We start from the raw sequence: 57671 nt of genomic DNA, 5'->3' as shown, positions 1-57671 counted from the left end.
GTATTTCGCTCTCTTACCTAGAGCAGCTTTTTTCTAAATTGCGCAAAGCTGGCTTAGTGGCGAGTGTGCGTGGCCCTGGTGGTGGTTACCGCTTAGGTGCTGATGCATGCACAATTTCGATTGGTACTGTAATTGCGGCTGTGGATGAATCCGTAGATGCAACCAAATGTAATGGTAAAGGTGACTGCCAAGGTGGTACTCGCTGTCTAACCCATACATTATGGCGTGATCTAAGCTCACGCATCAGTGACTTTCTCAATAACATCTCTCTTGGTGAGTTGATGGTTGATAATGAAGTCCTACAAATTTCTGATCGCCAAGACATAGGTCTTACGATAAACCACGGGTTAACCAAGAAAAACACTAATGCCGTTACAATCGGCTCGGCACCCGTAGGTCTTAATGCTCGCTCATAGCGGCGATGTTTACATTGGAGTAGAAAATGAAACTGCCTATTTATTTTGACTATTCAGCTACCTGTCCTGTTGATCCTCGTGTGGCTGAAAAGATGGTTCAGTGCATGACGATGGACGGTAATTTCGGTAACCCGGCTTCTCGTTCTCACCGTTATGGCTGGCAGGCAGAAGAAGCGGTAGACACGGCGCGTGAGCAAATTGCAGATCTAATCAATGCAGATCCACGTGAAATCGTATTTACTTCTGGCGCTACAGAATCAGATAACCTCGCAATTAAAGGTGCTGCGCACTTTTATGCTAAGCAAGGTAAGCACATCATTACATGTAAAACCGAGCACAAAGCCGTGCTTGATCCTTGTCGCCAACTTGAGCGTGAAGGTTATGAAGTGACTTATCTTGAGCCTGAATCTAATGGTTTAATTGATCTTAAAAAGTTAGAAGCAGCACTACGTGATGATACGGTTCTTGTTTCGATCATGCACGTGAACAACGAAATTGGTGTTATCCAAGATATTTCTGCAATCGGCGAATTGTGTCGTGAGCGCAAAGTTATTTTCCACGTTGATGCCGCACAATCGGCAGGCAAGGTGCCTCTTGATGTACAAGAAATGAAAGTTGATCTGATCTCTTTCTCTGCACATAAGATATATGGCCCGAAAGGTATTGGTGCACTTTACGTTCGTCGTAAACCTCGTATTCGTCTTGAGGCGCAAATGCACGGTGGCGGTCATGAACGAGGTTTCCGTTCAGGTACACTTCCGACTCACCAAATTGTCGGTATGGGTGAAGCGTTCCGCATTGCAAAACTAGAGATGCAAAACGATTTCGCACACGCCAAAGCACTGCGTGACCGTTTACTTGCTGGAGTCCAAGATATGGAAGCCGTTACAGTAAATGGTGATCTAGAGCAACGAGTTCCGCACAACCTAAACGTGAGTTTTGCTTTCGTTGAAGGTGAATCGTTGCTGATGTCTTTAAAAGACCTTGCCGTATCATCGGGCAGTGCTTGTACATCAGCAAGCTTGGAGCCTTCGTATGTACTGCGTGCTCTAGGGCTCAACGATGAATTAGCACATAGCTCAGTGCGTTTCTCGTTTGGTCGTTTCACGACAGAAGAAGAAATTGACTACGCGGTTGAGCAAATCCGTGTAGCCGTTAGTAAATTACGCGACATGTCTCCTCTATGGGATATGTATAAAGAGGGAGTTGATCTGAACACCGTTGAGTGGGCACATCACTAGTTATTCATAAAGAACTAGTTATTCCCAAGGAAATAGAGGATTAGAGGAAACTATCATGGCATACAGCGAAAAAGTAATTGATCACTACGAAAACCCACGCAATGTAGGTTCTTTTGATAAAGAAGATCCATCAATTGGTAGTGGTATGGTTGGCGCACCCGCTTGTGGTGACGTAATGAAACTGCAAATTAAAGTCACACCAGAAGGCATCATTGAAGATGCGAAGTTTAAAACTTATGGTTGTGGTAGTGCTATTGCTTCAAGCTCATTAGTAACAGAATGGGTAAAAGGTAAAAGCATTGATGAAGCAGCTGCAATTAAGAACTCTGAAATTGCTGAAGAACTTGAACTTCCACCTGTTAAAGTTCACTGCTCAATTTTGGCAGAAGATGCTATCAAAGCAGCCGTTGCTGACTATAAAAAGAAACACCAACAATAATTTATCAGGGAGTGAACGTTCACTCCCACAATTTCAAACCAAGAATCTAGGGTTGTAGTATGGCCATTACCTTAACTGAAGCAGCAGCAAATCGCGTTAGAGCATTTCTGGATAACCGAGGCAAAGGCGTTGGATTACGTCTTGGAGTGAAAACGACCGGTTGCTCGGGTATGGCTTATGTACTGGAATTTGTTGATGAACTCAACGATGAAGATCAAGTGTTTGAAGATCATGGTGTAAAAGTCATTATCGATGCAAAAAGCCTCGTTTACCTCAGCGGCACGCAGCTAGACTACGTAAAAGAAGGGTTAAACGAAGGTTTTGAATTCAACAACCCAAACGCGAAAAGTGAATGTGGTTGTGGTGAAAGCTTCAACGTGTAATGGTTAGCTTTCGGATAGCTAGGCTCATCATTGATAACGAGCCTAGTACCGAGCACTAGGAGCGATGTGTTAATGAACTACTTTGAATTATTTGGGCTACCAAGTCAGTTTGCGCTGGATGGTAGCCTTCTTTCTTCCCAGTTTCTGGCTTTGCAAAAGCGCTTCCATCCGGATAACTTTGCAACTGCTTCAGAACGAGACCGCTTACTTGCTGTGCAAAAAGCCTCTCAAATCAATGATGCTTATCAAGTATTAAAAGCTCCCATAACTCGCGCGGAATATCTGCTGGCAGAAAATGGTATCGAGCTACGGGGTGAGCACCAAACCCTGCAAGATCCGATGTTCTTAATGGAACAAATGGAATTGCGTGAAGAGTTGGAAGATATCGCTTCGTATCCTGAAGCAGAAAGTGCTTTATTCGATTTTGAAAGCAAAGTAAGCAAGATGCATAAACAACATCTTACTTTAGTTGAGCAACAGCTGAATGAAAACCAGTGGAGCACTGCTGCTGATACGGTTCGTAAGCTGAAATTTATTGCCAAACTAAAACATGAAATAGAACGAGTCGAAGAACGTTTACTCGGCTAATTCCGTAATAAGGACCAATCAATGGCATTACTTCAAATTGCAGAACCGGGTCAAAGCTCCGCGCCGCATCAGCATAAACTTGCGGCAGGTATTGACCTTGGTACGACCAATTCATTAGTCGCTTCCGTTCGAAGCGGTGATGCGACAACGCTTGTTGATGAGCAAGGCCGTAGTATTCTGCCTTCAGTTGTGCATTACACGGCAGAAACAAGCTTGGTTGGCGATGCTGCCAGAGAAAAAGCACAACGTGATCCTGCTAACACCATTATTTCTGTGAAGCGTTTGATTGGACGCTCATTGACTGATATTCAAGCGCGCTACCCAACCTTACCTTATCACTTTAAAGCCAGTGACAATGGCTTACCTATTTTGCAAACGGCGCAGGGGGATAAAAATCCGATTCAAGTATCGGCTGATATTCTAAAGTCATTGGCTAAACGTGCTGAACAATCATTAGGTGGTGAGCTGGCAGGCGTAGTCATCACAGTACCGGCTTATTTTGATGATGCGCAGCGTGCAGGAACCAAAGATGCGGCTAATCTTGCGGGTCTGCACGTACTTCGTTTGCTCAATGAGCCGACGGCAGCTGCCATTGCTTACGGTCTAGACTCCGCTCAAGAAGGAGTTATCGCTGTTTACGATTTAGGTGGTGGCACATTTGACATCTCTATTTTACGACTGTCTAAAGGCGTATTTGAGGTACTGGCAACTGGCGGAGATTCTGCATTAGGTGGTGATGATTTTGACCATTTAATTGCTGAACATTTACAAGCACAAATCGGCTTGTCTTCACCATTAAGTGCAGAGCAAAATCGCACGTTACTGGATGCGGCTACCGCGGCCAAAATAGCGCTGTCAGATACAACCAGTGTTGATGTTTCGGTATTGGGCTGGGACGGGCGTTTTACGCGTGAAGAGTTTAATCAACTGATTACACCGCTGGTTAAGAAAACATTATTGTCGTGCCGTCGTACTTTGAAAGATGCTGAAATTGATGCCGATGAAGTGCTAGAAGTGGTGATGGTCGGTGGATCAACTCGTACGCCTTTAGTTCGTGATTTAGTCGGTGAATTTTTTGGTCGTACGCCCCTGACCAGCATTAACCCTGATGAAGTCGTGGCGATTGGTGCGGCTATTCAAGCGGATATTTTGGTAGGTAACAAGCCTGACTCTGAAATGCTGCTGCTTGATGTTATCCCGCTTTCACTGGGTATCGAAACCATGGGTGGATTGGTCGAGAAAATCATTCCACGCAACACCACGATTCCAGTCGCAAGAGCTCAAGAATTCACTACTTTTAAAGACGGCCAAACGGCGATGACTATTCATACCGTGCAAGGTGAGCGTGAGATGGTCGATGACTGCCGTTCATTAGCGCGTTTTTCTTTAAAAGGTATTCCACCAATGACCGCGGGTGCTGCTCATATTCGTGTCACTTATCAAGTGGATGCTGATGGTTTGCTATCCGTCACTGCAATGGAAAAGAGCACTGGTGTTCAGTCTGAAATTCAAGTTAAGCCTTCTTATGGTTTGAGTGATAACGAAGTGGCAGACATGCTTAAAGACTCAATGGCGTTTGCTGAAAAAGACATGCAAGCTCGTGTACTAGCAGAGCAAAGAGTTGAAGCTGACCGCGTCATTGAAGGGCTTATTTCAGCGATGCATGCTGATGGCGATGAGCTTCTTACAGAAAGTGAAAAACAGCAATTACTTGGTGCGATTGAAGCGTTAATTGCACTACGCAATGGTGAAAGTGCCGATGCCATTGAGCAAGGTATTAAAGATACAGACAAAGCTAGCCAAGATTTTGCTGCACGTCGAATGGATAAGTCGATTCGCGCGGCATTGGCTGGCCAGTCTGTGGACGATATTTAAAGAGAAAAATTATGCCTAAGATTATTGTTTTACCTCATGAAGATCTTTGCCCTGAAGGTGCCGTGCTTGAAGCAAAAACAGGCGAAACCGTGCTTGATGTCGCTTTGAAAAATGGAATCGCTATTGAGCACGCCTGTGAAAAGTCATGCGCTTGTACAACTTGTCACGTCATCATCCGTGAAGGGTTTGATTCACTGAATGAAAGTGATGAACTGGAAGATGACATGCTTGATAAAGCATGGGGTCTAGAGCCAGAATCTCGCCTTGGATGCCAAGCTCGAGTCTGTAGTGAAGATTTAGTGGTCGAAATTCCCAAGTACACGCTAAACCTTGCTTCTGAAGATCACTAGTAAGCGCGGCGTGGGCAATCCGCTTACGCCAGTGTTTGATTAAATAAGGGCAATAAGATGAAATGGACAGATTCTCGCGATATTGCGATTGAGCTATGTGATTTGTATCCAGATGTCGATCCTAAAAATGTACGTTTTACCGACTTACATCAATGGGTAATGGAACTGGATGAATTTGATGATGAACCGAACCGTTCTAACGAAAAAATCTTAGAAGCCATCATCTTATGTTGGATGGAAGAAATCGACTAATGTTTGTTTAATCCCATCGCTAACGCTATGGTAATTTGGTAAAACATCACCGAGTTAACAATTCTTGCTAAAAAAAGCGGACCTTATGGTCCGTTTTTTTATCAACTTGACATTTTAACCCTACAAAATGCTAACATCCTCTCGTTATTTAATCGTAATGGCACAGGTAAGGCCATATCCAGGCAAGGAGAAACCATGTCTACAAAGATGTCTGTATTTATTAGCCAAGAAGCTGCCCAGCCTCAGTGGGGAGACAAGGCGATTTTGTCATTTTCAGAAAATGGCGTAACGATTCATGTAATCGAAGGTTTGCACGATGTCGCAACTGTTCAGCGTGCAGCACGTAAGTTGGATTCGCAAGGCATCAGAGCCATCAGTTTACAAGGTGAGGGCTGGGATCTCGAAAGCATTTGGGCATTCCATCAAGGCTACCGTGAAGCGAAAAAACTTAACACACTAGAGTGGCAACCACTGGCTGAGCAAGAGCAAGCAGAGCTGGAGTATCGCATCAAAGCGACTGAATGGACGCGTGATATCATCAACAAAAGTGCTGAAGAAGTAGCACCTCGTCAGTTAGCGACGATGGCCGCTGAATTTATCAAGTCACTGGCACCGGACCATGTCACCTACCGTATTGTGAAAGATAAAGATCTTCTTACTGAAGGGTGGGAAGGGATTTATGCTGTCGGGCGCGGCTCTGAGCGTACTTCGGCAATGCTGCAGTTGGATTACAACCCAACGGGTAAGGAAGATGCTCCAGTATTTGCTTGTCTAGTGGGCAAAGGAATTACTTTTGATTCTGGCGGCTATAGCCTCAAGCCATCAAATTTCATGACATCCATGAAGGCGGATATGGGCGGGGCTGGTACTATTACCGGCGGCCTAGGTCTGGCGATCATGCGTGGTTTCAATAAGCGAGTGAAGTTGATCCTTTGCTGTGCGGAAAACATGGTGTCAGGTCGTGCACTAAAACTGGGTGATATTATCACTTATAAAAATGGTACTAGCGTTGAAATTATGAACACCGACGCGGAAGGCCGTTTAGTGCTTGCTGATGGCTTGATGTTCGCCGATGCACAAAAACCAGAACTGATTATCGATTGCGCGACACTAACGGGCGCAGCGAAAAATGCGTTGGGTAATGATTACCACGCGTTACTGAGCTTTGATGACGAGTTAGCACATCAAGCACTTACTGCGGCAAGTCAGGAAAAAGAGGGGCTATGGCCACTACCTTTGGCTGATTTCCACCGCAGCATGCTACCTTCCAGTTTTGCCGATCTTTCTAATATCAGCTCTGGTGATTATTCACCAGGCGCAAGTACAGCGGCCGCTTTCCTTTCTTACTTCGTTGAAGATTATAAGAAAGGTTGGTTGCACTTTGATTGTGCGGGTACTTATCGCAAATCATCAAGTGACAAGTGGGCGGCAGGCGCTACGGGAATGGGCGTACGCACGCTAGCTCGTATCTTAACTGACCAAGCCAAATAATTTTGAGGCGGCCAACCATTTTGGCCGCTAATTATAACTAAAAAAACAAAAGTAGAAGGACAACCTTATGGCTCTAGAAAGAACCTTTTCTATCATTAAGCCCGATGCAGTAGAACGTAATTTGATTGGTGAAATTTATCACCGTATTGAGAAAGCGGATTTGCGTATTGTTGCCGCAAAAATGTTGCATTTGAATCAAGAGCAAGCTGGTGGCTTTTATGCTGAACATGAAGGCAAAGCCTTCTTCGCTGATCTGACCAAATTCATGACTTCAGGACCGATTATGGTTCAAGTTCTTGAAGGAGAGAATGCCATCGCTCGTTACCGTGAACTGATGGGTAAAACCAACCCAGAAGAGGCCGCTTGCGGCACTATTCGTGCTGATTACGCATTAAGTATGCGTTATAACTCTGTACACGGAAGTGATAGCCCTGAGTCAGCAGCGCGCGAAATTGCTTTTTTCTTTCCTGAATCAGAAATCTGCCCTCGTTAATCTTTCTCGTAATACATTTAAATAGAACACCATCCGCAGTATCCCTACGTACTGCGGATTTTTTGTTTTTACAGCGTTGGCATTGAGCCGATAAAATTCATCCCTCAATTTTACTGGTGAGATATTATGGCCTTAAGAAACTCATGGTTTTAGTCCCCTTGTTGTAGATGTCTAAAGGCTGTACAATTCGCGCCCTTAATTATTGTTTCCATCTCTGTGAGGCTACATGGCTACTGAAAAAGTCAATCTACTCGATTTTGATCGCAAGGGGCTGCGTCATTTTTTTGCTGAGGAACTTGGTGAAAAAGCATTCCGTGCTGATCAAGTAATGAAGTGGATCTACCATTTTGGTTGTGATGACTTCGAGAGCATGACAAACATCAATAAGAAGTTGCGTGAAAAGCTACAGCAAAAATGTGAAATTCGCGCTCCTATCGTATCTGAAGCACAGCACTCTTCTGATGGCACTATCAAGTGGGCAATGCGTGTTGGCGATCAAGATGTTGAAACGGTATATATTCCCGATGAAGATCGCGCGACACTATGCGTTTCATCTCAGGTGGGCTGCGCATTAGAATGTAAATTCTGCTCAACCGCTCAACAAGGTTTCAATCGTAATTTAAAAGTGTCAGAGATCATTGGCCAAGTTTGGCGTGCTGCACGTGAAATCGGTTTGGAAAAAGAAACTGGCCGTCGTCCTATCACTAACGTTGTCATGATGGGAATGGGTGAGCCATTACTCAACATGAAAAACTTGATCCCAGCGTTAGAAATTATGTTGGATGATCTCGGTTTTGGGTTATCAAAACGCCGCGTAACGGTATCGACGTCTGGTGTGGTTTCTGGCTTAGATCAAATGACGGGGCAAATTGATGTCGCCTTAGCCATTTCTTTGCATGCGCCAAACGATAAGCTGCGTAGTGAAATCATGCCGATCAATGATCGTTGGGATATTCAAGATTTCTTAGCATCGGTACGCCGTTATATTGCCTCTTCCAATGCAAACCGTGGAAAAGTGACCGTAGAATACGTTTTACTCGATCATGTCAACGACGACATGGATCACGCACATGAACTGGCTCAATTAATGAAAGGCACGCCGTGCAAGATTAACCTGATCCCGTTTAATCCATACCCTGGCTCACCATATAAAAAGCCAAGCAACTCACGTATTGACCGCTTCCAAAAAACATTAATGCAGTACGAGCATACGGTAACAATACGTAAGACTCGCGGTGATGATATTGATGCAGCATGCGGGCAGCTAGTGGGAGACGTGATTGACCGTACTAAGCGAACAAAAATCAAGCAAATGCACGGTGATGTGATTGCTGTCAAAGCGCTTTAAATAACACCCTAAGCAAAGCTAGAGATTTCTCTGGCTTTGTTCATTTTTACCATTTGAAATGATTTAACCTCATTTTGAGGTCAATTTAATGAAAAATCTTGACCTGTCAGTAATTTCTTTCCCAAAGCGATGTTGTTTAACATCAAATATCCATTAGAATTGTTCATCAAGCTAAAGCTATTTCTAAAATCGCCTGCATAAATTAATGCAAAGTTTTTACACCGCTGGAATGCGCCTAATTCGTTGCTACTAAAAAACAAGTAAAAAAGTGATGATTGTGCCGTTCAAGCCATAACATAATGAGATGTAAAAAGCGGATGAGTACTGAACAAGAACAAGTTACCGTAGAGAATCACACCGTAAAACCGGGCACTTTATTGAAGATAAAACGCGAAGCGTTGGGCTTAACTCAAAAACAAGTGGCTGATCGATTACGTTTACGTCTTTCGATTATTCAAAATTTAGAAGAAAACCATTTTCCAGATGGTCAGGTTGCGACCTTTACTCGCGGTTATTTGCGCTCGTACGCTAAAGCAGTTGGAATCAAAGAGTCAGAAATATTGGCTGCTTTCGAAGATAGTTATCCAGCCATTCCTCGCGAACAACCAATGCAAAGTTTCTCAAAGAAGACTAAGCGAGAGAAACACGATAGCCGTATCATGACCCTCACTTGGGGGATTTTTGCAATTTTGATCGGCATATCATCACTATGGTGGTGGCAAAACCAACAACAGGAAACGGAACTTTTAGAACACAATGAGCCTATTGTTTCTGTTCTTGATCAAGATATGGCATCTGTTCCTGTCGAGCGTGTCACTGATGATCAGTTCACTACAGCTTCTGAATTAGTGTCAGAAACTGACAGCAATGAAGAGGTGGCGTCAGATCCGCAAGTGGACATTCAAACTGCTGAGCTGATCCCGTCATCTGAAGAAGATATTGTTGATCCAGAGCCTAATGTAGTGGAAGCGCAAGCAGAGCCAATTTCAGCCAGCAACCCAGAGAATACCAGTCAAGTGGATACTGGCTTTTCTCCTCTTTCTCTATCATTTAATGCTGATTGCTGGATTCAAATAAAAGACGCATCCGGTAAAACCTTGTCGACCGGCATTAAAAAAGCAGGGCAGACAGTAACATTAGCGGGCGAGGCACCACTGCAGATTATTTTGGGTGCCCCTGAGAGCGTTTCAATGACATTTGCGAGTGAACCTGTCGACCTTTCTGGGTATACTTCCGGCAAAGTCGCTAGATTCACCTTACCTTAGAAAATACTATGCAATACGAGTCTCCAATTAAGCGTCGTGCTTCGACGCGCATTTATGTCGGTAATGTGCCTATCGGTGATGGCGCACCTATTGCCGTTCAATCGATGACCAATACCCGCACCACTGACGTGGCGGCGACGGTCGCGCAAATTAAAGCGTTAGAAAATGTAGGCGCTGATATCGTAAGAGTATCTGTGCCAACGATGGATGCTGCTGAAGCATTTAAATTGATCAAACAGCAGGTGAATGTGCCATTAGTAGCAGACATTCACTTTGACTATCGTATCGCTTTGAAAGTGGCGGAGTACGGTGTTGATTGTTTGCGTATCAACCCAGGTAATATTGGCAACGAAGAGCGTATTCGCTCGGTTGTCGATTGCGCTCGTGATTATGATATTCCGATCCGTATTGGTGTGAATGGTGGCTCTTTAGAAAAAGATATCCAGATGAAATACGGTGAGCCGACGCCGGCGGCGTTGGTTGAGTCAGCCATGCGCCACGTCGATATCTTAGATCGCCTCAACTTTGACCAGTTTAAGGTTAGTGTAAAAGCATCTGACGTCTTTTTAGCCGTTGATTCTTATCGATTGTTAGCACAAAAAATTGATCAACCACTGCACTTAGGTATTACCGAGGCCGGTGGCGCGCGAGCCGGTTCGGTAAAATCGGCGGTTGGTTTAGGTATGCTGCTTGCGGAAGGTATCGGTGATACGTTGCGTATTTCTCTGGCAGCAAATCCGGTTGAAGAGATCAAAGTCGGTTTCGATATTTTGAAATCGCTGCGCATCCGTTCTCGTGGCATTAACTTTATTGCTTGTCCTAGCTGCTCTCGTCAAGAATTTGATGTGATTTCCACCGTGAACGCACTTGAGCAACGTTTAGAAGATATTATTACACCAATGGATGTTTCTATTATCGGTTGCGTTGTGAATGGACCTGGTGAGGCGGAAGTTTCCCATTTAGGTTTGGCGGGAAGTAATAAGAAAAGCGCCTTCTATGAAGATGGTGTACGCCAGAAAGAACGTTTTGATAATGACGATCTCGTTAATCAATTAGAAGCTAAGATTCGTGCTAAAGCGTCCATTCTTGATGAAAAGAATCGAATCGACGTAACTCAAATCGAACAAAATTAATCTCACGACATTTCGGTAAGTATTGTGGCAAAAACTATTCAAGCAATTCGAGGCATGAACGACTGCCTCCCAACGCAATCTCCACTGTGGCAAAAAGTGGAAGGTACAGTAAAAAATGTGATCAGTGCGTACGGTTACAATGAAGTCCGTATGCCAATCGTTGAGATGACACATCTATTTAGTCGCGCTATTGGTGAAGTCACCGATGTGGTTGAGAAAGAGATGTACACGTTCGAAGACCGCAATGGCGACAGTTTATCGTTGCGTCCTGAAGGTACCGCTGGCTGTGTGCGTTCTGGTATCGAAAATGGCTTACTGTACAACCAAGAACAACGTCTATGGTACATGGGACCAATGTTCCGTCATGAACGTCCTCAAAAAGGACGTTACCGTCAATTCCATCAATGTGGTGTGGAAGTGTTTGGGCTAAATGGCCCAGATGTTGACGCTGAATTGATTATGATGACAGCGCGTCTATGGCGTGAGCTGGGCATTGACAAACACGTGCGTTTGGAACTGAACTCTATTGGATCTTTACAGGCTCGTGCTAATTATCGCACGGCGTTGATTGCGTATTTAGAGCAACATCAAGAAGTATTGGATGAAGAAGCTAAACGCCGCATGTATACCAATCCGTTGCGTGTTCTTGATACCAAAAACCCAGACATTCAAGCTATTTTAGGTGATGCACCAAAGTTATCTGAATATCTAGATGCGGAATCTGCACAACATTTTGCAGGTTTGTGTGAACTTCTTGATGCCGCAGGCATCGAATACCAAGTTAATGAACGTTTGGTTCGAGGTTTAGATTACTACAACCGCACCGTATTTGAGTGGATCACCGAAAGTTTAGGTGCTCAAGGTACGGTTTGTGGTGGTGGTCGTTACGATGGCCTTGTGGAACAACTGGGTGGCAAAGAGACACCAGCCGTTGGATTTGCAATGGGCTTAGAACGTTTAGTACTGATGATGGAAACACTAGAGCTGACAGAAGTTCGTCGTAGCGTTGACGTTTACATGGTGAGTGCTGGTGATGGCACGATGATGGCGGGAATGAAGCTTGCGGAGCAATTACGTGGTCAAATTCCGGGGCTACGTGTCATGACCCACTTCGGTGGTGGTAATTTCAAAAAACAATTTAAGCGTGCTGACAAAGTCGGTGCGGCTGTTGCGCTTGTTCTCGGCGAGAACGAAGTGGCAGAAAACACGGTAGTTCTGAAAGATCTAACCGGTGGCGAACAAATTACGATTTCTCAAACTGAAGTCGCGAGCAAACTAGAACACCTTGTATAAGCAAGCGTATTTGAGACATCTTTTAAAGAGGACAGGAAGTGGAACTCTACGATACTGAAGAACAACAAATTGAAGCGATAAAAGATTGGTGGAAAGAGAACGGTAAAGCGGTGATCTTTGGGGCTGTTATTGGTTTAGGTGGCCTATTCGGTTGGCGTTATTACCAAGACAGCGTAACCGCTGCGCAAGAAGCCGCTTCAGAAAGTTACACCAAAATGGTTACGGCATTGAGCGCTAGTGGCGTTGATGCTGAAAGCAATGTTCAAAGTTTTATTGATAACAATAAAGGCAAAGAATATTCAGTTTTAGCCGCTTTGCAATTGGCTAAAGTTCAAGTTGAAGCAGGACAGATAGATGAAGCACTTGCACAGCTTGAGTGGGCAAAAGCAAATACTAAAGACGCTGCGATTCTTCCACTTGCAACTTACCGTGTTGCGCGTATTAAATCTGAGCAAGGCAACTATGATGCTGCTCTTGCTGAGTTAACAACGATTAGCGATGAAAATTGGTCTGGGCGTATTGCTGAGCTTCGAGGTGATATCTCATTGCGTAAAGGTGATGTCGATGCAGCTTATGCAGCTTATACCGAGGCGCAACAAGCTAATGATGCAAGTCAAACATTGCAAATGAAACTTGATGATTTAGCCAAATAAGGGCACAAGTTGATGAAAAAGTTGTTCAACAAAGTGCTCGTTGCTGCTGTGGTGCTAGGGGCACTAGCAGGATGTGCTAGCGAAGAAGATACCGTGATCATGGCTCCCGTGCCAGTGGTATCGAGTGAATTTACACCGACGACTCAATGGAGTGCTTCTATTGGTGATGGTGTTGGTCACTACTTCTCAAAGTTGTCTCCAGAATATGCATATGGCAAAGTTTTTGTTGCAAGTCGCGATGGTTTAGTTAAAGCGCTCGATCCTGAAAGCGGCAAAGAGCTTTGGAAAACCGACCTAAAACAAGATCGCAGCATGCGTTTGTCTGGTGGTATCACTGCCGCTTATAGCCAAATTTACATTGGCAGTGAAAATGGTGTAGTGATTGCTCTTGATGAAGAAACGGGTGAGCTTGCATGGCAAGTTGAAGTGGATGGTGAGGTACTCGCTGCGCCAGCCGCTGATAACAACATTGTTATTGTCAATACCAGCCGTGGCACTCTGATCGGTTTAGATCAAGAATCAGGTGAGCAGAAGTGGGCAATTAGCACTGAAGTACCTAATTTAACTTTGCGTGGAGATAGCAAACCGGTTACGGTTTCTGGTGGTGTGTTCTGGGGCACTGCAAGTGGTCGATTAGCTGCCGCTATTGTAGAGCGTGGTCAATTGATTTGGCAGCAGCCTGTTGGTATGCCTAAGGGCGCGACCGAAATTGACCGGTTGGTTGATGTCGATGCGTCACCCATTGTGATCGGCGGTATGCTTTACACTGTAGGTTTCAATGGCCAGTTAATTGCGATCGATCTTCGTTCAGGCAAGCCAGCTTGGAAGCGTAACTACTCTTCATCGACTGATATGGCAAGTGATGGTGGACGTCTATTCGTAGTAACTGACAAAGATCACCTTGCTGCTGTTGATGCCCGTAGTGGAACCGAGTTATGGAGCAATGACAAGCTAGAAAATCGCTTGTTAACAGCACCGTCTATTATTAATGGCTACATTGTTGTGGGCGATAATGAAGGTTACTTGCACTGGATTGATCGTAGCAGTGGTGAATTTGTTGCTCAGCAATTAGTCGATAGCAGCGGATTTGCTGTTGGTCCTTTGGCGGTAACCGATGGCTACGTGATCATTACCCGCAGTGGCAATGTAAAGAAACTGACGATTAAAAAATAAATCGTGATATAATTCACATTCGGCTCCTGGCTGGTAACAGTTAGGGGCCGTTTTGTTGAGATAAATGAAATAAAGTGATGTGGTTATAGGTAAAAATTTCGCGCTTGCTAGCAAGTGTTTACCTATAACTACATAAGTGAATATATTTGTAGAGGTTGTTATGGTTCCTGTTGTTGCTCTTGTTGGGCGTCCGAATGTCGGTAAATCTACGCTGTTTAACCGATTAACTCGCACTCGTGATGCGTTAGTAGCGGATTTCCCTGGTTTAACGCGTGACCGTAAATATGGCCAAGCGAAATTAGGTGAACACGAATTTATCGTTATTGATACCGGTGGTATTGATGGCAGTGAAGAAGGTGTTGAGACCAAAATGGCACAGCAATCATTAGCTGCCATTGACGAAGCCGATGTCGTGCTATTTATGGTTGATGGCCGCGCAGGTCTGACAGCGTCTGATGAAGTTATTGCACAACATCTGCGTAAAATTGAGAAACGTGCCATCCTTGTCGTGAACAAAGTAGATGGTATTGATGCTGATGCTGCATGTGCTGAATTCTGGAAATTGGGCGTTGATCAGATGTATCAGATCGCCGCTGCACATGGGCGTGGGGTTGGTATTTTGATTGATCGTGCGTTGAATCCTTTCGCAGAAGAGATGATTGAACTGGCGAAAGGTGATATCGAAGATCTCACTGACTTTGAAGATGTTGAAGAAAAGCTTGATTACACGGAAGAAGAAGCGGAAGAAGAGTTTAAGCGTCTTCAAGATCAACCGATTAAGCTTGCGATCATTGGTCGTCCTAATGTCGGTAAATCAACATTGATTAACCGTATTCTTGGTGAAGAGCGTGTCGTGGTTTACGATATGCCAGGAACCACTCGCGATTCAATCTACATCCCAATGATGCGTGATGAGCGTGAATATGTATTGATTGATACCGCAGGTGTTCGTCGCCGTACTCGCATTAATGAAACGGTAGAAAAATTCTCGGTAGTTAAAACACTGAAAGCTGTCGAAGATGCAAACGTTGTTCTATTGGTTATCGATGCACGTGAAAATATCTCAGACCAAGACTTAAGTTTACTTGGTTTTGCACTGAATGCGGGTCGTTCAATTGTTCTTGCTGTCAATAAGTGGGATGGCCTTGATAACGACGTAAAAGAGCGTGTAAAGAAAGAGCTGGATCGTCGTCTAGGTTTCGTCGATTTTGCTCGTATCCACTTTATTTCCGCGCTGCATGGCACTGGTGTGGGTCACTTATTTGAATCAGTGCAAGAAGCGTACAAATCTGCGACAACTCGTGTTGGCACTTCTGTACTGACGCGGATATTGAAAATGGCAACGGATGATCACCAACCGCCAATGATACGTAGTCGCCGCGTAAAACTGAAATATGCACATGCTGGCGGCTATAACCCGCCAATCGTTGTGGTACATGGTAACTTGGTTAACGAACTACCAGATTCATACAAACGTTATTTAATGAATTATTACCGTAAATCGTTGGAAATTATGGGTACGCCAATTCGTATTCACTTCCAAAGCAGCGACAACCCATTTGAGGGTAAGACTAATAAGTTAACCTTGTCTCAAGAGCGCAAGCGCAAACGCCTTATGACGATGATGAAAGGTCGTACTAAGTAACCCTTTATTAGATAAAAAAATACCCAAGCCAAGGCTTGGGTATTTTTTTATCTGTAGTAGAACGAATACACTTCACTTAAATGAAAAGCGTCCAGAGAATAGTACTGAGAGTGATTTTTAAGCAGTGCTTACTGAGTCGTGTAGAGTGAAAGATCATTTTCATTAGTTCTTTACATGGTGAGTATAAAAACAAATAACGATATTTTATATCGCTAAAAATCCAAATGCAGGATATGTAACTTATGCTTTCGGTGTGTGGTTATATAAATGTTCTTTTGAGGGGAGATCGCTGATCAGAGTAGATAAAGCAAATGATCAGGCTGAGATCTTTTAGTGATCATAGTGCCATTCGAAAGAGGATATACACATTGATTAAAGTATTGTGATGAGGATCAATGTCGACAATGACGCTATCTTGGAGCATAGTTTACGAATACATTATTTAAGTGGATTTTGATATGAATGAGAACCTGTGCCCTTGCTGCACAAAGCCCTTAGAATGGGATGGTCGTTATCACTGTAGTGAGTGTGAAAAACATTTCAATAAAGTAGGTTTTTGCCCTAGCTGTGAATCAGAGTTAGAAAAGCTACAAGCGTGTGGGGCGGCTAATTATTTCTGTAATCAGTGCAATGAACTCAAATCGAAATCGAAAATTCGATTTGAGTTCAAGCCACAAGATTAGGCGGTTTGTACTGTTTCGGACATCAGTTCACGGTAGAATGAATTTCGCCATCGGCAAGACGGGTGATCAGTTGATCGCCCGTTTTTACATCTGAAGGTTGGCTGATAACCTTACCGTGCTGATCTTGAGTAATAGAATAACCACGTTTTAAGGTGGCTAATGGGCTAACCGTATCTAATTTTTCAGCGGCTAGCGCAAGCTTATGGCGAGTGGTTAACAGCTTTCTATCCATCACATCAAGCAGCTTTTGTTCAGTTTTCGCCAATCTATGTTGCTGTTGAGCAAGCTTTTGAACAGGAGAGTTCAGTTGTAATTGATGAAATTGCTCATTTACATGTTGTCGCTTACTAGTGATAAAAGAGCTCATAGCACGTTGAAGGCGCATTTGTGTTTCATCAAGCAGCTGTGTTTGACGTTGTAAGCGGTAATTAGGGTGCTGCTTTTGTAATGCGTAATTAAGAGCATTTACTTGTTGCTGTTGCTGGCTTATGTAGTGGCGTATTGCACTACGTAGCTTGTGCTGATAGTTAGTAAATGTTTGTTGCTTATGGCTATTATCACGGCTGACCAATTCTGCTGCCGCAGAAGGAGTTGGTGCTCGAACATCAGCAACGAAATCGGCAATTGTAATATCAATTTCATGGCCTATAGCACTAATAATCGGAATCTCACTAGCAGCGATAGTGCGTGCTACGATCTCATGGTTAAAACACCATAAGTCTTCCAATGAACCGCCGCCTCTTCCCATAATCAATACATCACATTCTGCTCTCGCATTAGCTCTGCCGATGGCTTGTGCAATCTGTATCGCGGCTTGTTCACCTTGCACCATGGTGGGGTAGACAATCACTGGTAAGCTGGGATCGCGACGCTTGAGTACATCAAGAATATCGAATAAAGCCGCCCCAGTTTTAGATGTGATGACGCCTACGCATTTTGGATTTTCCGGTAACGGACGTTTATTGGATTGAGCAAACAGACCTTCGGCGGCCAATTGCATTTTCAGTTTTTCAAATTCTTGCTGAAGACGACCGTCTCCTTCTGGCTGCATACTTTCGATGATGATCTGGTAGTCACCTCTAGGTTCATACAGGGAAAGGCGTGCTTTAACTAAAACTTGCTGACCATTTTTAGGCTTGAAAGAGACAAAGCGATTGCTGCCCTTAAACATGGCACATTTAACTTGGGCACGGGAGTCTTTGAGTGATAAATACCAGTGGCCAGAAACTGGAGAGGAGAAGTTAGATATTTCACCAACCAGCCATACAATTCCCATTTCATTTTCAAGAAGTAGTCTAACTTCAGCATTTAGACGAGAGACAGTGTAGATATTTTCGTTGGCCAGAGAAGACAAGGCTAATCCCCTAGACGAAGGTATGGAAATTAGCGGAAAGATAATACATATCAAGACGTGAAATGCAAATAAAAAATAAAAAAATGAGTGGTCAAGCGATTGCCTCGGGCGTATAATCCGTCCGCAATATCAAATCCAAATCACTTTTCCTTTTTAATGATTAATTAGGTTGAATGAAACAACTTGGATTGACCTTTTATTCACTCCTCTTAATTGTGAGATATTGCAAATGCTAAGAATTGCCAAAGAAGCGCTGACATTCGACGACGTACTTCTCGTGCCAGCACACTCCACCGTTCTCCCAAACACAGCCGATCTTCGTACTCAGCTGACCAAAAACATTGCACTGAACATCCCAATGATTTCTGCATCAATGGATACAGTGACAGAAGCTCGCCTAGCGATCGCTCTTGCACAAGAGGGTGGTATTGGTTTTATCCATAAAAACATGTCTATCGAACAACAAGCAGAGCAAGTTCGTCTTGTTAAGATCTTCGAAGCGGGTGTGGTGACAGCTCCTGTAACAGTTCGCCCAGATGCTACGATTCAAGATGTCATGGATTTAACTGAGAAACACGGTTTTGCTGGTTTCCCTGTAGTGAGTGATAACAATGAACTGGTTGGTATCATTACTGGCCGTGACGTTCGTTTCGTTACTGATTTAACGAAAAAAGTTGAAGCTGTGATGACGCCAAAAGAGCGCTTAGCGACGGTAAAAGAAGGGGCGTCACGCCAAGAAGTACAAGAACGTATGCATAAAGCGCGTGTTGAAAAAGTACTGGTGGTGAATGATCAATTCAAATTGACAGGTATGATCACAGCAAAAGATTTCCACAAAGCTGAACGTAAACCTCATGCATGTAAAGACGAGCAAGGCCGCCTGCGTGTTGGTGCCGCTGTTGGTGCTGGTGCGGGTAATGAAGAGCGCGTAAAAGCATTGGTTGAAGCGGGCGTGGATGTACTTCTTATTGATTCATCTCATGGTCATTCTGAAGGTGTATTGAACCGTATTCGTGAAACTCGCGCAGCTTATCCTGAACTTGATATTATCGGTGGTAACGTGGCAACAGGTGCAGGTGCTAAAGCGCTTATCGAAGCGGGTGTCAGCGCGGTAAAAGTCGGTATTGGTCCTGGTTCTATTTGTACCACTCGTATCGTTACTGGCGTTGGTGTTCCTCAAATTACCGCTATTTCAGATGCAGCCGAAGTTGCAAATGCGTATGGTATTCCTGTGATTGCTGATGGCGGCATCCGTTTCTCTGGCGATATCTGTAAAGCGATTGCTGCTGGTGCATCTTGTGTCATGGTTGGCTCAATGTTTGCGGGTACTGAAGAAGCGCCGGGCGAAGTGATTCTATATAACGGCCGTTCATACAAAGCATACCGTGGAATGGGTTCTCTTGGTGCGATGTCTCAAGGTTCATCAGATCGTTATTTCCAATCAGATAATGCAGCAGACAAGCTAGTACCTGAAGGTATTGAAGGTCGCATCGCTTACAAAGGTCGCTTAAAAGAAATCGTTCATCAGCAAATGGGTGGTTTACGTTCAAGCATGGGGCTAACTGGCTCTGCGACAATCGAAGAAATGCGCACTAAAGCTGAATTTGTACGTATCTCTGGTGCGGGCATGGCTGAATCTCACGTACACGACGTTCAAATTACTAAGGAAGCACCAAACTACCGCCGTGGTTAATCTCTGATTAAAGAGTAATTAACCAGACGTAAACGTTTGCTTTTTCCTTGAAGCATTGATGAGAGGCGGGTACACTCGCCTCGTTTTCATAACCTATAACCACAGCTCAGGGTAAGAAAATCAACAAGTGTTAGATTTTCACGCTGATTGTAGCATCGAAAGTCGGCGTGAATGACTTAGATTATCCTTAGCTGAGGTGAACGATAAGACTGCCCAAAATGACTAAAAATATTCATGACCAACGTATTCTGATCTTGGACTTCGGTTCTCAATATACTCAACTAGTGGCTCGCCGTGTTCGTGAAATCGGTGTTTACTGTGAACTGTGGAGTTGGGATGTAGAAGAAGCGGATATTCGTGAATTCAACCCAGACGGTATCATTCTTTCTGGTGGCCCTGAAAGTGTAACTGAAGCTAATTCTCCACGTGCGCCTCAATACGTATTTGACTCTGGCGTTCCTGTCTTTGGTGTGTGCTACGGCATGCAGACCATGGCTGAGCAATTAGGCGGTAAAGTCGCGAGCTCTGATGAACGTGAATTTGGTTATGCTGCCGTTCAAGTCACCGGTGACTCTGCACTGTTTGCTGGCCTTGAAGCCACTCAAGATGTTTGGATGAGTCACGGCGATAAAGTGGTAGAGATCCCTGCCGACTTTACCAAAATTGCCCAAACGGATACTTGTCCTTATGCGGCGATGGCAAATGAAGAGAAAAAATACTACGGCGTGCAATTTCACCCAGAAGTAACGCACACCAAAAATGGTCTGAAAATGCTAGAAAACTTCGTACTGAACGTATGTGGTTGTGAGCGTTTATGGACTGCTGAATCTATCATCGAAGATGCGGTTGCTCGTATTAAAGAGCAAGTGGGTGACGATGAAGTGATTCTTGGCCTGTCTGGTGGTGTGGATTCTTCGGTTGTTGCGATGCTTGCACACCGCGCAATTGGTGACAAGCTAACGTGTGTATTTGTTGATAACGGCTTGTTGCGCTTAAACGAAGCAGAGCAAGTGATGGATATGTTTGGCAACAAATTTGGCCTAAACATTATTCATGTTAATGCGGAACAACGCTTCCTTGACGCGCTAAAAGGTGAGTCTGATCCTGAAGCGAAGCGCAAAATTATTGGTCACGTCTTTGTTGATATCTTTGATGAAGAATCGAAAAAGCTGAAAAATGCAAAATGGCTAGCGCAAGGCACGATTTACCCAGATGTAATCGAATCTGCAGCGTCGAAAACAGGTAAAGCACATGTGATCAAATCTCACCATAACGTAGGCGGTTTGCCGGATGATATGGAAATGGGCTTGGTTGAGCCACTACGTGAGCTATTTAAAGATGAAGTCCGTAAGATCGGCTTAGAACTAGGTCTTCCTTATAATATGCTTTACCGTCACCCATTCCCAGGTCCTGGCCTTGGTGTTCGCGTTCTTGGCGAAATTAAAAAAGAGTACTGTGATCTACTGCGCCGCGCAGACGCTATCTTCATTGAAGAACTACACGCTGCTGACCTATACAACAAAGTATCTCAAGCGTTCACTGTTTTCCTACCAGTTCGTTCTGTAGGTGTAATGGGCGATGGACGTAAATACGATTGGGTTGTATCGCTGCGCGCGGTAGAAACGATTGATTTCATGACAGCGCATTGGGCACATTTACCTTACGATTTCTTAGGTAAAGTTTCTAACCGCATTATTAATGAAGTGAATGGTATTTCTCGCGTGGTTTATGATATTTCAGGTAAACCACCAGCAACTATCGAGTGGGAATAATTTCTCATTAGATACACCAAATTGAAAGCCAGCCTTCGGGCTGGTTTTTTTATGCCTGAAAAGTGTGAATGTAGGTCTAAACTTTTTTATTGGAAAATATATACATGCGAGATTGTTGAATGTATATTCACTTTTAGTGTTTAAATATTAAAATTGGTATTGCTATGGAACAGGCAGAAGTTACCTCCCTTATCCCCATCATTATTACGTTAGTCCTCGCGCTAACCACAAGAAACGTTGTCGTCGGTCTTTTTGCCGGTGTCGTCAGTGGTGTGGCTATGCTTGAAGGCACATTCATCGACAAAGGTCCGCTCGATTCGTTTAGCGCACTAATGAAAAGTTACCTGTTGCCGCAGCTGACAGACAACTACAACGCGGGTGTCATCCTTCTCTTGGTCTTCATTGGTGGCTTTGTTGCCCTAATGGAGAAATCTGGCGGTGGTGTGGCGTTCGCTAAAAAGGTCACCCAATGGGTTACCAGTAAGTGTCAAGCACAGCTATCTTCTTGGTTAGGCGGCGTTATTATTTTCTTTTCAGACCTTGGTACACCGCTGATTGTTGGCCCTGTCTTTCGTCCTCTTTTTGATAAACTGAAAGTTTCTCGCCAGAAGCTTGCCTTTATTATCGATTCCACTTCATCTCCTGTGGCTATTTTGATCCCCTTCATCGGTTGGGGGGTGTATATCATGGGGTTGATTCAGAAAGAGTTCGCAGCACTGGATGTAGGTCTCAGTGATTGGGATGCCTTTATTGGTGTAATTCCTTATCAGTTTTATGCCTTTTTGGCGATCGCGATTGTGCCAATTGTCTCTTTCTTCAAACTGGATTTTGGACCAATGGCGAAAGCAGAGCAGCTTACAGAACAAGGCTCTGATTTTGGAAAAGCGCAAGATTCACTGAACGTTTTTGAGCATAAAAATGCAAAAACAAGTTTTTTATGGGCACCGCTGCTCGTTATGTTCGTGGTGCTTTGTTCGATATTGGTTCCTCATGGGTTTCCATTTCAAAAAGTAGCAGGGTCAACCTTCCGCGCAGCACTTTCTTCGGCGTATTTCTTTGCTGCGATTACCTTGATCAGTTTGATGGCATTTTACGGTGTGAGAAAGCTTTCAGATGGCATTCAGGTTTACCTAAAAGGGATGTCGAACATGATGTCGGTGGCGGTAATCTTGGTGCTGGCTTGGTCATTGAGTTCGGTTGGTAAGGAACTTGGCGCAGCAGCGTATATTGCAGAGCAAGCACAAGCAGGTTTCCCATACTGGTTATTGCCTGCTGTAGCATTTTTACTGGCAGGTATTATCTCTTTCGCAACGGGGTCATCGTGGGGGACGTTCGCTATTATGATGCCTTTGGTGATTCCAACCGCGATTGCCATTGATGCACCATTGTTGGTTTGTATTGGCGCGGTGCTATCTGGTGGTTTGTTCGGTGATCACTGCTCTCCAATTTCAGAGACCACTATTTTGTCTTCGACTGGTGCAGGCTGTGAGCAATACGAGCACTTTAGAACGCAGTTGCCTTATGCGTTACTTAATGGTGCTATCGCTCTAACAAGCTTTCTTGTCGCAGGGGTAATGGCTTCACCTGTAATTGTGCTGGTGGCGATTGTCGCTCAGTTTGCCATTTACTTATTGCTCTCTAAACAGCAATCTTTGCAAGCTTTAGAATCGGTAACAGCAAACCAATAACAGCGAAATCAAACGGGGGAAGATGCTCCCGTTTTGTTTTGAGCCAAGGTAACAGTTTTTGTGATACTCGCTGTGTAACAGTATTTATTTATAAACTTTGCGTCGCAGAATGAATGGGCTTCACTCTGCGTTTTTTCTATATGATTCACTATGTGTCTAGTTATTCCTTGTATATTGTATTGTTAAATACGGAGATTAGACATGTTTGCACTCAAACATCTGCCTCTAGCATTAAGCTGTGTGATCGCGGCACAAGCTCATGCCAGTATGAATATCCAACCTGAGCCTACACCGCCAAGTTCAGATTTCTCTGTATGGCAAGCGGGAGTAACCCAAGCGAAAACTGGAGATAAGGTTACGCACAATGGAAAGTGCTTTGTCGCGAAAAATAATCCGGGAGTGTGGGAAACACCAACGCAAAGTAATTGGTTTTGGGATGAAGTGAACTGCCAGTAACTTTTCATTTATCTCTTTTCTATTTGAAGCAGCTACGGTGTTGGCTTACCTCAAATATATAGTTTATGTGTTAAATCAACAGCATGATCTTCCAAGGTCGTGCTGTTTGCTTTTTAAACAATTTGATCGCTAAAAATGGAATCTTAATTTCCGTTAATGTTCTTTCCATTTTTGTGTTGCCTCCACTAAAATCCGCGCGTAATTTTTATCAACTTTTTTTAAGGTACTCGCGAATGTCTACTAAATTGGCCAATCCAGCGCCGCTAGGCCTAATGGGTTTTGGCATGACGACTATCCTGCTTAATATCCATAATGCAGGCTTTTTCCCTATAGATTCTATGATTCTAGCAATGGGTATTTTTTACGGCGGTTTAAGCCAAGTTATCGTGGGTATCATGTGCTTTAAACGTGGTGATACGTTTGGTACCACGGCATTCACTTCGTATGGTTTGTTCTGGCTAACGCTTGTTGGCTTGATCGTAATGCCATATATGGGCTTACCTGCAAGTCCTGCAAACTTTATGGGTTGGTACCTAGCTCTTTGGGGTATCTTCACTGGTTTCATGTTCATTGGTTCACTGTGTTACCCACGCGCTAAGCAAGTTGTATTTGGTTCACTAACCATTTTGTTTGCTCTATTAGCTGCTCGTGATTTCACGGGTAGTGAACTGATTGGTACGATTGCTGGTTTTGAAGGTATCTTCTGCGGTGCTAGTGCTATCTATTTCGCTATGGCACAAGTGTTAAACAACGAATATGGTCGTGTTATTTTGCCAATCGGTGAGAAGAAAGCGTCTGAGCCTGTTGTTGCTACACAAGAAATTGCAGCGTAATTAAAATACAAAATAAAAAAAGGGGTTAGCTTCGGCTAACCCCTTTTAGTTTCCACTGCCTTTCTTATTTTTTATTTACGCTGAAGGTTGTTCAAGAACGGTTGAACTCTCTTCTTCTTCTGCTGTGGGTGCTTTACCTGTCTTACGCTTGTATTTTCCTTCCCAGTATGTCGCCCCTTTGATGCCTAACTTCACTGGGTTGAAAATGAATTCCTCTACACCTTGTTTTTGTTGTTCTTCATAATCTCTTAGTGCTGCCATCGCCGGTTTAGCCATAAAGAAGATAATGAGGATTCCGACGATATTCAGCCACGCCATTACGCCAACACCGACATCACCCATTGCCCAAGCTAAGTTTGCGGTTTTAACCGTGCCGTAGAATACCGTAGCGATGATCACGACCTTGAGTACAAACATCAAACCGTTAACTTTGAAGGTACGACGAATGTAAGCAATGTTCGTTTCTGCGATGTAGTAGTAAGCCAAGATAGTTGTGAAAGCAAAGAAGAACAATGCAAATGCCACAAACGGTTTACCAACACCAGGAAGTGCACTTTCAATCGCCATTTGAGTAAATACCGGACCGTTGGCACTGATATCGGCTGCTAGGTTTTGAATTAAAAATACGCCTTCTGCACCACCATGAACGTTGTAAGCACCAGTGATAAGAATCATAAATGCGGTAGCAGAACAGACCAATAAGGTATCGATGTAAATAGAGAATGCTTGAACTAAGCCTTGTTGAGCTGGGTGATCAACGCTTGCTGCCGCAGCTGCGTGAGGGCCAGTACCTTGGCCAGCTTCGTTTGAATAAACACCACGTTTTACACCCCAGCCAATTGCCGCGCCTACGCCTGCCATTGGTGTGAACGCATCACCAACGATCATTGCGAAGATTCTTGGCACTTCACCAATATTAAGCAAGATGATAACAAATGCTGTGATGATGTAAGCCAATGCCATAAATGGCACCACAAACTGGGTAAAGCTTGCAATACGTTTTACGCCGCCGAAAATGATAAATGCCAAAATGATTGAAACAACGGTGCCAGTAAAGATTTTAGCAAAAGTGAAAGTACCGATTGCCGTTTCAATAATAGGGCCTGGTCCAAATGCGGCTTCTACTGCATTACCAATACTGTTTGATTGTACGCCGGGAAGCAGTACACCACAGGCGAAAATGGTTGAGATAGCGAAAATCCATGCATACCATTTTTGCCCCATTGCTTTTTCGATGTAGTAAGCTGGTCCACCACGGAACTCGCCTTCATCTTCTTCTTTGTAGATCTGCGCAAGTGTTGATTCTGCATAAGCCGTTGCTGCGCCAAAAAATGCGACCACCCACATCCAGAACACGGCACCAGGGCCACCAAAACCGATAGCGGCAGCGACACCGGCGATATTACCAGTACCTACACGACCTGAAAGGGAAACGGCTAACGCTTGGAAAGACGAAATGCCTTTAGTCGAACTTTTACCGGAAAGAAGTAGACGCCACATTTCAAAAAAGTGACGAACCTGAACAAATCGGGTCACAATCGAGTAGAACAAACCTGCGCCAAGACATAAATAAATTAATGCCGGACTCCAGATTATCCCATTCAAAAAATCAACAAATGACTGCATAAGCATTTCCCTGTTATTAGTAGTTTTAGTGATGTTGTGTTTGTTTTTGTGAACGACATATTAATCTTTTTGTAACTCAATTGTTAATTTATTTATCTGTAAATAATCAGTAGCGTGACAATGAACACAAAACGCTATTAATAGGATGAAAATTAGATAGGTTTATTAGAGTTAGCTAAAATTTCAGCGTATTGAGGCTTTTCACCCTAAAGGATGAGAAGTAAATCCTTTAGGGTGAATAATTATATGGGTGGGCTCTTTGGCTGGTATTTAATGAAAGGTTGGAGTTTTATGCTGTTAATGTTGAGTGTAGCGCGACATGTTCAGATCAATGGTCTCTAAATGACATTCTTTGTTGCTCATAATGTCAGCCAATAATTGTCCGGAGCCACACGCCATGGTCCAACCGAGCGTTCCATGGCCAGTATTGGTGTAGAGATTATCAAACGGTGTTTTACCAATGATTGGTGTGCCATCCGGAGTCATAGGTCTAAATCCGGTCCAGAATTCAGCACGAGCGAGATCACCGCCTTGAGGGAAAATATCACGAATGACCATTTCAATTGTCGCTTTGCGAGCTGCGGGAAGCGCAGGGTCAAACCCAGCCAATTCTGCGGTACCAGCGACACGTATACGGTCATCAAAACGTGTCATCGCCACTTTATAGGTCTCGTCCATCACTGTTGAGCGCGGTGAAAGCGCTTCATTAATGATGGGAACAGTCAATGAATAGCCTTTGACCGGATAAACCGGAAGATGAATGCCTAACGGTGAGAGTAACTCAGTCGAGTAGCTGCCCATTGCTACAACATAACGATCAGCTTTTAGTTCGCCTTTATCGGTTTGGACACCAGTGATCTTTTTGCCTTCTATATTGAGTCGTTCAATATGGGTATTAAACTGGAATTGCACGCCATTATTTTTCGCAAGCTCGGTGAGTTGTTGGCAAAACAGATAGCAGTCTCCTGTTTCGTCATCTGGCAGGTATAACCCACCACGCAGTTTATTGCTTATCGGAGCCAATCCCGGCTCTTGTTTGATGCAACCGTTTACATCTAATAACTGGTAGCGAATGCCACTTTCTTCGAGCAACTTGATGTCTTTCGTTATTGCTTGTAACTGTTTATCGGTTCTAAAAACTTGCAAAGTACCTTGCTGGCGACCTTGATATTGGATGTGGTGATTTTTATTGAGTTCGGCCAAGCAAAGGCGACTGTAATTTGCGATAGCGAGCATACGTGCTTTGTTGGTGTTGTAGCGATCCAACTGGCAGTTTAAAAGCATCTTACCCATCCAGGATAATAATTTAGGGTCTACGGATGGCTTTATTTTTAATGGAGCGTGTTCTTCAAACAACCATTTCAACGCTTTTTGAGGAATACCCGGTGCAGCCCAAGGTGAGGAGTAGCCATAAGATATTTGTCCTGCATTGGCAAAGCTGGTTTCCTCTGCACTTTTTGCTTGGCGATCAATGACAGTGACCTGATGACCTGCTTGAGATAGATACCATGCACTGGTGAGCCCTACCACACCACTGCCTAATACGATCACATCCATTGCTTGCTCCTAAGATAGTTGTTGCACGTAGTTTTATTGCTTTACCTTTTATTAACAATCGATATAAATTATCACCAGTGTTTAGAATATCTATAAGCAAGAGCGATGAAAGGTAATACCTTATCCATATTGTCGACATTTGTGAAAGTGGCGCAATACAGCAGTTTTAGTGAAGCAGCAAAGAGTTTACATTTAACGACAGGAGCTATTAGTCAGCAGCTTCTCCAGTTAGAGCAGCAGATCGGTTTTAAACTATTTGAACGGCATTCTCGTGGCATTCGCTTAACTGACGAGGGACGAACTCTTGCTAGAGTGGTGGAGCAGAATATTCAAGATATTGAAAGTACTATTGCCTCTCTTAATCAAAGTCGAAATATTAACGAAATCAAACTGAAGTCAACCCCATCATTTGCATTTAAATGGCTTGTACCTCGTCTAGAAAACTTCCATAGAAAACATCCAGATATTCAAATTCAAATATTCGCTGAGGGAGCGCTGGTAGACAGTGACCGACGAGACTACGACTTAGCGATTGATTACGGGCCATTGCCCTACAAAAAAATGAACGCGGAACTGCTATTTGAAGAGTACCTGCTACCAGTGATGAGCGCAGCCTACCTGCAAGATCATCCACAATTACAGCATCGCCATTATCAGCAAGAAAGCTGGGATAGTGTCGTGCTACTGCATGATGCGATGCCGTGGGCAAATGCGTCGCGAGATTACGAATGGCTTTATTGGGCGTCAGAAATGGGGGTAGACATAGCAACTCAACAAGGTCATTTTTTCAATCGTACAGATATGGCGATGTCGGCCGCAGAAGCCGGAGTTGGAGTTGCGATGGCTAGAATGGCATTGATTGATCAAGAACTGACACAACAACGTCTTGTAACACCCTTTGAGCCTATTGCTGCGAATGCAGGGTACTTTTTGCTTTCTCACACTCAAAACCATAGTGTCCATATTTTTGTTGAGTGGCTTAAGGAGCGTATTTCACTTCGATGTTCAAATTAACTGAAAGTCTTCAGCAAATTTATTGAGATCTCTCATCGCTTATTTAGCGGTAAACTGCAAAAAAATGAGAGGAATTCAATATGTTTCATGCCCATGTTTATTTCGATTTAGCACAAAAAGATAAAGCTCAGCAATTGCAGCGAAAAATTGCCCAACAACGTCAGGATATTCGCGCGATGTTTCCATTAGTGCCAATGTTGGTCGGCCCTCATCTAAAACCTATGTTTGAGCTGCATTTTTCAGACAATAGTGATGGCTTTATTGAATGGTTAGATGAGCACCGCGAAGGGTTAAGTGTACTGATTCATCCGGTATCTGGAGATGATATTTATGACCATTCAGATCATCAAGTTCAATGGCTTGGTGACGTGCTTGGCGTTAATTCCAGCGTATTACGCTAGCTATTTTTGAGTAATATCTCTGATATGAAAATATTTTTTATTGTTAAAACACTTAAAAAGTGAGGCTTTCAGTGTAGATCCTCTCTTGTTTTAGAATAAAAAGGATTTGCCTATCAAACTAATAGCTACATTGAGTTAGTGCTTTATTCCTATCTTGCCTAGTCTATAACCAACGCAGCAAACAACTAAACATGCTTTTGTTGAAAGCAAGATGGTATCCCTGTTGATTCCAATTAATGAATGACAGTATTCGCCTCGCTGAGCGATCGCATTGATATAAGGTTGTTCCACGTTTATTGCTTTAAGCCTAATGCAATGAGAAATAAAACATTTTTTGTGCGTGCTTATTGTTTAATTCATACAGTGTCAGCCGCAGTAATGCGAAGCAAGGAGAAAAGAATGGAGAATAAAGCTATGGGAGCTGGTGGTAAATGCCCAGTCATGCACGGGGGCGCTACCTCTGCTGATTTATCCAATATGGACTGGTGGCCGAAGGCACTTAATCTCGACATCCTGCATCAACACGACCATAAAACTAACCCTATGGGTGCAGATTTCAACTACCGTGAAGCGCTGAAAAAGCTTGATGTTGATGGATTGAAAAATGATCTGAAAGCACTGATGACCGACAGCCAAGAATGGTGGCCCGCAGACTGGGGACACTATGGTGGCTTGATGATCCGCATGGCGTGGCACTCTGCGGGGACATATCGTATTGCCGATGGCCGCGGAGGCGGCGGTACTGGCAGCCAGCGTTTTGCTCCACTTAATTCTTGGCCTGATAACGCAAACCTAGATAAAGCTCGTCGTTTGCTATGGCCAATAAAACAAAAATATGGCAACAAAATTAGCTGGGCTGATTTAATTCTTTTGGCAGGAACGATAGCGTATGAGTCTATGGGGCTTAACACATTTGGTTTTGCGTTTGGTCGCGAAGATATTTGGCACCCAGAAAAAGACACCTATTGGGGATCTGAAAAAGAGTGGCTTGCGCCCAGTGGTTCAAAAGATAGTCGTTATTCGGGCCAACGTGATTTAGAAAACCCACTTGCCGCAGTGATGATGGGCCTTATTTACGTTAACCCAGAAGGGGTTGATGGTAATCCTGACCCACTCAAAACCGCTCAGGACATGCGTGTGACGTTTGCTCGGATGGCCATGAACGATGAAGAAACAGTGGCATTAACAGCTGGTGGACATACCGTGGGTAAAGCACATGGTAATGGTGATGCCGCTAACCTCGGAGCTGAACCAGAAGGGGCTGAGCTTGAAGAACAAGGTTTAGGTTGGAACAACCATGTGCAGCGTGGCATTGGCCGTAATACCGTGACCAGTGGTATTGAAGGGGCGTGGACAACTAATCCAACGCAATGGGATAACGGCTACTTCTATTTATTGTTTACTTACGATTGGCAACTGAAAAAAAGTCCAGCCGGTGCGTGGCAATGGGAACCGATTGACATTAAAGAGGAAGATAAACCGGTTGATGTTGAAGACCCAACTATCCGTTATAACCCGATCATGACCGATGCGGATATGGCGCTGAAGATGGATCCGGAATACCGCAAGATCGCCGAACGTTTTTACAAAGACCCTGCGTATTTCGATGATATGTTTGCTCGCGCTTGGTTCAAATTGACTCACCGTGATATGGGGCCAAAAACGCGCTACTTTGGCCCAGATGTGCCGCAAGAAGATCTCATTTGGCAAGATCCAGTGCCAACAGGCAACAGCAATTACGATATCGATGCAGTTAAAGCCAGAATTGTGGCTAGTGGTTTGAGTATCAGTGACTTAGTGAGCACTGCTTGGGACAGCGCTCGTACTTTCCGCGGCTCAGATAAACGTGGTGGGGCTAATGGTGCGCGTATCCGCTTGGCTCCACAAAAAGATTGGCAAGGGAACGAGCCAGAAAGGCTCAGCAAAGTGCTGACTGTGCTGCAAGGCATAGCTACAGAAGCCGGTATTAGTGTCGCTGATACTATTGTGCTGGCTGGTAATGTTGGCGTTGAAATGGCAGCCAAGGCTGCGGGTGTCGATGTTAACGTACCTTTTGCGCCGGGGCGTGGTGATGCCACACTTGATCAAACTGATGTTGAATCGTTTGATGTGCTTGAACCGCTTGCCGATGGTTTCCGGAATTGGTTGAAGCAAGATTACGCTGTAAACCCAGAAGAGATGTTACTCGACCGAGCTCAATTAATGCGCCTTACCGCGCCAGAAATGACAGTACTGCTTGGTGGTATGCGTATGCTCGGCACCAACTACGGTGGCAGTACACATGGTGTATTTACTGATAAGCTTGGTGTTTTGAGCAACGACTTCTTCGTTAACCTCACCGACATGCGTTACACCTGGAAACCGAAGGGCCGTAACCTGTACGAGATTTGCGAGCGTAGTACTGGCGAGGTGAAATGGACCGCGACCCGTGTTGACTTAGTCTTTGGCTCTAATTCCATCTTGCGTTCATACGCTGAAATTTACGCGCAAAATGATAACAAAGAGAAGTTCGTCAAAGACTTTGTCGCTGCGTGGAGCAAAGTGATGAACGCTGACCGCTTCGACTTATTATAAGCTGCTAGGTTAATATCTATATTAAGGCCCTCTTCGTGAGGGCCTACTTCTACCAAACACGCCTTAATAGCTGCTTATCCAGTTTGTTAAAATACTCTTTATTTCTGAGCACTTGCTGACGGTTACAGGCACTATTTCACCGTCTACATATCACACATAATCAATACGATTCGCTATGCAAATTTCCCTAATCAGATACAGTGTTATTTACTCATTCAGTTTCATTTAAAAGGCAGTGAAATGATAAAGACCCTCACACTATCGTTGTGTGCTTCGGTGCTATTTTCTTGGTTGAAAATTCCATTAGGGGCCATGTTTGGCCCGGTAATCATTTTGCTAGTGGCTAACCAATGTAAGCTTTCACTTGCTTTGCCACCTCACACGCTGACTTTTATACAGCTAGTATTAGGAATTAGCGTTGGGCTGCTTGTACCCAGTGATATTACCTCCATTAACTTGCCGCCTTTGATGCTCGTTGGTTTGGTAACCTGTATGTTTGGTCAAGTCAGTGTCTCTTACTTATGGCTGCATAAAAAAGAGCAATGGTCGAAAATGGACAGCCTGCTAGGTTCAGTACCCGGAGCCATGGCCGCAGTATTAGCGCTCAATGAAGCGCAGCCAATCCCATCAAGCAAAGTTATTTTTACTCATACTATTCGTTTAGTCGCTTTAATTATTCTGGCGGGTATTATCGCCTCTGACGCCGAGCCCAAAGCCTTACAACTTACTTTTGACGCTGTCTCGTATTGGTTATTGGCGGTAGCGCTGTTGGCGTGGGTATGTGGAGGCATGTTGGAGAAAATCGGCATCCCAGCCCCTTATATGGTGACTGGAATGGTTACGGCGATCATCGCTAATAGCATGTTGAGCGAGGCACACTTAGCAATACCGCAAGTGCTCGTTTTTGCCGCCACTTCAGCCCTTGGTGCATTATTGGGCATTCGCCTAAAAGATATAACCGGTAGAGAATTTTTAATTCACACTCGTTCTGGGATCATTGTGACCGCATTAAGCTTAGGCGTAACCCTGTTATTTGCCTTCGGTTTTAGTCTGCTATTGGAACAAAGTTTTGTGGTGCTATTAATGTCTTGGGTACCCGGTAGCATTGAAGCGATTACCATCGCCGCTATTTACTTAGGGCTTGAGCCTATGCTGATTGTACTCAACCACGTTACGCGCATGGTGATCCTACATTTGCTTCCTTTAGCAGCTAAGTGGCTCTACCCGACAAAATTTAAACCAACTAGAAAAAGAATATGATCAACAGTAATTCGTTAACGGATAATGCTTTTTAAGCGAGCAAAAGTTCGCATTGTGTTAGTTGCTGTCATTGTCGCGTAGTCGGGGTTTTGTGCTTCGAGTTCGTAATGGTTCGGGCCTATTTTGCGTACTACGCGCAATAAGTAGTGGTTATCGCCAGTTTCATCTTGAGTTTCGATGGCCATCACGAGGTTGGAAATTGAACCTGCGCTCTTTGCTGTTACCCACTCGAGCAGTAATAAATCGCCATCTTCAATTGGATTTTTACCGCCATTCATTGAATTACCTGAGGCTGGCGCAATGAAGTGCCTTTCTGGGTCTAGTTTGCCGTAGCCATGCGGTACTAAATACTGTTCTTGAATATCATGAGTGCCTTGTTTGAAATGACCACAAGCAATTTTTAGGTTTGGATAGAAAGGTAATTGAGTACCGTTTTCGCTCGGTATAGGAATTATTTCAGCCGTAGTCTGAATGGACTTCGACTGTGTGTAATCTTTTTGTTTAGCAACTCGTTGTATATATTCAGCAAAACGTAAATCGACGAGTTCTTGAATGAGGTCATGCAGTAGCGGTAAATCGGCGCTGTCTATTTCAAAAGTTGGAACAAAATGATCATCCTCAATCTTAAACCACGCATTGCCAGTTGAATCTGAGTTTGTAAACGCTTTAACTGGGTTCCGATTCCAATAACTAAGCCATCCTTGATCTGTCGCTTTAAATTTTTTTGCCTGATCAGTGAGATCTCGCTGCCTAAGGTCAGGTCTGCGTAACAGTACTTTATGACTTTGAATAGCTAATTCACCCAATGTAGGTGGAATACGTAAGCCGTCTAATTCTAATAGTGCTTCAAGCAGCACGGCTTTAAAGCATTTGGTCATTGAGGTGACTTCTATTGCTTTGAGTAAAAAATCACCGTACTTCATCAGGCGTTGAGCCAGCGATATATCTGCTTCTTGGTCGGCGACGAATGCAAACCAACTTTTCATCTGTCGGCGAATTTTACTAAGGTCATAGCCATGATGGAAAAACTCGGCAGCAGTGGGGCGATGCGCTAATTGATGTTTTAGATCTTGATAATCTTCAGCCGCAGTTGAACGGATTTTCTTCGCCAACGTTTGCCAAAAATCAATCAGGTGCGGATCAAAATTTACGTAACAACCAGCCGCTAGATTCAACTGATGATTGAGGGCTTCAGCGATTTCTTTTAGTGAACCGACATTGAGTAGGGTGGCTGGTCTATTTAAGAACGAAGTGTGGTTCCCAATGAAATCCAAGACCACTAATTGCTCTTTACCAGTGCTAGGAGATTGGCGTAAGCCGCGCCCTAATTGTTGTAAAAACAGGATTTTTGATTCAGTAGGGCGGATCATCAAGATGGTATCAATTGCAGGGAGATCGGTTCCTTCATTGAATAGATCGACAGAAAACAGAATATCGATGCTTCCTTCATCTAACTGCTTTAAGGCGTCATTTCGGCGTATTTTCGAGTCACTGTATACAGCTAAGGCGCGCACGCCTTGTTTGCAAAAATGTTCAGCCATGTAATCGGCATGACGTTTAGAAACGCAAAATGCTAAGGTTCTCTGCTGTTTTCTGTCTAGCCAATGCTGATATATATGTCCGGCACGCTGTTTGGTTGCAAATGCACTATCCAAAGTTGTGGGATCAAACTTACCATTTCTCCAAGGAATTTCTTGATAATCTACGAATTGGTCGTAAATCCCGAAGTAATTGAATGGCACTAGGATGTTCTCATCAATACCATGAACCAAGTTACGCTCAAACACTAAATTGTTATCGCAAAGCGACAAAATGTCGGCTTGATCAGAACGTTCTGGTGTTGCGGTTAATCCTAAAAGAAAGTTTGGTTGAAAATAAGCCAATAAATCTCGGTAGCTGCGAGCACTGGCGTGATGAAATTCATCAACAACAATGTAATCAAAATGGTTTACTTCAAAGCGTGTTAAATGTGTTTTTTTGCCAAGAGTGGCTACCGATGCAAAAAGATAATCAGCTTCTACGGTTTTTTGATCACCGTTATATAAACCTGTTTTTACATTTGGGAGCAATTTGCTAAACGTACTTTCAGCTTGAGTGACGATCTCTTCTCTATGAGCAACAAATAGTACTCGTTTGGCTTGTGCTTGCTTTGCATCAAAAGCGGCTAACCATGTTTTTCCCATCCCTGTCGCTAAGACAACGAGTCCTCGTGTATAGCCTTGCTGACGGCTTTTACTCAGTGCTGATAAAGCCAAAACTTGAATCGAGTTAGGTGTGGGTGTCTCTACATAACTATCTGAGTCATTAAATAGTGACAATGAACGTTGTGCTTTAAGTTGCTGGTGGCGTAATACGTACTCATCGATCCAGTGATGAGAGAGAAGAATACTTTGCTTGTGCTTAAAAATAGCCGAAAATTGCTCGCGAATATGTGTAAATTCTTGTGCTGCAGGAGAGGTAATCGGCTTCTCAAAATCATGGCGTAATGCCCACTCATAGCTCTGCAATAGTGCGGTTTTACTGATGTTATTTGAGCCAATCCAAGCGCACCCCTCACTAATGGTTCCCTGTTCTGTTTTGACAAATATATAGGATTTCATATGAAAACTATGCTGGTTTTCACAGGTAAAAATTCGGCATTGTGCACCACGCTCGGCCAGTATCATGAGCCTTCTTAGTGCCACTGGGTGGGTTATTGCTAAATAGTCTGAAGTGAGCAGTTTTAATGATGCCCCACTTTTGAGCGCATCAAGAATAGGGTCAAACAGCAAATCTAACCCTGAAGGTTGTATAAAAGAGACCGAAATTTCTATTTCACTTGCGTGGTTAATCGCTTGGATTAACTTAGGGAGTAAAGGATCTTGTTCTCCTCCTGCACTCAGTTTTGGGCCGCTATATAAGGTTGCCTGATCATTCGTTCTATGGGCGCTCATCACTATTCACTTTTAATCAGAATGGCATTCAACCACTGCTCATGTTGGCGCTCTGACCTCAAGTCATGAGTTCGCCAGATTTTTTCAATTTTCAACGGTGTGTGAGTTATCCATTCAGATAACCGCTGCTCATTACCGTTGGTAAACCTACGACCATCACGTTCAACTTCGTCGGTTCCATATTTAAACGAGCAATACAGTGGTGCAGATGGTTTTAATTGAGAGGCTAAATGAGAGAATGTACTAGGAAGATCCAGTTCACGGACATGCAGTAACGATGCGCAAGCCCAAATACCATCAAAGGGCTTATCACTATAAAAATTAGTAAAGGTTGATACTGTGACAGGAATTTGAAGTAATTGAGAGGCTAGGCTTGCCAATGCTTCACTAGCATCAAATGCCGTAACTTGATAACCCAAGTCGATGAAGTTTTTTGCATCTCGTCCAGAACCACACCCTGCATCAAGGATTGTGCCTCCCTGAGGTAAATAGGGAGTAAAGTGCTCAATCAGAGAACTGGTGTCTACTTCTTTGGTCGTTGTAAAAAACAGCTGTGCGTTTTGGTTGTAGAACTCGATAGACATAACCGCTCCTTTAAGTGAGCGTCATTCTAACTATCTAATACCAAAGGCTCAATTGATTGCAGTACAAGTGTGATCAATTGAGTTATTTGAGTTTAACGATATGCTTACCACTTAAGCTGCTGCGTTGTTATCTATGCTCACAGTGCATTCAAGCTAAGAGTCGGTCAGCTTATTCATAATAGTCCCAATTTAGCTTGTCATTTTCTCATGATTACCTTTCATCGGGGGTAGCGTTACTTTCCAAATAACTAAAGTCAGCAGGAAACAAGGTAACTTTCAGTTTAATCAAGGCAATAGGATGGTTATTGTTGGAACACTCGATTTATGTGACACTCACATTAGCGACTCAAGATACAGAGTAGACAGAAACGGTGGTAATATTTGTAAGGTTGATCAGCATCACTGATCAACTCACCTTCATATCCTCCTTAATTGCAGATTAAAGTGTAAAACGATTTATGAAAATTCCTCAGGTCGATGTAACGTCACTTTACATTCTTAAATGCCTTCTAGAAGAAAAGCATGTATCGAACACCGCTTTGTTGCTCAATACTAGTCAGTCTTCAGTGAGTCGAGCGTTGCAAAAAATGCGACTGTTTTTTGATGATGAGTTGCTGGTGCGCACGAGTTTTGGCTATGAACTTACTCCTAAGGCAGAAGCGATTAAGTCAGATATCTCAGCCTTGATTATCAGCCTTGAAAAGCTATCGCATAAGAACTCATTTGAACCAGAGAAGGTGGAAGGCACGGTTCGATTTTATGGTTTGCAGCCTCAGATCAATGCCATGATGCCAAAACTTGTTGCTGCAATTCGCGAGCGAGCGCCGAATCTTGTTGTCAGCATCGACACAACGCCGAAACGCCATTTTGAGGAGCTGGTGTCTGGTGACGTGCATTTCTTGCTTTCTTCCCATGAGCCACCGACATCAGAACAAAATATCTATCGTAAGGTTGTGGCTAAACGAGATTTTCGTTTGTTGATGGGTCGAAACCATCCTCTTGCCAATGAAGTGTTAACGGCAGAGAAGTTGCGTGATTACCATTTTGGCCAAATCTCTCTACAGGGAGAAAAAACACTGTCGTTCGAACACAAATTCATTGAGTTAGGTTTGGCGGATAAGAAGCAGCGTTTGTCTGCTCCGGTGCAACTCACCAACTTCACATCAGCGCCGAGTATTGCCGCTGAAACGGACATTATCTTTCATTTACCGACGCCATTCGCCGAAGCGGCTTGTCTGGATGAACGCTTAATTACACGCGAAGTTCCAGAGCTACTGCGTTTGGATTTCTCACAAGTTTATCTGTATTGGCACAAGCGTTTTCATGATGACCCAATGTGTATTTGGATCCGTGAACTATTCAGCGAATTGTTTGAAGACAACGGAATGTACGCATAAGTGCATGATTGAGTACTCCAAATCAACATTGCAGATCCTGCATAATTGGATTCGATATTGTGCATACTGTATTGATTGAAAGTATGGGGTAATGAAGGTTTAATTGATAACAATTATCAGTTGCAAATGAAATTGGTTGTCAAAAATGCTTAAGAATATCCCATTTGTTTGTCGCACTGCGGTAAATGCTACCGCAGGTATTTCAGCGATACTCCCTTTTGCTTCTTTTGCTGAATCTCAAACGCAGGAAGACCACACTATTATGGAAACCATAGTGGTAACGGCTTCTGGTTATGAACAATCGACATTAGAAGCGCCAGCATCGATCAGTGTGATCGACCATACGCAAATCGAAAACCGTTCTTATAAAGATCTAACCGATGCTTTGAAAGACATTCCAGGTGTTGTCATTACTGGAGGTGGTTCTCGTCAAGAGATCTCTTTGCGTGGTATGCCGTCAGATTACACGGCAATTCTCGTTGATGGACGTAAGCAATCTGGTCGCGAAACACAGGTCAGTGGCGGGGGAGGTTTTGAGCAGGATTGGTTACCTCCGCTTAATGCGATTGAGCGTATTGAAGTGGTGCGTGGCCCTATGTCGACCTTGTATGGTTCCGATGCCATCGGTGGTGTGATCAACATTATTACGCGCAAAGATTTCCCTGAGTGGACGGGTAGTGTACGCGCGGAAGCAACGCTGCAAGAAAACAGCAAGTCGGGCAATTTCTATCAAGGTGAAATCTACCTCGCAGGTCCATTGGTTGATGGCTTGGTGAGCACTGCGATCTCAGGTATGTATCAAGAGCGCATTGAAGATGAAATTCTTTATGCAAATGGCGGTAAAACACTTGAGAACTATCGTGCGTCTGTGTATTTCACACCAACAGAAGAAGACACATTCACCCTTGATTACACTCACCACGATCAAGAGCGAGTGAACACGGAAGGGAAGTCTAGGACTAAGAGCTCTGCGACCAACAATAACCGTCAATCGATTGGTATTGCACATGATGCTAACTATGAATCTGTAACTGGTTCTTCATACATCAGCACTGAAACGGTTGAAAATGTAGGGCGCGGTTTAGAAGTACAAAATATCAATGCCAATACTCAATGGTCCAAAGCATTTGGTATGCATTACATTTCAATCGGTGCTGCATTTGAAAGTGAAGAACTAGATAACGGTGATTTTGTTTTCAAGAACTCGCAATGGTCGGTATTTGCTGAAGATGAATGGTACCTGACGAATGACTTTGCTTTAACTCTGGGTTTGCGATACGACGATAACGAACAGTTTAACTCGCATCTTAGTCCGCGAGTGTACGGTGTTTGGACACTAAATCCAGAATGGACGATGAAGGGCGGAGTTTCAACGGGTTATCGTGCTCCAAGCTTGACTGAAATGGAAGATGATTGGACGCAAGAAAGCTGTAACGGTAGGTGTGAGGTTTACGGAAATGCAGATTTGAAACCAGAGTCCTCAGTTAACACTGAACTAGGTGTGTATTTCTCAGGTGTAAACGATCTGAATTCCAGTCTAACCGTGTTCTACAATGATTTTAAAGATAAGATCGATAATGTAAACCTAGACCCAAGTTGTACTGGGCGTGCGTGTGATTCTACCTATGTGAACATCGAAGATGCGATCACTTATGGTGCGGAGGGCTCGATCAATAAAGGCATCACTGAAACGATCAACGTAGGCGCGACTTACACCTATACCTACAGTGAGAAGAAGTCGGGTGAAGATAAAGGTCAACCGTTGACGCAAGCGCCAGAGCACTTAATTGCGCTGAATGCAGACTGGGCTATTCGTGATAATGTTAACTCGTGGCTTCGTGTGTCTTATCGTAGTGAAGAGTCCAATCCAATCACGGTGGATTCGCTCAATGTCTCAGCGCCTTCAATTACTTATGTGGACTTTGGTGGTAATTGGCAAATCAATCGCCAACTCAAGCTGATGGCAGGCATCTACAACCTATTCGATGCGGAAACGACTTACGATGAATATGGTTACGTTGAAGATGGTCGCCGTTACTGGGTTGCTGCAGAAGCATCGTTTTAATGTTGGATTTTAAATCAATGAAGAAAATCATTACCTTGCTTAGTGTTATTTCGCTGAGCATGCTGACTGCAAATGTGCATGCGAACACCTTAAATAGTGCTGTGGTTACCAAAGATATCGTGTTCAAAACTGTTCAAGGTCGAGAGATTAAACTCGACCTCTACAAACCTAAATTGCAACGTACTCAACCTTATCCGCTTTTGGTGTGGGTGCATGGTGGCGCTTGGAAACGAGGTAGTAAGGATGCGATTCCCACTAATAATCCATTGTTATTGCAATCTGTTATTGAAAAGGGCTATGCACTTGCAGCTTTGGATTACCGTTTAAGCGGAGAGGCTACCTTTCCTGCGCCTGTGCAAGACATTAACGATGCTCTTAACTTTCTTCATGACCATGCGCAGCAATACCATATAGCAGCAGATAATTTGGTGATGATGGGACGCTCTGCTGGCGGACACCTAGCCGGTTTAATAGGAACGACGAATGCGCATGGCAATATTGAGTTCTATGAGAAACCCAAATATCAGGTAAAAGCTGTCGTGAGCTTTTTTGGTCCGACAGACCTGTTAGCGCTTGGCAAAAAGGGTGGCAAGATCGCGAGTAATAAGTCATCAGTTTCTCGTTTCTTAGGTGATACGCCGAGCATCATTCCTGCAATCGCGAAACAGGCATCATCTACGACTTATGTTAACCAGAATACGCCGCCGTTTATTTTGCTGCATGGCGATAAGGATAAACAAGTACCGATAGCGCAAAGTATCGAGTTTAAAAAACAGCTAGATCAACACGGAGTTGAGAATCAACTTTTGATTGAACCAGACGTAGGCCATAGCGCGAAAGTTTTTGACACGGAGCAATACGTTCCGGTTGTCATACGTTTCATCCAACGCTATCTGCCAGCCAATGGCTGAAGTGAGTGTTTAAGTCGCAAAGTTTAGTGTAAATAAATGCAAATAGACTGGATAGACTAAGCGAGCACTTTAATATTGATGCGTATTTTACTTGAAGAGATCATTGTAATGAAAAGAGTAACAGTACTGCTAACCATGCTGATTAGTACCGTTAGTTTAGTTGGATGTAGTGTGAAAAGTGGATATGAGGCCACACCAGTTCCAGCTCAAAAACAAACTATCGATTATAAGACAGTGAATGGGAAGACTCTTGAGTTGGACCTTTATCTACCTAGCCAGCAACAAGTGGTACCTTTACTGGTGTGGGTTCATGGTGGAGCATGGATGCGTGGATCGAAAGATGAATTTCTCACTAAAAATGGGCGATTAGCGAACACGTTGTTAAACCATGGTTACGCTGTTGCGGTGATAAATTACCGTTTAAGTAGCGAAGCAACGTTTCCTGCACCGGTCGCAGATATTAACGATGCGATCAATTATCTGATTGATCGCCATCAGGAGTACTCTTTAAAGAACGATAGCGTTGTGATGATGGGCCGATCTGCGGGGGCGCATTTGGCGATGTTAGCGGCGACGTCTAATACTTATGATAATGGCTTTTACCTAGCAGGGAATGAGCCGCGCTATAAAGTGTCTGCGGTGGTGGATTTTTTTGGACCGAGCGATCTTGTTGAACTGAAAGGAAACAGCGGAGCAATCGACCATGACGCGCCAGACTCATCACAAGCCAAAATGCTGGGTAAATCACCAAGAGAAGATGCTGAGCTTGCTAAGTGGGCTTCTCCAACAACCTATATTAATAACACAACACCACCTTTTATTATCTTTCATGGCCTTAATGATACCACGGTACCGTATAGCCAAAGTGAGCACTTAAAAAGTGTACTTGACGGCTATGGTGTAGAAAATCATCTTTATTTAGTCGATGGGGCTCATCATGGTGATCCGATTTTTGATACCCAGCCCTATGTCACTAAAGTGCTAGATTTTATTCAGGCGAAGGTTGAATAGATCAATACTTTATTAATCATCCCTATGATTTAAAGCTGCGGTATTGTTGGTAGCATCCGTTCGTCACAACGACATTATTATTGATGTTGATGTTGATGTTGATGTTGATGTTGATGTTGATGTTGATGGCTTTCTACTAATTGCTGCTTTTAGCTGTTTGAGTCGTTAAGCATATGTTTGGATATCGCTATCACCGTTTTGCCTGAACGGTGACAAAGTCGGGCCGTTTAATCCGTAAGAGTGAAGTGTTATTTAGAACGATGGGTATCAAACTAAACTAAGAAAACCCCAGAGCTTAAGCTTTGGGGTTTTATGTTGTGCGCGCTTGGTTAGTCTTGGGGCTCTTTTATTTCGTAGCCGCGCAGCATCGTTTTAATATGAGCGATCGGCGTTTCACCTGTGGTGGTCATATAAACATGGCCAATGAGAAAGGCCAATACCATAAAGGCAGCCACCACGTGCAAGGTGGCGACCCAAGTTAAGGAGAAAAATCCGAGCCCCAAACTGTCCCACTTCGTATAGAACAGTAGCAATAGCCCAGTTACCCAGATAAGGGGTGCCATCATCAGCTTCCAGCCAAGGTAGGCAAGACGCTGAAGTGGGTTGAGTTTTAGCTCTGCCGTTGGGTGAAATGGGTGAGGTTCACCGGCGAAAATTCCGCGGCGGTAAAAATCGATGACAGCACCGAGTTTGTTTGTGGTTGGAATATATTGTCGCCATTCGCCAGTCGTAAAATGCCAAAAAATCGCAAAAGCCCATAAGGTCATCAGCACAAACGCACAATACTCATGCCACAAAACGGCGGTTCCGAACCCCAGTAAGTTGTAAGTGCCATGAATCTCAAAGCCGGTCACTAACATGGCCATCATCAACAAGGCTTGGCTCCAGTGCCAAAAGCGTTCGAATCGCTTATAAATCACCACTTTCATTATGAATCTCCTTGGTTAGATGATTTCCCTTTTGCTCTCATCAGTGCATGGCCTATTACCCCCAGTAGGGTCATTAGTACGATTAGCCAGCCGATGGTATCGAGTCGCGACATTGAGGTTTGTGCTGGCATGTAAAAGCCGGAGAGTTTGGCGAGGCGACCGTCTTCAGCATGGCACGCCCCACATTTGAGTGCTTGTTCTTTCGGTGCCACCATATGTACGATAGGGAAGTGGTACACACTATCAACAAATGTCATATCACCACTGTATTGGTTGCCCGTGGCGGTCATGCCGGCCGTCGCCGCTTTATCCCAATCCAAATGCTTCCAATAGGCGTTTTCGTCTTTCCCAAATAGATGCGGCGTCACCATGATTTGATTGACGGTGTCATAAGGCTGTTTGCTGCGCATAATTTTAAATGGCCACACGCGGCTGTCGTCGTCTCCACAGTGTCCTTGCGGTTGTGTCAGCTCAACGACACCTTGTGCATTGGGGGTGATTTTCTCGCCAATTGTGGTGTAACTCATCTCGCCATTAAAGCAGGCATAGTCAGGTACAACGTTACGTTCCCATGTGAAGTCCCCTTTTTTCGGGGTATAGGTGATGTAGCCTTCATCATCTTTGCTGGTTGGGCGTGATTTATTGCCGGCGGTTGACCAATCCCACTGCGTTTTGGTTTTGTTTTCACGCGCATACTCGGGTACGTGGCAGGTAGAACACGCAATGTTGGCTACGTGCTCGTTGAGTCGGTTGGCTAAACGGTTACCTTGGTGAGGCTCAAGGCCATGACAGGATTCGCAAGAGGCGCGGGTTTGATCCCCATGACCCGGAAAGTCGACGCCTTCAGTATCTTTGGCGTTCATCAGGTAGCGAGAGCCAGCGGTTTGGTGGCCACTAGTGGTATGGCAATCTTGACAAGCAAAGTTGGCTCCGTCAGGCGACATATGAACGTCCAATGCGCGGTTGGGGGTCACTAAGCTAGAATCCATATCACCATGTTTTACGCCATCACCACCGCCACCATAAAAGTGGCAGGCGCCACACGTTTCCCGTGAAGGGGCACCAACGCTTTGCGCGGCAGCTTTCAGATCAACTGGTTGGCGAATTTTACCTGAACCTGTTGGCCACTCTTTGCTGGTATAGTTTGGGTGGCCCGCATCGGTTGGGAACTTTTTGTACTCCCCCGTATTGTCGTGGCAAGCCAGGCAATCGACATTTTCTTGCTTGCTATGATCAAAAGTATTGTCTTTCCAACCATAACCAACGTGACAGCTAGTGCAGCGTGGCTCATTGGATGCCGTTGAAATACAGAAGTTGTTTATCACGTTTTTCTTGCCAAGGATCTTATCTTCAAACCCGACATCAAACGCCCATGTCCAGTGAGACGTTTGTTGAATTTGTTCGGCTGCTTGGGTATGGCATTCGAGACACGCTTTGGTCACTTCTGGGCCAGAACTAAATGGCCCCTCAAGTTGCTTAAACGTAGCGTGGTCGGCGGTTGACTGCGCCAGAACTAGGAAAGGTACAGACACCATCGCCAGTGCAAGACTGAAGGTGATCTTCAAATTCCTTTTCATATCGACACCTTGTATTAGTAATTATTTTATTAGTAATTGTTAATGTAGTGGGTGCGTATGAAGTTTCCATATAAAATTAATGGTTAATTGAGCTTAGTCAAATACCTACCAAGTTGATCGTAAAGGTGAGATCTCGCGCAAAGAATCCTATCTTACTTTTGCAGTGTAAACCTGCCTCAATCAAATCGGCTTCATTACTTCTAATAGCGCCAAAATCTGCTTTGTGAGCGGGATGCGGTGGCGAAAGTAAAACGTGTTGAATCTGTTGAGGTTGAGAAAATTATTTGTGGTCATTGTGTGGCTCACCTGAATAATTAATCCTGACCATAGTGAGAATGCTTTGAAAGGATGAATAAAAGTCTTTTAAATCATTTTGTTACATGTGTTTTGTTTGAAGGTGGTGGGTTGGCGGGAGTTAAAATGATGTCTTACTTTTCATAAATTCAGTAACTTATCGATGTTACCAATTTTGTGTTGCATCAAATGTCACATCAATTTCCTACTTCAAAAGGAACTGAACCCACGTCCACATATTCTCAACTCATTTAAAAATACTAGCTTGTTATAGCAATTCAATCTAAATAAAGAGCGCTGATACTGAACATTTTACTCATCCTCATCATCTCTCAATAGCGATTTTAATACATCGGTAGAAAAGGGGAGCAGCCCGACTTTTAAGCCAAATGGTTTGAATACCTTGTTGAGAATCTCTGTATTGTAGCTGCCCCGATCATTCTCTATATCTGAGAGTGTTTTTCTTGAAACATCGACAAGTCTTGCGAACACATCCTGTTTGAGTCCCAGTATATTAATACGTAAATTTTTCAACGCTTGACCTTGTGTAAGCTCACCAAGTAATAGCTGCTTAATGATTTTGTTCGCTTCGGTTTTGCGTTCTGCTGCACTTACTGCTTTGGCGTTTTTTGAGGTTTTCGATCTAGCCGGAGTATTAAGTTGCGATCGTTCTTTGGTCGAATGAGTTGCATTCGTCCCAGTCTTGGGCTGATGTTGATTTCGGTTTGCTCTTAGACGAGCCACCGTATCTTGAACGGACTCTTTATTGCTTGGCTTATTCATAGTAGCCCCCATTTAGTGAGCTTTTCTGATATATGATTAAGTCCAACGGCTGGCATCTCTAAGATTTGTTCTGGTACTCCTCGTAACGTTAGTCTCTGCTTTAAGTCAATGCATTTACTTGCAGTAACCTCTAGCTCTTGTAATAACACTTCTTTTGGCACGAGATCAGATAAGGTATCCGCTATTCCTACGAAGTCGTAAGTTCCGCCAACCTCTAGTGGGGCTTTCCATTTTGTTGTTCTTGGAATGCCTTCAGGATCAGCTTTCATTGGTGCGAAGTCGTAAACGGGAGCAAGCTTTATGACTCCATCACCTTTTAAGAATGAAGTGTTTCTGCCATGGTTATCACTATTACCAAACAAGATGTTGAGTAGATCTCTCTTCACCCATTCAATGACGAAAGCTTGGGTATCAAACCTATACCCTTGGTGTTTAACCATATTGCTTTCAGTAATTTTTTCTATGAGAGTTCGGATTGTTGTTTCGTGATCAAGAGTGACCCCAGCGCCTTTGTTCAAAATGGAATACACAGATTCCATGCCAAATCTCTCTATTTGTTGATCAATAATTTGAACATCAAATCGAGGAAGCCATAAGGAAGGGTAGTTTAATCCTTCCTCCAAGCGCATACCGCCGGTGGAGATCGTTTCAACTCCCATTTCAGTTAGCTCGTGGTAGAAGTAGAACTCAGCTCTTAGAATATTACAGTCGATGGTGCTTCTTGAGCCTCTAGGGTACTTTACTAAGTAATGTAAGTCGTGGTTACTATTGTCATCTTGGTATGGATCAATCCATATTTTTTCGCTGCCAGATCCATGATCGAAACCACATCGGAGGATCAGCTTTGGCGCCTCACCTCCAGCCCCTGTTGCACCACCTGCGGCTGCCCCTCTTTGCTGTGCATAGTCGAGGAAATCGCCTGCTCGATTTTTAACATCATCAACAGAGAAGTAGAGGTTGTCTGCTACTTCGTAGCGCTCAGGAAGAGAGTCTTTTATTCTTAAGTTACCAATAGGCGACATTGTGCCAAACTTGAGCAAAACATAGTCTTGTTCATCAGAACTAAGGTCTTCAATATCTAGGTGTTTGACCCAGTATCGTCTACTAGCGCCACTAGGCATAATATCGTCTAGAAACTTTAACCATCCAGGTTTACCCATGTCATCAAAAAAGAATGAGACAGGGTGGTTTAGTGAAACAGCGTGAAAGTCATCTTTATCGTGATGTTCTAGCGCATAGTCGCTGAGGTAGTTGAGTTCAGTCACTCGGAAATTATGTTGGCTACTTTTAGGGAATGAGATGATACCAATATCTATCCATTCACCTCTGATAAAAGCTTGTACGGTTAGTTCTTCCATCGACAACACCTCTACTTATCAATGAGTAAAACTTTACTCTTAAAGTCATTTTTTTTCAAGTTATGAGTAAATTATTACTCATTAATGTGTGTCGAGACTCTTTGTGAGTAAATTATTACTCATAGATTGTAAGTCAAAATTGTTGATGAGCAGAATGGATTGTTTTAGCTATGAAAGCTGCGATAGGGAGTGGGGCGTTAATTGTTTGTTCAGTTATGCAGGTTGTTCATAATAAATGAACAGTTGCCTTAAATGAACAAAGTGAATGAGGAGATTAAGAATGGCTGCTACATACAAAAATACAGTTTATACACTTTAATGCGCGTAAAAGTGTTTGAACGTTACTTTTTTATGCGCATAAAAGTATTGTTTGCTGTGCAGATAGATGATGAACCTGTACAAAACGAGCTTTTAGGGACATCAATTTTATCCCAATAAGTAAGGTATTTTCGTAACTCAAAATCATCAACGGCGGACTGAAATTGAACATCGCCCGTTGGTAGGCGAGAGAGTTGTGGGGATAGGATAACCCCTTTTTTATTGGTAACTGCTTTATATTCAGATGGTTAGGGGAATGCGTGGTGCAAGGTGTTGAATAAGGTAAAGAATAGACTTTATGAGGTATGGCACCCATACAAAAACAGCGCTATCCCAAAAGGCGCTAACCTATTGAAATAACGCTGTTTCCAAACGTTTGGTGGGCTGGCGGGATTTGAACCAAAGTATCAATATTTTAAAATTCAGGTAATTAGCTTGGTGTTACCAATTTGGTGTAGCATCAAATGTTACATCAATTTCCTACTGCAAAAGGAACTGAACCCCCGTCCAAGTATAACTTTTTGCTATTAAAACCAGCATTAATCATAGCAAAATAATCTTAAAACCACATGTAATGGTTATTCATCAACAGGTGATTTATTACTGTCGAGCAATGAGTTTAGCATACTCGATGAGGACAGTATCAGACCAACTCTTAGACCAAAAGGTTTGAACACTTTGTTTCACATGATATGAGCCAAATATTGCTCATATCATGGATTCTTCGGTATTAATGAATATGTTCTTACTCACTTAGCTTTTATCTAGATCTCTTAGGTGATCAAGTAAGTATTCAGTGTAGTAAAGTGGCATCACTATGTGCTCTTTCTCTGTTACTGGAGAGCCTTGAGTGCCTGTAAGTTTGATCGTCTTGTGGGGCTTGCACTTTTCGATGTAAGACTGCAATGATTTTGCTCGGGTTCGCTTACCGCTCTTTACTTCTACAGGCACAATACGGCCTAAGTCATCAGCGATGATAAACTCTATCTCAGCCCTTGCGTCTCCCCAAGAGAAACTTGGTTCAATACCTAGTGCGGCGATTTCCTGTTGAACATAGTTTTCTGCGACATATCCCTTGTATTCATAGCCTTGCTGTTTGATTTCACGGTAACCCGTGCCGAGCATATGGTTCAACAGGCCCACATCAAATAGAAATAATTTAACAGCATTTTCCTTCTGATAAGCAGCTAAAGGAGAACGAGGTTGTCCTTCAATAGGATGATTCTTTAGCGCAAGTCGACACTTGTGAAGCCATGTGATCGCACTTTCATATTCAGCATATCGAGATTTGCGTTCGTGAACGCCTTTGAATTTGAAGCGTTTAACGGAGTCATCGAATACCGAAGATAACTGGGCTGGGATGCTTCTAAATACAGACTCTATGAGTTGCGCATCTACTTTTCCAGAGTATTTTCCGAAATCACGCATGTAGCCCTCAATTAAGTTTCGATGGACTTCAGAGACGGCTTCAATTCGGTCAATGATGCTGAGTTGAGAGTTTTTGAACCATGAGTTTACGGCTTCAGGCATGCCGCCAACGAAGTAATAATCAGTTAGTAGTTCGATTAACTTGGAATGAGCCGCAGAAGAACTCAGCTTTTGGTCAAACGCTTTTTGAAGAGCTTTCTCTCCAGATGCCCACAAAAACTCCCTGAAAGTCAGTGGCCTTAAATTGTGCTGTTCAACTTTTCCAACAGGGAAGGAGGTGAGCAATCCAATATTGGAACCACTTGCAGCAACATAAGCTTTGGGAGCCTTTTCTGCAAAGTATTTAAGTGCGGTAACCGCTCTAGGATACTCACCAATTTCATCTAAAATAAGTAGATCTGTAGATGGTTCGAAGGTTTGCCCTGTTAAGAGTTCAATATTGGTGATGATGTCATCAGGATTTAAAGATCCAGCAAAAGCTTCCATTAACTCAGGACTCTCTAAAAAATCGATCCTTAGGACATTTTCGAATGTACTTCCTAATAGCTCCTGCAATAAGAATGTTTTGCCAGTTTGTCTAGCTCCGTCAATCAGTAGAGGCTTCCTGGTTGGCTTGCCTTTCCAGGTGAGTAGGTTTTCAAGCAGTGTTCGTTTCATCTAGCCACCTTAGTGATAGCGATTTCATGTTCGATGCTTATTACATAAAAATGCGCGATAAAATGCAAGTTCAAACATTTTAATGCGCATAAAAATGTTTTGTTTTACATTTTAATGCGCGTAAAAGTGCATTTTGGTGTGCGCATGATTATGTGGGGGAGCGAGGCGCAGTAATGAGTATATGGTGAGTGCTTCATACTCAGTATAAGCAAATGTCAATCTGGACAAGCTAGTCTTTAGCAAAAGCAGGGCTGGCTCAATAAAGATTGACGCTTGCAGGTAATGCATTGTAATTGTTCACTTTTCTATGGGTTTAACATTAAATGGAGGTAATCAATGAACAAACAAAGAATGGTTGGGAGGTGAAAGCCAAAGGCTTTCATAAATCAAATAAAACATTTTCCTTTAAAGGTAGTATGCCTTGATCTTCAAGCATCCTGACTTGAGTGGGATAGAGCCTTTTGGATTGCAAATGAAAGTGGTGCTGCCAGCAATGATCTTTTCTACTGGATCGTGTTGATGACCTGCAATCCAGTATCGTGCTTTAGAGATCAGTTCGTCGCTCAAACCAGCTTGGTAGTACGGAGCATAATCGTTGTTGGCATTTTGCTCGACAGCAAAAGCTTCTTTTGATGGAAGATGATGAGATATCGCTATATCAACTTTCCTTGGAAAGTTGTTAATGAATGCCTTGTGCTGCTCTTCAATCATTTGCTGGCTGATGTACTTTGTATCATTCATCAGCTCTGAGTACGCATCTATCAGAGCAGGTGAATATGTGTGGATAGGAAACCAAAGAGTGCCGCCATAGATGGTACATCCATCGAAATCAATTGATTCATTATCCAGAAAAAACAAGTTCGCAGTGGTGTCACTGTGCACTTTTAGCTTTGCTATTGGGGAGTACCTGCTGTCAGGGGAGCTTATTGAGTCTTGTTTGTGCAGATAGCCAGAACGGTAAGATTTACTTTTACTACCGTACCACTCGTGGTTCCCTGCAATGAGGATAACGGCTTTGAAGTAAGAGCAAAGAACATTTTTTACATACGCAATGCCATTGAGCGCATTGGCGGTGTCACCCGCAATAATCAAAACAGCGTCATTATCGAAGTTATGCCAAAAGCTCCGATGGATACCGTGTAAATCCAAGTGCAAATCAGATACTGCGTAAAATTTCAATTTATCCACCTAATAAGGGGTTGTAGAAGCCAAAGCCTCGGTTTCGAATAGTATATCTTGAGAAGATGCAGAATTGGCAAGCAGTTCATCTTGGGATAGCAAAACCTGCCACTTTTGCCTTTCTTCATTAGCTATGTGAATGCTAGTTAACTTGAGCCGTGCTGTCTTCAGGAAGATAGGTACAGGCATGAAAGCACAGATGAACATCACAGGAGGGGATTAAAGCTAGCAAAACTACTCAATATTAATTAATCTGATCTCAGAATTGTTAGATTTTGAGATGAAATTTATGTCAGGTAAGTATTTATCACCACCAGAGTGTCCGTTTAATACAATTGGTGACGTTTTGTTTGAGATTGGTAATCAAGGGCTTGATCCTAACGACTATACAGATTTCATCAATCCGCTATCTGATGATTACCATTCATTTAATGAGTTTAGGCGTAGGGTAAAGTCTGGCTTAGAAGTCAAATATTGTTGGTGGCTAACTCGTTTGTCTCGAGATAGTACCTTGATAGAGCTAACGCCATTAGAAGATAAGCCATTGCCTCCAGGCTTACCTGAGCAAGTGATTCAAGCACTATTAAACTCTCCTGACTATATACAGCATTGCAGATTCAATAACTTGCACGAGTTTGGTCGCGTGTTATCACAGATTGATCGACATACCACGCATAGCGCAATGCTGGGCATCCTAGAGCAAATTGGTGAGCGGGCGCATTTTGAGCATTTAGCGAATAACCTAGTGGATGATGAGGCGATATCGAGTAGTCAATTAGAGGGCGCTGCTACGACGACAATTCTTGCGAAAGAAATGATTAGAAAAAAAAGGAAGCCTCGTACTGACGATGAACGAATGATTTTTGGAAATTTTGACTTGATGCAAATAGCTTGGGAGCTTAGGGATGAGTCGTTTAGCATTGAGTTAATCAGAAATTTACACAAGGCAGGAACGAAAACGCTAGAACAAGAAAAATATACCTCAGGATTATTTAGAACGACGGATGATGTTGCAGTTGTTGATGCTGAAGGGGAGGTTGTTCATCAACCGCCTAAACATGATGACATTGAAAGATTACTCACGCGGGTCGTGAATTGGCTAAATGTTAATGGCAACGGTGTTCATCCTGTTATTCAAGCCATTACTCTTCATTTTGTCATCGGTTACATTCACCCGTTTCGAGATGGTAACGGGAGAGTCGCTAGGGCTTTGTTTTACTGGTATATGTTTAAATCTGGTTATACAGGCTTCCGTTATATTGCGATATCAGCATTACTAAAAAAATCCCCAATTCAATATGGTGTGAGTTATCTAGACACGGAGCACGATACCTTAGACCTCACGTACTTCATTAAATATCAGCTAAAAGTTATCAGCCGTGCTATTGATGAGTTTATTTCCGTTTATGAACGAGCGGCACATCGAATGCAGGAGTTAGAAGAGCGATATTCTGGCTTAGAAGATATTGAGAGAAAGATTATAGGGTTTGTTTCTGGTGAGCCTCGCTATCGTAAAAAGCCAACAGTAACAGCGAGAGAAGTCGAGAATTTGCTAGGTATTAGCTACAACAGTGCGAAGCAAAAACTTGACGATATGGCTACAGCAGGAATACTAAAAGCTGAGAAAATTGGTAAATCCACAGAATATTCTTTAGCGTGAAAATTGAAATTAGATTAGGGCATCGTGTTCGTTAGCTGTAAGGAGCTAGCTAATGAGATTGAAAAGATAGCAGCGAAAATGTCCTTTCGAGTTCTGGGCTTGAGAATCAAAAACTAAGAATAGTATTTGTCTGTGTTCATTTTTTCGGTTTGTTCATAAAAAATGAACGGAAGAATAAAATGAACAATTGATGTGGTGCTTATCTTGAAGAGACCTCGCTAGCGTATAGGTGGCTATGGCATTGAGGGCAGATTGGTGTACTAGGTAGCGTAACTTGCCACTGGCATTGACACATGATGCACTCAAATTGAGCTGAACGTTTTGGTATAGGTGTAGGCGGGATAGCTTTCGTTGTTGATTGCCATGAGTCGGAGCGGTGAAGGTTGACATTCCTCTGGTTGCGATGACGATATTGGTCATTACGAAAGCTCGGAGTAGGTGGTGGTGTGTACTGAGATGCCTTTAAGGATAATCGCTCAGTCGCTTCTTGTTCCAACTGAGCGTAGCGCGGATGAAATACCCACACTTTAGATTCGACATCGTTTTGAAGGTAATCTTTTAGTCTGTCCAGTTGCCGAGTCCCTGACACTTTATCGCGTGTAAATAGATGATGTGTATCATCCAACTTGATTTCGAGCACACCGCATTGCCTGTTATGTGGTGTGAGCAACTCACTTGGAAGTGGACGGTTTGGGTGGGTGAAATAAATAACAAAGATGAATTCACCGACTCTGCCCATTACATCCACAATACATTTCTCAAATAACGCTTCTTTATCGACGCTATCAAGTAAGATGGTGGATGACTTAGCAACCAAAAAATCTTCCGTGAAACACTTTCCTTTCGCTTGTTTTGTTAGAGAACTTCTGTGCTCAGGAAGAACAATAGATATACCCGTTTCTATCACTTGTCTCGCCATCATGCGCACAGAAACAAAAAAAGAAAAATCACATTCTTTGTCAGTTCCTTCAACCTTGCGGCTCGCATGAGCAAAGTGCCATTGCTTTTCTTCACCTTGTCTCGCAATCAGTGGAGTGTGGCAAGAAGGGCATATACAGCCGCAATTCTTCCCTCGCACAACATCAGCGACATCAACGAATGTCTGATCTTGGATTCTTAAGCCGAAAGGCACATGTTGAAGCAGCATCAAAACGTGAATAACTCTCAATTTAGCGACGGTATGTACTGATTTTAGGCAAGAATACTTTATAAATATGTTAGATAGGTTATGAATTGTGCCTTTGTTTTCGTATTGTCTTTTATACAATCGATTATTAACTGTATGAAAGTGATGTAATTGTCGGGGCTAGATATGGATGAGCTTGAGCTAATTGAACAAAAGATTCATGAGCTAAAAAAGGAGCTGGCTCAACTTGAACAGCAGAAGCAGCGTCTATTGACGCAGGAAGCGATTGACAAGGAAGCTGCATGTGAAATGTCACCTCAGCAAAAACTGTCTATCTATCAGAGTTATTTTAAAGGTAATACTCAATGCTATGCGCATAGGTGGCAGAACCAACAAGGCAGAAGTGGTTATGCGATTGCTTGCGAAAACGAGTGGCATCAAGGTGTATGCGGTAAACCTAAAGTAAAGTGTTTGGAGTGCCCCAACCAAGCATTCAAGCCGTTAGGTGACGATGCTATGTATGCCCACCTTACTGGCAAAGAGGTTGTTGGTTTGTATCCTATGCTGGCGAATAACACCTGTTGGTTACTAGCGGTTGATTTTGATAAAAGTGATTGGCAAGAAGCCTCTCTTGCGTATGTCGAAGTGTGCAAACTAAAAGGCATCGATTGTTTATTAGAACGATCTCGCTCAGGTCTGGGGGCACATGTCTGGATTTTCTTTGCACAGGCGACTGACGCAAAAGTAGCTCGACAATTAGGGTTCTATTTACTTGATGAAGCCATGAAAATTCATGGTGCTTTGTCATTTGATTCCTATGACCGCCTATTCCCCAATCAAGACGTGCTACCTATCGGGGGAATTGGGAATCTGATTGCTTTGCCGTTACAAAAACAAGCTCGTTTAAATGGAAACTCGGTGTTTGTTGATCATTCATTTACACCATACCCTGATCAATGGGAGGTATTAGCGTCGACGGGACGATTATCTATTGAGAAAATAGAATTACTTCTCGAAAGCAGAGTGGGCCATCGAAATGATGGTGAAGATGGCGCATCAATCAAGCCATGGGAACGAACAGTGAACACAAGCGCTGCCATCTCAGACAAACCTAAGGCGTTAGACATCGTTCTTGCCAACCGATTGTACTTACCGATAAACCAAGTTCCGAATCCTCTAATTGCTCAGTTTAAAAAATTGGCATCCTTTTCGAATCCTAAGTTTTTCAAAGCCCAAGGGCTGCGTTTGTCGACCAACGGAATTGCGCGTTTTATATGCTTGGCGGAATTAGACAGTGGTTACTTGAGCTTGCCGAGGGGCTGTTGGGATGACTTAAAGGCTATTTGCTTAGAATTAGGGATTGCTCTCCAAGTTACGGATAATCGTTTTGCTGGTCACGCGCTAACAGACATGACATTTGTTGGCTCTTTGCGCTCAGCGCAAAGTAAAGCGATTGATGAGCTAATGCAGCATGATATTGGTGTTCTTCACGCTCCAACGGCCTTTGGTAAAACGGTAACAGCAATTGGTCTAATACAAAGACGTGGAGTCAATACACTTGTCTTGGTGCATAACAAGCAGCTTGTTGACCAGTGGCAGGAGCGCTTAAAAGCTTTCACCCTGGGTATCGATATCGGCGTATATACAGGAAGTAAGAAGAAACCAACAGGACAAGTTGATATCGCGACTTATCAAAGTTTGATAAATAGAAGCGACAATAGTGTTCATTCGTTGGTGAAAGAGTATGGTCAAATCATTGTGGATGAATGCCACCATCTATCAGCACCACAATATGAGCAAGTGTTATCTGAAGCGCATGCTAAGTACGTCGTTGGGATTAGTGCAACACTTGAAAGGCGAGATGGACATCAACCGATCATATTTATGCAAGCAGGTAGAGTAAGACATACCATAAAGTCAGACCGAAACAATCAGTTTACTCAGGTGCTAGATCGCCGAGAGCTGAACCTGGAAGTGCCTTTGCATTTATCTTCGAATGACCCTAAACCTCATATTTCCGAGATTTATCGTTGGTTAATGCTTCACCCTATACGTAACGCCACCATTGTCGAGGGAATTCAAAAAGAGGTCTCTAATGGCCGAGTTCCGATTGTGTTAACCGAGCGGAGAGAGCACGCTAATATCATTGCTGGTTTGCTCAATGATTTGGGGATCACACATCAAATATTAGTAGGTTCGATGAAGAAAAAGCAGCAAGCTGAGGTGATGTCAAAGCTAGACAGTACACAAGTCATTGTTGCCACTGGGCGTTTTGTCGGAGAGGGCTTTGACCTTCCACGCTTAGATACTTTGATATTGGCGTTGCCAGTGTCTTGGAAAGGTTCGTTAATCCAATATGTAGGGCGAATACAGCGTGATTATAAAGGAAAAGAGGAGGTGAAAGTGATCGACTATATTGATGTGAAAATTCCAATGCTGCTCAGGATGTTCAACAAGCGAGAAAAAGGGTATCGAGCACTTGGTTTTTCATCAGAATCAATAGTTCAAGGTCAATTGATTTAGTGTTGATTTTTACCTCGTATCTACCAACCAAGTATCGATAAATACGATATTTAAATGTAATAAGTGTCCACTTGAGTTATGAAGTTACAGTCAGCAATTAAGCGTTTACATGAATTTGATATGAAAGGTCACTATGTCTATCGTCATGGTGATTTGAGAAAACTGTTCATTGAAGATAGTGAAAGGGCTTTTAACGCAGGTCTTAAAAGGCTCCTCAATGCAGGTGTCTTAGAGCGAGTGGTTCGGGGAGTATATGTATACTGCCTATCTTCCAAAACGAAGAGTGTAGATACAATCGAATACATAGTAAAAGCACTCCGACGAGGTGAGTATAATTATATCAGTCTCGAAAGTGCTTTGTCAGAATATGGTGTGATTAGTCAGATCCCGATAGATCGACTGACCATCATGAGCACAGGGCGCAAAGGAGAATATAAAACGCCTTATGGAGTGATAGAGATTACGCACACCAAGCGCTCAGTATCCGATATTCTGAATAGTATTTACCGTTCAGAAAGACCGCTGCGTGTTGCAACACAGGATGCGGCAATCCGAGATTTGCGACGTGTCGGACGAAATTTACATTTGTTGCCAGAAAGCAACTAACGTTCATGTTGCAACTTTCGGGCTTTAGTGAGCTTGGTAAAAAGGCTCAAATTCTTGAGGAGAGGTTAATTCAATGAAAGTTACGATCAAAGTTAATGATAAAGGTGAGCACTACTTTGAAATTCCAGATGAATACCTGAAAGAACTTAAATGGAAGGATGGTGACAAAGTGGTTTGGACTAAGAATGATGATGTGTAGTTTTTTTCTTGCTAAGTCGAGTGAAACCTAAGAGCTGTCATCATCATACGATTCTAAGCAATTTCAAGCTCGAAGAGCTAACTAGCTCTGTTTAGTTTAGTTTAGTACCGAATGTTTTAACTGCTGCATGGGTTAATGTTGATTTGTGAATGTTGTAATTCTAAAGGTAATCAAAGCCTGTAGTATGGGTATAGCCATATTATAGGCTTTGTATGTTCGCTAATACGCGTATAGGTAATAAAATCTATTAATTGTGCATGCTGAGCCACTCTAACAACTTATCATCGTTTCCTATACGCTCAAAGTTTGGGTTTTCTTGACGCAATTGGTTTTCAAGATCTTTTATCTTTTGCTCTTTTTTTCTACCACCTAACATGCTAGATGGATCTAGACTACCAATAATTTCGTTGTATTTATGTTGGTAGCGATTAAATGCCTCTTCTGGAGATGATATACTTTGCGCATCGCTCATCATGTAGATCATCGCGTTTAGCGTCCCTCGAAGGTAGTGCTCAAGGTTAACTACTAGCATTTCTAGTCTATCTTGCACAGAAGCATTATGAACAATAGCATTTCTAACGCGATAAAGCCTGTGAATTTGTAACTCTACTTTTTTAAGGTGGTTTTGAATTTTTATGCCAACTTTATATGGGCAATTACAAATTGATATGAATTGCTTAAATCTAAATAAAGCGTAAGGATAATTATTTAACCTAAGATATATTTCATTTCGATGTTCTTCGCTTTTTAATGACTTATATATTCCACCTAAATTTTCAAATTTATAGTCTATTTCTAATCCATTGGCATTAATAGGATCCCAGTTTAAGTTTTTAGCTACTCCACGAAGAGCAAATAACTGTTTTATTGTATAATCTAGACCAATACAAGGTAACACAGACTTCATTACATGTTGGTCATGACTCATTGATTCATCATAGACACCAAGGGTTAGAGCTTCTAATGCAGACCAGAAGGCTGTGAATTTACTTTCCGTCACATGGTTAGTATTGCCGTTTTGATAAAATTTAAATGCAGCACTTATTTTACTAACAGTGCTGTCATCATTTATATCATGCAGCCGAGATATTGTTTTGATATAGAGGTTGAACTCATCTATACCTAAACGATCTGAAGAACTATTTAAGCCTTGTGAATAATCATACAACTCCTTAACGACTTGA

48 protein-coding genes and 1 pseudogene (2 of these 49 cut by a window edge) are annotated in these 57671 nt (G+C 43.2%); 36 read left to right on the top strand and 13 right to left on the bottom strand.

Going from position 1 to position 57671, the window contains the following annotated elements:
* From iscR to MCT08_RS12000, 18 genes are all read left to right on the top strand, one after another.
* Positions 1-416, top strand: partial view of a Fe-S cluster assembly transcriptional regulator IscR gene (iscR, locus tag MCT08_RS12085; RefSeq protein WP_071233038.1) — the 3' portion only. Its footprint begins 106 nt before the window's first position; only the last 416 of its 522 coding nucleotides appear in the window; its start codon lies off the left edge, out of view; it ends in the stop codon at positions 414-416.
* A 26-nt stretch (positions 417-442) separates the two neighbouring features.
* Positions 443-1657 (top strand): IscS subfamily cysteine desulfurase, encoded by a 1215-nt coding sequence (locus tag MCT08_RS12080; protein ID WP_053310407.1) that lies wholly within the window; start codon positions 443-445, stop codon positions 1655-1657.
* A gap of 55 nt (positions 1658-1712) precedes the next feature.
* Positions 1713-2096, top strand: coding sequence for a Fe-S cluster assembly scaffold IscU (gene iscU, locus MCT08_RS12075; protein ID WP_053310406.1), 384 nt, complete (start codon positions 1713-1715; stop codon positions 2094-2096).
* 59 nt (positions 2097-2155) lie between these two features.
* Positions 2156-2479, top strand: a complete 324-nt coding sequence (gene iscA, locus MCT08_RS12070) for an iron-sulfur cluster assembly protein IscA (RefSeq protein ID WP_053310405.1) — start codon at positions 2156-2158, stop codon at positions 2477-2479.
* Between the two features lie 72 nt (positions 2480-2551).
* Positions 2552-3067 carry a co-chaperone HscB gene (gene hscB / locus MCT08_RS12065; protein ID WP_274678495.1) on the top strand — a complete coding sequence of 172 codons (516 nt, stop codon included), beginning with the start codon at positions 2552-2554 and terminating at the stop codon, positions 3065-3067.
* Between the two features lie 21 nt (positions 3068-3088).
* Positions 3089-4942 carry a Fe-S protein assembly chaperone HscA gene (gene hscA, locus MCT08_RS12060; protein WP_274678494.1) on the top strand — a complete coding sequence of 618 codons (1854 nt, stop codon included), beginning with the start codon at positions 3089-3091 and terminating at the stop codon, positions 4940-4942.
* Between the two features lie 11 nt (positions 4943-4953).
* On the top strand, positions 4954-5292 hold the full coding sequence (gene fdx / locus MCT08_RS12055; protein WP_053310402.1) for an ISC system 2Fe-2S type ferredoxin: 339 nt from the start codon (positions 4954-4956) through the stop codon (positions 5290-5292).
* A 57-nt stretch (positions 5293-5349) separates the two neighbouring features.
* Positions 5350-5544: a Fe-S cluster assembly protein IscX gene (gene iscX, locus MCT08_RS12050; protein WP_053310401.1), complete on the top strand. Its 195-nt coding sequence runs from the start codon at positions 5350-5352 to the stop codon at positions 5542-5544.
* 195 nt (positions 5545-5739) lie between these two features.
* Entirely contained in the window at positions 5740-7035 is a 1296-nt protein-coding gene (pepB, locus tag MCT08_RS12045; RefSeq protein WP_176313477.1) for an aminopeptidase PepB, read from the top strand.
* Positions 7036-7102: 67 nt separating this feature from the next.
* Complete coding sequence (ndk, locus tag MCT08_RS12040) at positions 7103-7528, top strand: nucleoside-diphosphate kinase (protein ID WP_053310399.1); 426 nt, start codon at positions 7103-7105, stop codon at positions 7526-7528.
* 226 nt (positions 7529-7754) lie between these two features.
* Positions 7755-8876: a dual-specificity RNA methyltransferase RlmN gene (gene rlmN, locus MCT08_RS12035; protein WP_053310398.1), complete on the top strand. Its 1122-nt coding sequence runs from the start codon at positions 7755-7757 to the stop codon at positions 8874-8876.
* A gap of 299 nt (positions 8877-9175) precedes the next feature.
* Positions 9176-10141, top strand: a complete 966-nt coding sequence (rodZ, locus tag MCT08_RS12030) for a cytoskeleton protein RodZ (protein ID WP_274678493.1) — start codon at positions 9176-9178, stop codon at positions 10139-10141.
* A gap of 8 nt (positions 10142-10149) precedes the next feature.
* Positions 10150-11274: a flavodoxin-dependent (E)-4-hydroxy-3-methylbut-2-enyl-diphosphate synthase gene (gene ispG, locus MCT08_RS12025; protein WP_053310396.1), complete on the top strand. Its 1125-nt coding sequence runs from the start codon at positions 10150-10152 to the stop codon at positions 11272-11274.
* Between the two features lie 24 nt (positions 11275-11298).
* Complete coding sequence (hisS, locus tag MCT08_RS12020) at positions 11299-12567, top strand: histidine--tRNA ligase (protein WP_053310395.1); 1269 nt, start codon at positions 11299-11301, stop codon at positions 12565-12567.
* A 38-nt stretch (positions 12568-12605) separates the two neighbouring features.
* A complete protein-coding gene (locus tag MCT08_RS12015; protein ID WP_274678492.1) occupies positions 12606-13220 on the top strand; it encodes a YfgM family protein in 615 nt (204 codons plus the stop codon).
* A 12-nt stretch (positions 13221-13232) separates the two neighbouring features.
* The gene (gene bamB / locus MCT08_RS12010; protein WP_171980362.1) at positions 13233-14393 is read left to right on the top strand and encodes an outer membrane protein assembly factor BamB; all 1161 of its coding nucleotides are present in this window, start codon (positions 13233-13235) and stop codon (positions 14391-14393) included.
* Between the two features lie 160 nt (positions 14394-14553).
* Positions 14554-16038, top strand: a complete 1485-nt coding sequence (gene der / locus MCT08_RS12005) for a ribosome biogenesis GTPase Der (protein ID WP_053310392.1) — start codon at positions 14554-14556, stop codon at positions 16036-16038.
* A gap of 458 nt (positions 16039-16496) precedes the next feature.
* Complete coding sequence (locus MCT08_RS12000; RefSeq protein WP_171980361.1) at positions 16497-16721, top strand: zinc ribbon domain-containing protein; 225 nt, start codon at positions 16497-16499, stop codon at positions 16719-16721.
* A gap of 22 nt (positions 16722-16743) precedes the next feature.
* Here the strand turns inward: MCT08_RS12000 and xseA are convergent, their stop codons facing one another.
* Positions 16744-18075 (bottom strand): exodeoxyribonuclease VII large subunit, encoded by a 1332-nt coding sequence (gene xseA / locus MCT08_RS11995; protein WP_274678491.1) that lies wholly within the window; start codon positions 18073-18075, stop codon positions 16744-16746.
* 229 nt (positions 18076-18304) lie between these two features.
* Here xseA and guaB point away from each other — a divergent pair, with 229 nt between their 5' ends.
* From guaB to MCT08_RS11970, 5 genes and pseudogenes are all read left to right on the top strand, one after another.
* Positions 18305-19768: an IMP dehydrogenase gene (guaB, locus tag MCT08_RS11990; RefSeq protein ID WP_053310464.1), complete on the top strand. Its 1464-nt coding sequence runs from the start codon at positions 18305-18307 to the stop codon at positions 19766-19768.
* 218 nt (positions 19769-19986) lie between these two features.
* Complete coding sequence (gene guaA, locus MCT08_RS11985) at positions 19987-21540, top strand: glutamine-hydrolyzing GMP synthase (RefSeq protein ID WP_053310390.1); 1554 nt, start codon at positions 19987-19989, stop codon at positions 21538-21540.
* A 164-nt stretch (positions 21541-21704) separates the two neighbouring features.
* Complete coding sequence (locus MCT08_RS11980) at positions 21705-23228, top strand: Na+/H+ antiporter NhaC family protein (RefSeq protein ID WP_274678490.1); 1524 nt, start codon at positions 21705-21707, stop codon at positions 23226-23228.
* 276 nt (positions 23229-23504) lie between these two features.
* Positions 23505-23684: pseudogene (locus MCT08_RS11975) on the top strand (carbohydrate-binding protein); the annotation flags it as partial.
* 233 nt (positions 23685-23917) lie between these two features.
* Positions 23918-24517 carry an acetate uptake transporter gene (locus MCT08_RS11970; RefSeq protein WP_053310388.1) on the top strand — a complete coding sequence of 200 codons (600 nt, stop codon included), beginning with the start codon at positions 23918-23920 and terminating at the stop codon, positions 24515-24517.
* Positions 24518-24592: 75 nt separating this feature from the next.
* Here the strand turns inward: MCT08_RS11970 and MCT08_RS11965 are convergent, their stop codons facing one another.
* Both MCT08_RS11965 and MCT08_RS11960 read right to left on the bottom strand, forming a co-directional pair.
* Positions 24593-26143 carry an alanine/glycine:cation symporter family protein gene (locus tag MCT08_RS11965; protein ID WP_053310387.1) on the bottom strand — a complete coding sequence of 517 codons (1551 nt, stop codon included), beginning with the start codon at positions 26141-26143 and terminating at the stop codon, positions 24593-24595.
* Positions 26144-26440: 297 nt separating this feature from the next.
* Complete coding sequence (locus MCT08_RS11960) at positions 26441-27700, bottom strand: D-amino acid dehydrogenase (RefSeq protein ID WP_274678489.1); 1260 nt, start codon at positions 27698-27700, stop codon at positions 26441-26443.
* Between the two features lie 105 nt (positions 27701-27805).
* Here MCT08_RS11960 and MCT08_RS11955 point away from each other — a divergent pair, with 105 nt between their 5' ends.
* The 4 genes from MCT08_RS11955 (at position 27806) to MCT08_RS11940 (ending at position 32949) form a co-directional block, all read left to right on the top strand.
* Entirely contained in the window at positions 27806-28714 is a 909-nt protein-coding gene (locus tag MCT08_RS11955; RefSeq protein WP_274678488.1) for a LysR substrate-binding domain-containing protein, read from the top strand.
* 80 nt (positions 28715-28794) lie between these two features.
* Positions 28795-29115: a DOPA 4,5-dioxygenase family protein gene (locus MCT08_RS11950; RefSeq protein ID WP_053310384.1), complete on the top strand. Its 321-nt coding sequence runs from the start codon at positions 28795-28797 to the stop codon at positions 29113-29115.
* Positions 29116-29514: 399 nt separating this feature from the next.
* Positions 29515-31689, top strand: coding sequence for a catalase/peroxidase HPI (katG, locus tag MCT08_RS11945; RefSeq protein WP_274678487.1), 2175 nt, complete (start codon positions 29515-29517; stop codon positions 31687-31689).
* 240 nt (positions 31690-31929) lie between these two features.
* Entirely contained in the window at positions 31930-32949 is a 1020-nt protein-coding gene (locus MCT08_RS11940) for an AbrB family transcriptional regulator (protein WP_274678486.1), read from the top strand.
* Positions 32950-32963: 14 nt separating this feature from the next.
* Here MCT08_RS11940 and MCT08_RS11935 read toward each other — a convergent pair whose 3' ends face one another.
* Positions 32964-35882, bottom strand: a complete 2919-nt coding sequence (locus MCT08_RS11935; RefSeq protein ID WP_274678485.1) for a DEAD/DEAH box helicase family protein — start codon at positions 35880-35882, stop codon at positions 32964-32966.
* A gap of 2 nt (positions 35883-35884) precedes the next feature.
* A complete protein-coding gene (locus MCT08_RS11930) occupies positions 35885-36466 on the bottom strand; it encodes a class I SAM-dependent methyltransferase (protein ID WP_053310380.1) in 582 nt (193 codons plus the stop codon).
* Between the two features lie 458 nt (positions 36467-36924).
* On the opposite strand from MCT08_RS11930, the gene MCT08_RS11925 reads away from it, so the two are divergent.
* The 5 genes from MCT08_RS11925 to MCT08_RS11905 all read left to right on the top strand — a co-directional run bounded on the left by MCT08_RS11925 (position 36925) and on the right by MCT08_RS11905 (position 42019).
* Positions 36925-37863, top strand: coding sequence for a LysR family transcriptional regulator (locus tag MCT08_RS11925; protein ID WP_053310379.1), 939 nt, complete (start codon positions 36925-36927; stop codon positions 37861-37863).
* Between the two features lie 145 nt (positions 37864-38008).
* On the top strand, positions 38009-39928 hold the full coding sequence (locus MCT08_RS11920; RefSeq protein WP_274678484.1) for a TonB-dependent receptor domain-containing protein: 1920 nt from the start codon (positions 38009-38011) through the stop codon (positions 39926-39928).
* A 17-nt stretch (positions 39929-39945) separates the two neighbouring features.
* On the top strand, positions 39946-40839 hold the full coding sequence (locus MCT08_RS11915; protein ID WP_053310463.1) for an alpha/beta hydrolase: 894 nt from the start codon (positions 39946-39948) through the stop codon (positions 40837-40839).
* Between the two features lie 108 nt (positions 40840-40947).
* Positions 40948-41850 (top strand): alpha/beta hydrolase, encoded by a 903-nt coding sequence (locus tag MCT08_RS11910; RefSeq protein ID WP_274678483.1) that lies wholly within the window; start codon positions 40948-40950, stop codon positions 41848-41850.
* A gap of 43 nt (positions 41851-41893) precedes the next feature.
* Positions 41894-42019 carry a hypothetical protein gene (locus MCT08_RS11905; RefSeq protein ID WP_274678482.1) on the top strand — a complete coding sequence of 42 codons (126 nt, stop codon included), beginning with the start codon at positions 41894-41896 and terminating at the stop codon, positions 42017-42019.
* Positions 42020-42179: 160 nt separating this feature from the next.
* Here the strand turns inward: MCT08_RS11905 and MCT08_RS11900 are convergent, their stop codons facing one another.
* The 6 genes from MCT08_RS11900 to MCT08_RS11875 all read right to left on the bottom strand — a co-directional run bounded on the left by MCT08_RS11900 (position 42180) and on the right by MCT08_RS11875 (position 50373).
* A complete protein-coding gene (locus MCT08_RS11900; protein WP_274678481.1) occupies positions 42180-42779 on the bottom strand; it encodes a cytochrome b/b6 domain-containing protein in 600 nt (199 codons plus the stop codon).
* The gene (locus MCT08_RS11895) at positions 42779-44356 is read right to left on the bottom strand and encodes a tetrathionate reductase family octaheme c-type cytochrome (RefSeq protein WP_274678480.1); all 1578 of its coding nucleotides are present in this window, start codon (positions 44354-44356) and stop codon (positions 42779-42781) included. Before MCT08_RS11895 ends, MCT08_RS11900 begins: the two co-directional genes overlap by 1 nt.
* Positions 44357-44962: 606 nt before the next feature.
* Positions 44963-45445, bottom strand: a complete 483-nt coding sequence (locus tag MCT08_RS11890) for a helix-turn-helix transcriptional regulator (protein ID WP_274678479.1) — start codon at positions 45443-45445, stop codon at positions 44963-44965.
* Positions 45430-46791, bottom strand: coding sequence for a type II toxin-antitoxin system HipA family toxin (locus MCT08_RS11885; protein ID WP_274678478.1), 1362 nt, complete (start codon positions 46789-46791; stop codon positions 45430-45432). The genes MCT08_RS11890 and MCT08_RS11885 overlap by 16 nt, the downstream gene beginning before the upstream one ends.
* A 1071-nt stretch (positions 46792-47862) precedes the next feature.
* Positions 47863-49194, bottom strand: a complete 1332-nt coding sequence (locus tag MCT08_RS11880; RefSeq protein ID WP_274678477.1) for an ATP-binding protein — start codon at positions 49192-49194, stop codon at positions 47863-47865.
* Between the two features lie 405 nt (positions 49195-49599).
* On the bottom strand, positions 49600-50373 hold the full coding sequence (locus MCT08_RS11875) for a metallophosphoesterase (RefSeq protein WP_080535710.1): 774 nt from the start codon (positions 50371-50373) through the stop codon (positions 49600-49602).
* A gap of 289 nt (positions 50374-50662) precedes the next feature.
* On the opposite strand from MCT08_RS11875, the gene MCT08_RS11870 reads away from it, so the two are divergent.
* On the top strand, positions 50663-52033 hold the full coding sequence (locus tag MCT08_RS11870) for a Fic family protein (protein WP_080535776.1): 1371 nt from the start codon (positions 50663-50665) through the stop codon (positions 52031-52033).
* Between the two features lie 199 nt (positions 52034-52232).
* Here MCT08_RS11870 and MCT08_RS11865 read toward each other — a convergent pair whose 3' ends face one another.
* Positions 52233-53180, bottom strand: a complete 948-nt coding sequence (locus MCT08_RS11865; RefSeq protein ID WP_274678475.1) for a competence protein CoiA family protein — start codon at positions 53178-53180, stop codon at positions 52233-52235.
* A 165-nt stretch (positions 53181-53345) separates the two neighbouring features.
* On the opposite strand from MCT08_RS11865, the gene MCT08_RS11860 reads away from it, so the two are divergent.
* From MCT08_RS11860 to MCT08_RS11850, 3 genes are all read left to right on the top strand, one after another.
* Positions 53346-55682 (top strand): TOTE conflict system archaeo-eukaryotic primase domain-containing protein, encoded by a 2337-nt coding sequence (locus MCT08_RS11860; RefSeq protein WP_274678474.1) that lies wholly within the window; start codon positions 53346-53348, stop codon positions 55680-55682.
* A 78-nt stretch (positions 55683-55760) separates the two neighbouring features.
* The gene (gene abiEi / locus MCT08_RS11855) at positions 55761-56288 is read left to right on the top strand and encodes a type IV toxin-antitoxin system AbiEi family antitoxin (RefSeq protein WP_182290213.1); all 528 of its coding nucleotides are present in this window, start codon (positions 55761-55763) and stop codon (positions 56286-56288) included.
* A gap of 73 nt (positions 56289-56361) precedes the next feature.
* Entirely contained in the window at positions 56362-56487 is a 126-nt protein-coding gene (locus MCT08_RS11850; RefSeq protein WP_274678473.1) for a hypothetical protein, read from the top strand.
* A 247-nt stretch (positions 56488-56734) separates the two neighbouring features.
* Here the strand turns inward: MCT08_RS11850 and MCT08_RS11845 are convergent, their stop codons facing one another.
* Positions 56735-57671 carry the 3' end of a hypothetical protein gene (locus tag MCT08_RS11845; protein ID WP_274678472.1) on the bottom strand. 947 nt of this gene lie beyond the right edge of the window, so 937 of the gene's 1884 nt are visible here — the last part of the coding sequence; the start codon falls outside the window, past its right edge; it ends in the stop codon at positions 56735-56737.

The sequence above is a fragment of the Vibrio aestuarianus genome (assembly GCF_028858425.1).
GTDB classification, from domain to species: Bacteria; Pseudomonadota; Gammaproteobacteria; order Enterobacterales; family Vibrionaceae; genus Vibrio; species Vibrio aestuarianus.
This window is presented reverse-complemented; position numbering and strand designations above follow the sequence as displayed.

What these genes read in the sequence shown, in the direction of transcription:
- iscU (WP_053310406.1), top strand. Translation starts at nt 1,713, where the DNA reads ATGGCATACAGCGAAAAAGTAATTGATCACTACGAAAACCCACGCAAT.
- ispG (WP_053310396.1), top strand. Translation starts at nt 10,150, where the DNA reads ATGCAATACGAGTCTCCAATTAAGCGTCGTGCTTCGACGCGCATTTAT.
- MCT08_RS12000 (WP_171980361.1), top strand. Translation starts at nt 16,497, where the DNA reads ATGAATGAGAACCTGTGCCCTTGCTGCACAAAGCCCTTAGAATGGGAT.
- iscX (WP_053310401.1), top strand. Translation starts at nt 5,350, where the DNA reads ATGAAATGGACAGATTCTCGCGATATTGCGATTGAGCTATGTGATTTG.
- MCT08_RS11950 (WP_053310384.1), top strand. Translation starts at nt 28,795, where the DNA reads ATGTTTCATGCCCATGTTTATTTCGATTTAGCACAAAAAGATAAAGCT.
- fdx (WP_053310402.1), top strand. Translation starts at nt 4,954, where the DNA reads ATGCCTAAGATTATTGTTTTACCTCATGAAGATCTTTGCCCTGAAGGT.
- hscB (WP_274678495.1), top strand. Translation starts at nt 2,552, where the DNA reads ATGAACTACTTTGAATTATTTGGGCTACCAAGTCAGTTTGCGCTGGAT.
- iscA (WP_053310405.1), top strand. Translation starts at nt 2,156, where the DNA reads ATGGCCATTACCTTAACTGAAGCAGCAGCAAATCGCGTTAGAGCATTT.
- MCT08_RS11935 (WP_274678485.1), bottom strand. Translation starts at nt 35,882, where the DNA reads ATGAGCGCCCATAGAACGAATGATCAGGCAACCTTATATAGCGGCCCA.
- katG (WP_274678487.1), top strand. Translation starts at nt 29,515, where the DNA reads ATGGAGAATAAAGCTATGGGAGCTGGTGGTAAATGCCCAGTCATGCAC.
- MCT08_RS11980 (WP_274678490.1), top strand. Translation starts at nt 21,705, where the DNA reads ATGGAACAGGCAGAAGTTACCTCCCTTATCCCCATCATTATTACGTTA.
- MCT08_RS11955 (WP_274678488.1), top strand. Translation starts at nt 27,806, where the DNA reads ATGAAAGGTAATACCTTATCCATATTGTCGACATTTGTGAAAGTGGCG.
- ndk (WP_053310399.1), top strand. Translation starts at nt 7,103, where the DNA reads ATGGCTCTAGAAAGAACCTTTTCTATCATTAAGCCCGATGCAGTAGAA.
- MCT08_RS11850 (WP_274678473.1), top strand. Translation starts at nt 56,362, where the DNA reads ATGAAAGTTACGATCAAAGTTAATGATAAAGGTGAGCACTACTTTGAA.
- MCT08_RS11930 (WP_053310380.1), bottom strand. Translation starts at nt 36,466, where the DNA reads ATGTCTATCGAGTTCTACAACCAAAACGCACAGCTGTTTTTTACAACG.
- abiEi (WP_182290213.1), top strand. Translation starts at nt 55,761, where the DNA reads ATGAAGTTACAGTCAGCAATTAAGCGTTTACATGAATTTGATATGAAA.
- MCT08_RS11860 (WP_274678474.1), top strand. Translation starts at nt 53,346, where the DNA reads ATGGATGAGCTTGAGCTAATTGAACAAAAGATTCATGAGCTAAAAAAG.
- MCT08_RS11895 (WP_274678480.1), bottom strand. Translation starts at nt 44,356, where the DNA reads ATGAAAAGGAATTTGAAGATCACCTTCAGTCTTGCACTGGCGATGGTG.
- MCT08_RS11970 (WP_053310388.1), top strand. Translation starts at nt 23,918, where the DNA reads ATGTCTACTAAATTGGCCAATCCAGCGCCGCTAGGCCTAATGGGTTTT.
- guaA (WP_053310390.1), top strand. Translation starts at nt 19,987, where the DNA reads ATGACTAAAAATATTCATGACCAACGTATTCTGATCTTGGACTTCGGT.
- MCT08_RS11960 (WP_274678489.1), bottom strand. Translation starts at nt 27,700, where the DNA reads ATGGATGTGATCGTATTAGGCAGTGGTGTGGTAGGGCTCACCAGTGCA.
- der (WP_053310392.1), top strand. Translation starts at nt 14,554, where the DNA reads ATGGTTCCTGTTGTTGCTCTTGTTGGGCGTCCGAATGTCGGTAAATCT.
- MCT08_RS11925 (WP_053310379.1), top strand. Translation starts at nt 36,925, where the DNA reads ATGAAAATTCCTCAGGTCGATGTAACGTCACTTTACATTCTTAAATGC.
- pepB (WP_176313477.1), top strand. Translation starts at nt 5,740, where the DNA reads ATGTCTACAAAGATGTCTGTATTTATTAGCCAAGAAGCTGCCCAGCCT.
- rodZ (WP_274678493.1), top strand. Translation starts at nt 9,176, where the DNA reads ATGAGATGTAAAAAGCGGATGAGTACTGAACAAGAACAAGTTACCGTA.
- MCT08_RS11940 (WP_274678486.1), top strand. Translation starts at nt 31,930, where the DNA reads ATGATAAAGACCCTCACACTATCGTTGTGTGCTTCGGTGCTATTTTCT.
- rlmN (WP_053310398.1), top strand. Translation starts at nt 7,755, where the DNA reads ATGGCTACTGAAAAAGTCAATCTACTCGATTTTGATCGCAAGGGGCTG.
- MCT08_RS11890 (WP_274678479.1), bottom strand. Translation starts at nt 45,445, where the DNA reads ATGGGGGCTACTATGAATAAGCCAAGCAATAAAGAGTCCGTTCAAGAT.
- hscA (WP_274678494.1), top strand. Translation starts at nt 3,089, where the DNA reads ATGGCATTACTTCAAATTGCAGAACCGGGTCAAAGCTCCGCGCCGCAT.
- MCT08_RS11870 (WP_080535776.1), top strand. Translation starts at nt 50,663, where the DNA reads ATGTCAGGTAAGTATTTATCACCACCAGAGTGTCCGTTTAATACAATT.
- MCT08_RS11910 (WP_274678483.1), top strand. Translation starts at nt 40,948, where the DNA reads ATGAAAAGAGTAACAGTACTGCTAACCATGCTGATTAGTACCGTTAGT.
- MCT08_RS11885 (WP_274678478.1), bottom strand. Translation starts at nt 46,791, where the DNA reads ATGGAAGAACTAACCGTACAAGCTTTTATCAGAGGTGAATGGATAGAT.
- bamB (WP_171980362.1), top strand. Translation starts at nt 13,233, where the DNA reads ATGAAAAAGTTGTTCAACAAAGTGCTCGTTGCTGCTGTGGTGCTAGGG.
- MCT08_RS11920 (WP_274678484.1), top strand. Translation starts at nt 38,009, where the DNA reads ATGCTTAAGAATATCCCATTTGTTTGTCGCACTGCGGTAAATGCTACC.
- MCT08_RS11880 (WP_274678477.1), bottom strand. Translation starts at nt 49,194, where the DNA reads ATGAAACGAACACTGCTTGAAAACCTACTCACCTGGAAAGGCAAGCCA.
- guaB (WP_053310464.1), top strand. Translation starts at nt 18,305, where the DNA reads ATGCTAAGAATTGCCAAAGAAGCGCTGACATTCGACGACGTACTTCTC.
- MCT08_RS11900 (WP_274678481.1), bottom strand. Translation starts at nt 42,779, where the DNA reads ATGAAAGTGGTGATTTATAAGCGATTCGAACGCTTTTGGCACTGGAGC.
- MCT08_RS11865 (WP_274678475.1), bottom strand. Translation starts at nt 53,180, where the DNA reads ATGCTGCTTCAACATGTGCCTTTCGGCTTAAGAATCCAAGATCAGACA.
- MCT08_RS11915 (WP_053310463.1), top strand. Translation starts at nt 39,946, where the DNA reads ATGAAGAAAATCATTACCTTGCTTAGTGTTATTTCGCTGAGCATGCTG.
- MCT08_RS11965 (WP_053310387.1), bottom strand. Translation starts at nt 26,143, where the DNA reads ATGCAGTCATTTGTTGATTTTTTGAATGGGATAATCTGGAGTCCGGCA.
- MCT08_RS12080 (WP_053310407.1), top strand. Translation starts at nt 443, where the DNA reads ATGAAACTGCCTATTTATTTTGACTATTCAGCTACCTGTCCTGTTGAT.